We start from the raw sequence: 57,671 nt of genomic DNA, 5'->3' as shown, positions 1-57,671 counted from the left end.
TGGTGCGACGCCCGTCGACGTCGCACACCAGGCCCTCGACGAGGGCGCGGCGACCGGGCTCGATCCCCGCGATGCGTCGACGGCCGAGCCACACGAGGTCCACGACGCCGGAGCCGTCGAACAGCTCGACCTCGACCGTCGGGACGCCCTCGCGCGGGCGCAGCACCACGGAGCGCAGGACGCCGGAGATCTTGGCCCGACGGCGGTTGGGCAGCTCGGACACGGCGCGGCAGCCCTTCTGCCGTGCCGCCTCGGAGCGCTCCTCGTCGGCGGCGAGCTCCTCCTGGGAGGCGAGGGCGGTGCGCCAGGCTTCCCGCAGCGTGGGGGCCATGTCAGCGGATCTCCGTGATCTCCGGCCCACGGGTCAGCGGGTCGAACGAGGGCGTCTCGGGGGCGCCGGCGGGCGCCGGCGCCGCGGCGGCCGGGCCCTTGCCCGGCAGGTGCAGGGCGAGGAGGTCGCGCGGCGGGCGCGGGCTCTGGTCCCGCACGACGACGATGTTGGCGAACACGGACTCGAGCAGCCGTGCCTCGGCCGGGTCGACCGCGGCCTTGCCGGTGAGCACGCCGCGGAGGAACCAGCGCGGGCCGTCGACGCCCACGAAACGGGCGGGCCGCACGCCGGGACGCCCGTCCGGCGTCTGCGCGGGGATACGGGCCAGCAGCTCGCGGCCGAACGGGCCGGGGAGGTCGTCGACCGTGCCGCCCTGCTTGGTCACCGACGCGGCGATCTCCCCGCGAATCTCGTCCCAGATGCCGTCCGTGCGGGGCGCGGCGAACGCCTGCACCTGGAGACCGGATCCGGCGACCGCGCACGCGACGCCGGTGATGCGCTGGGTCTTCTTGTCGACCTCCATGCGCAGCTCCATCCCGGGCACGCCCGGCAGCCACACGGCGCCCAGGTCGAGCCGGGGGCCACGCTCGGGGACCTGGGAGGAGTCGTACGGCCCGCGGGCGGGCTTCTCCTCGCTCGCCGCCTCGACGGGCGCGCCGTCGTCGACCGGCGCGGACGTCGTGCCCGACGGCTCGGGCGACTCGGTCGGCTCGGACGACCTGGAGCGACGGAACAGACCCACGGAGGAACTCCTTCACCTGCCCGGCCCTCGGCCGGGACTCCTCACGGGGCGCTCGCCCCGCACTGCTTCCACACTAGCCCGCGCAGCGACGGTCGTGGTGCGACGTTCGCTGGGCGACGAGTGGCGCCCGGCTCTCGCGCCGACCGCCCGTCCGCGACCGGTCAGGTCGCCGCGGCCCACCCGCCGCTCGACCCGAAGCCGCCCTCGCCGCGGTGCGACCCGGGCAGCCGCTCGGCCTGCACGAAGCGCGCGCGCTCGACCTTCTGCACGACGAGCTGCGCGACGCGGTCGCCGCGCCGCAGGACGACGGTCTCGCGGGCGTCCGTGTTGAGCAGCGTCACCTTGATCTCGCCGCGGTAGCCGGCGTCGACGGTGCCCGGCGCGTTGACGACCGTGAGGCCGTGCTTCGCGGCGAGACCGGAGCGCGGGTGCACGAACGCCGCGTAGCCGTCGGGCAGCGCGATCGAGACCCCGGTCGGGACGACGGCGCGCTCCCCCGGCGCCAGCTCGACGTCGACCGTCGTCACGAGGTCGGCGCCGGCGTCGCCCGGGTGCGCGTAGGACGGCAGGGGCACGTCGTCGAGGAGCGTGATGAGGACGTCGACGTTCCCGGTCTCGGGCTGGTGGTGGTTCGGCACCCGGCAGAGCCTAGTGGTCGCGGGCAGGCCCGGCGAGCACGTCGGGCGACGCCACGACTGCTGGGATGATGGACCCATGACGGACCCCGCCGACCGCAGCACGCCCTCCTCGACCCCGGCATTCGCCGGGGCACCCCGTGCCGGGGGCGCGACGCCGTACCGCGAGCGACTCGTCCCGGGCGTCGGCGGCTGGGCCGCGGCCCTCGGGTTCGCCCTGGTCCTCGGGATCGCGCTGTGGCCCGCGAGCCACGCCATCGCGCTCGGCGTCGGCGCGCTCGCCGCGGTGGCGGGCGTCGCCGGTCTCTGGTGGACGTCGCCGGTCGTCGCGGTGGCGGACGGCGAGCTCCGGGCCGGGCGGGCGCACATCCCCGTGTCCCTGCTCGGTCAGGTCACGACCCTCGACGCGGAGGCGATGCGCGTCCAGCTCGGCCCCCGCCTCGACGCCCGCGCGTACGTGTGCCTGCGCGCCTGGGCCCGCACCGGTGTGCACGTCGCGCTCGACGACCCGCAGGACCCGACGCCGTACTGGCTCGTCTCCACGCGGCACCCGCAGCGCCTCGCGGACGCGATCCGGGCCGCGCGCGCGTCCTGACGGGGCACGACCCGGGGGGCGGCCCGCCGGGCCCGACGAGCCCCACGCGGCGCGCACCGCGGACGACGAAGGCCGCCGCCCCGGGAAGGGGGCGACGGCCTTCGGGCGTCGTGCAGGTCAGGCGGCGCACTCCGAGCAGATCTGCTGCCCGTTCTTCTCGTACGCGAGCTGGCTGCGGTGGTGCACGAGGAAGCAGCTCGAGCACGTGAACTCGTCGGCCTGACGAGGCAGGACCCGGACGGAGAGCTCCTCGCCGGACAGGTCGGCACCGGGCAGCTCGAAACCTTCCGCCGCCTCGGTCTCATCCTCGTCAACGACGCCCGAGCTCTTGTCGGAGCGACGAGCCTGGAGCTCCTGGAGCGAGTCCTCGCTGAGCTCCTCTTCACTCTTGCGGGGGGCGTCGTAGTCTGTTGCCATCTGTGGGGTCACTCTCCGGAGTATTCGTCGATCGCGACAGTGCCCGTCCGGGACCACCGGCGATGGCCGGTCGTGCCGGGCGGCACAGGTGCGGGGCGCGGGGGCACCCCGTGACGTGTCGTGCCCCGAGGTCGTCGAGGCGTTGCACGCTGGTCAATGCACGGCGCACCGGAATTGTTCCCGGCGGGCCACCGGATTCTGCACCATTTCCGGGAGGGATGCACCCTGTGACGCCCCGCCCGCCCGGTGTCGTTCGTCACGGGCGAACACGGGGTCGTCCGGACCGGCAGGGCGGGAACGCTCCCAGCCCGCCGGGTCGCGCTCAGGAGTCGGAGTCGGCGTCCGCGTCCTCGAGGATCCGGACGAGCCGCGCGACCGCCTCGGGCGGACCCGCGACGGTCATCTCGCGGTCCGCGGCGCGGCCCCGCAGGCCCGTGACGCGGGCTCCCGCCTCGTGCGCCACGAGGGCGCCCGCGGCCATGTCCCAGGGGTTGAGGCCGCGCTCGTAGTAGAGGTCGAGCTCGCCCGAGGCGACGAGGCACAGGTCGATGGCCGCCGAGCCCAGGCGGCGGATGTCCCGGACCTGGGGCAGCACGTCGACCAGCACGCGCGCCTGCGCGCGCCGGCGGTCGGCGTCGTACCCGAAGCCCGTGCCCACGAGGCACTGCCCCAGGTCCGTCTCGGCGTTCACGCGGACCGGGCGTCCGTCCACCGTCGCGCCCGCCCCGAGGCCCGCCGTCCAGGTGCGCCCGTCGACGACGGAGTGCACCGCGCCGGCGAGGACCGTCCACTCGAGCGGGTCCGGCGGGCCCACGACCGCGGCGACGGACACCGCGTACGACGCGATCCCGTAGAGGTAGTTGACCGTGCCGTCGACGGGGTCGATCACCCACGTGATGCCGGACGTCCCGGACGAGGCTCCCTCCTCCTCGCCGAGGACGGCGTCGTCCGGGCGGGCCGCCGCGATGCCGCGTCGCAGGAGCGCCTCGGAGTCGGCGTCCATGCGCGTCACGACGTCCGTGGCCGTCGACTTGGTGGCGGCCACCTCGACACGGTCGGGGCGACCGGAACGGACGAGGTCGCCCGCCTCGCGGGCGAGACGCTCCGCGAGGTCGCGCAGGTCGGCCACGGTCACGTCGTCGGGCTGTCGGGGATCGTCGATGAAGAGGCGCACGGCTCACATCCTGCCCGACCCGCGGCGTGCGGTGCGACCCTCCCACGGACCGGGCGCGGACCAGCCGAGGCGCAGGGAGAGGAGGCGGAAGCCGAACACGAGCGCGAGGACCGCCGCCTGGGACAGCAGGCCGAGCGCGTCGGCCTCCGCGAGCCCGGCCGTCAGCGCGGCGCCCGCGAGCGCCGGGATCGCGTAGAGCTGCTTGTCCTGGAACAGCAGCGGCGCCTCGTTGGTCAGCAGGTCGCGCAGGATGCCACCGCCGACGCCCGTGATCACGCCGGCGAAGACCGCCGCGAGCGGGCCCACGCCGTAGTCGAGGCCCTTCATCGTGCCGGAGAGCACGAAGAGTGCGAGCGCGCCCGCGTCGAGGACGATGATGCTCCGCCGGAGCCGCTCGAGGCGCGGGTGCCAGAAGAAGGTCACGACGCCCGCGAGCACCGCGACGGCGACGAGGCGCCAGTCGGAGATCCCGACCGGGGGGATCGCGCCGATGAGGACGTCGCGCAGCAGACCGCCGCCGAGGCCGGCGACCCAGGCGAGCACCAGCACGCCCACGAGGTCGAACCGCTTGCGCACGGCGGCGAGCCCGCCCGAGAGCGCCGCGAAGAACACGCCGCCGAGCTCGAGGGCGTCGCCGGGCACCAGGTCGAGGATCACACCCGGAATCATCCCAGCCGCCCGCCCCCGGGGCGCGGACGAGCGCGGGCCGAGTCCGCGGCACACCGCGCGTGCTGCGCGGCTCGCGGGTGGGACGATGGCACCCTCGAGGGAGCGGTGACGCGGGCGTCGCGGTCCGCCGAGCCCGGGAGACCGGCTCGCGGCCCGGCACCGGACGGCAGGGCGAGCGACCGGGCAGCCGTCCGGAGCGGCACCGCGAGCGCCACCGGGCGCGGCGACACGGGAGGGTCCATGGACGAGCTGGAGCTGGTGAGACTGCACGAGGACGGGGAGCACCTCGTCCTGCGCGCGACGGGCGGCACGCAGTTCACGCTGCCGATCACCGAGTCGCTGCGGGCGGCCGTGCGACGCGACCGCCCGCACCTGGAGCACCTGCGTGCCGAGGGCGAGCGCAACCTCGCGCCGCGCGAGATCCAGGCCCGGCTGCGCGCCGGGGAGTCCGTGGAGACGGTCGCCGAGGCCGCCGGCCTCGGCGTCGAGAACGTGCGCCGCTTCGCGGGCCCGGTGGTCGCGGAGCAGGAGTACGTCGTCGACCGGGTCCGCGCCTCTCGCCAGGGGCACGACGAGGACTCGCCGACCGTCGGGGACCTCGTCGCGCAGCGGCTCGCCGCGCGCGACGTCGAGCCCGGCACCGTGGAGTGGAGCGCCGCGCGCCAGCCCGGGGCGTCGTGGGTCGTGACGGCGACCTTCGAGGTCGGGACGGGCAGCCGGACCGCCCGCTGGGAGTACGACGCCGCGACGCGCGCGCTCCAGGCGCTCGACGACGAGGCCCGCTGGCTCTCGGGGACGGACGCCCCGCGCGACCCGACACCCGGGGCCGTCGCGGTGTTCGACGTCGACGCGACGGGGCGCGGCCGGGGGCTCCGCGCCGCTCCCCCGACCGCTCCGCCCGCCGACGACGGGACGGCCGAGCTCCTCGACGACCTGAGCCAGCGTCGGGGCGTGCGCCCGCGCAAGGCGCCGACGGGGCCGGTCGAGGTCGACGGGCAGGAGCCGTTCGAGGGGTTCGGCCCGCAGGTCGGCATCGGCCCGGACCCGGACACGTCGCAGGGCGACTCTCGGGACGACGCGGCCACGTCTGCCGGCGGGACCGTCGTCCACCTCCCGACGATCCGGCCGCTCGACGCCGTGCGCCTTCCGGAGCCGGCGTCCGAGAGCGGCCGGGACGACGCGGGCCCGGAGCCGGAGGACGGCGCGGGCGACCGCCCCTCGCCCGACGACCGCTCGGCCGACGCCCCTGCACCCGGAGACGGGGACGCCCCGCCACCTGCGGCGCGCCCCCAGGCGGCGCGCGAGCCGCGCAAGGGGAAGAACCGCTCGCGTGCGAAGGTCCCGAGCTGGGACGAGATCGTGTTCGGGGCCCGCCCGGAGTAGGCGCCCCCCGTAGCGACCGCGCACGCCGAGCGCGCACGCCGGCCACAGGCGCCGGGTCAGCTCATCGGGTCAGCGTGGCAGGTCGAGCGGCAGGCCGTCGGACGCCGCCTGGCGACGCGCGAGGGCCGTCGTCATGCGGCGCATGTGGTGCCGGCGGCACAGCACCTCGTAGCCGACCTCGCCCGAGCCCGCCCCGACGTCCCCGACGACGACCTGGTCGCCCTCGACGACCATGCTCCCGTCGACCGTGCGCGCGTTGTGCGTCGCGCGCCGTCCGCACCAGCACAGCGACTCGACCTGGAGCACCTCGACCCGGTCGGCGAGCTCGATGAGCCGGGCCGAGCCGGGGAAGAGCCGGGTGCGGAAGTCGGCGGTGATGCCGAACGCGAAGACGTCCATCTCCGTCTCGTCGACGAGCCGCGCGAGCTGCTCCACCTGCGCCGGCGAGTAGAACTGCGCCTCGTCGCAGACGAGGTAGTCGACCGGGTCCGGCTCGGCCGTGACGAGCGTCCAGAAGTCGGTGTCGTCCCGGACCTCGCGCGCCACGACCTCGAGCCCGAGCCGGGACGAGAGCCGGTCGGTCCCCGCCCGGTCGTTGCGGGAGAAGATCAGCCCGCGACGGCCGCGTGCGGCGTGGTTGTGGTCGAGCTGGAGGGCGAGGGTGGACTTGCCGCAGTCCATGGTCCCGGAGAAGAAGACGAGCTCGGCCATCGGGCGTTCCTTCGCGAGGTCGGTCGGTGCGGGGTCGCGGGCGGGCCGCGACGTGGCGTGGGGTGACGCCCGGCGTCGCGGGTCGTCAGGTCCCGGCGACGAGCAGCGGCACGCGCATCTCCCGCTCGGTGAGCGAGCCGTGCACGCCGACGAGGGCGAGCGACGCGGGCGTCTGGGTGCGGGAGTCGACGACGGTCGCCCGCCCGCGCAGCGAGACGATCACGTCGCCGGCGGCAGCGACCGCCTCCGGGCGCGGGTCGGGCCCGAGCAGTCCGCGCGCGAGCACCTCCTCGCGCTCCAGGACGAGCGCGTCGTCGCCCAGGACGTCGCGCCAGCGCGCCGCGACGGCGGTCGTCTCCCCCGGCTCCGTGTAGACGTGCACCGCGCGCGGCTCTCCGCCGACGAGCGCGACGCCCCGTGCGAGCACCGCGTCCGTGGCGACGTCGCGGCGCAGCGCCGGGTCGACGTCGACCATGCCGTGGTCCGCGGTGACGAGCACGAGCGTGCCCCGCGGGACCGACCGGGCGAGCCGGGCGAGCTCGCGGTCGAGCGCCTCGAGCTCGTCGCCCCACTGCCAGGACGTGCTGCCGTGGTGGTGGCCCGCCTTGTCCACCTCGCCCCAGTACAGGTAGACGAGGCCCGGCCGGGACAGGGCCCGCACCGCGGCGTCGACGCGCGCCCCGAGGCCCTCCGCCGCCGCGTACGACCCGCCGCGCAGGGCGGCGACCGTCATGCCGGACCCGGCGAACCGCGCCGGTCCGGTCGAGGTCACGGCGACGTCCGCCGCGGCGAGCCGCTCGAGCACCGGGGTCTCGCGCTGGAGCTCCGCCGGGGCCGGCGCGCCCTCCCACGACACCATGTTGGCGAGCCCACCCGTCGTGGGGTTGCGCTGCGTGTAACCGAGCATGCCCGTGCGCCCCGGCGCCGTGCCGGTGCCGAACGCGCCGATCGCGGCGGCCGTCGTGCTGGGGAAGGTCGAGGTGAGCGCCCGCGCGTCGGGCAGGAGGGAGCGCAGGAACGGCGCGTGCCCGGCGCGCTCCGCGAGGTTGACGTGCCCCAGCCCGTCGACGAGGACGACGCACACGCGCTCGGCGCGCGGCAGGTCGAGGGCTGCGCGCGCCGCCTCGCTCCCGATGCCCGTGGCGGTCGTGAACCGGACGCCGAGCGCGCCGGCGGCCCCCGGGAGCACGGCGGCGAGGCCGCCGAGCCCGAGGTCGGGCGCGAGGAGGCCCGCCGGGAGCGCCGGGGTGGCAGGGGCCTCGTCCGTGCGTGCCTCGCTCACCGGGCGCTGTGCCTCGCGGTGGCGCGCGAGAGGGCGCGCGCGAAGTCGACCGCGGCACGCACGGCGTCACGACCCTCCGCCTCGGCGCTCACGCGGACGACGACGTCGTCCGGCGTGATCTGCCCCGTGAGCCCGTGGTCGGCGTCGCAGCTCGGGTCCGCGCAGCCCGCGGGCTCGAGGTCGACGCGCGAGACCGCGCCCCAGCCGAGGGCGAGCGTCACCTCGAGCGGCGCGGTGCCCGCGCGGTGCTCGTGCGGCTCGGCCACGACGTGCGTGAGCGAGACGGACCGGACCTCGGCCAGCGGCACCGACTCGGTCGTGGCGGCCGCGGACGCGGAGGGGTTCTCGCTGTCGGCGGGGTGGTCGTCGACGTGCGCCGTGACGAGCCGCGTGGGCGTCAGCACGAGCACGGTGAGGTGACGCCGTACCTCCGACGCGTCGAACGTCGTCTCCGGGAGCACGAGGTGCGAGACGATCTCCTCCCCCGCGACCGCGAGGTCGAGGACGTCCGCGACGAGCTCCGGGTAGTAGCCGGCGCGGTGGAGCTGGGTCGTCAGGTCGGTCCAGGCGTTCGAGGTTGCTGAGGGCACCCGCGCATTCTCCCATCCGGCGGCCGGGCGCGGCCACCCGCCGTCGCGGCCTGTGGACGCACCGGCGCGCGTCAGCCGGGCAGCGCGCGGCGCAGCGCGTCGGCACGCTGGGCGTCGGCGAGCGTGACGCGCGCGCTGAGGACGGCCGCCTCGTGCTCGGAGACGACCACCGGGTAGAGCTCGAGGCTGCGCACCTCCGGGAGGTCGTCCGCGAGCACGGACACGCGCGCCAGGACGTCCTCGAGCGCGGCGGTGGCCACGACGTGCGTGCCCATGTACCCGAAGAGCCGCGGGGCGGCCCGCACCGAGCGCACCATGGCGGCGACGTCGACGTCGGTGAGCGGCGGCACCCCGTACGCGACGTCGCCCAGGAGGTCGACCGCGTCTCCCGCGAGGCCGAACGACACGACGGGGCCGAAGAGCTGGTCCTCCGTCGAGCGGACCACGCACGCGACGCCCGCGTCGGCCATCGCCTGCACCTCGAACGGCTGGTCGGCCGCGCCCGGCAGCACGGCCGCGAGCGCCTCGCGCATCTGCGCGACGTCGGAGCGCAGCTCCGTCTCGTCCGCGATGTCGAGGCGCACGCCGCCGAGGTCCGCGCGGTGGCGCAGCCCTGCCGCCGTGCTCTTGAGCGCCACGGGCCAGCCGACGTCGCGCGCCGCCTCGACCGCCTCGTCGGCGGTGCGGACCCGGCGTGCGGGCCACAGGCGCACGCCGTAGCACGCGAGCAGGTCGGCGGTCGTCGCGGGGTCGAGGTCGACGGCGTCCCGGCCCGCCAGCGCGCCCTCGACGAGGGCGCGGGCGCGGCTCGCGTCGACGCCCGCGGGGCGCACCGGCGTCCCGTGGTCCGCCTCGCGCCAGCGGGCGTAGCGCACGACGGCGCCGAGCGCGGCGACCGCGTCCTCGGGGGTGGAGTAGGCGGGGACCCGCAGGAGGGCGTCGGACGCCCCGCCGTCGGGCGCGTCCGGGGCCGGGGCCGAGAGCTCGTCGGTGAGGCCGTGGAGCCCCAGCATGCTCGCGACGGTCGTCCGGCCCGTGCGGGCCGCCGCGAGCGCCACGGCGCGGGAGACGTCCTCGCGGCGCGGGTGCACCACGGGGACCTGGACCACCACGACGACGTCGCACGCGTCGGGCGCGTAGAGCGCGTCGACCGTGGCGGCGAGCTCGGCCGTCGACGCGTCCTCGGGCAGGAAGTCCGACCGCGCGACGACGAGACCGGCCGACGACGACGCCTCCGCGACGAGCGCGGCGAGCGACGCCGAGCTGGCGAGGATGCCGACGCGGCGCCCGCGCGGGAGCGGCTGGTGCGCGAGGAGCTGGGCGATGTCGATCATGTGGTGCGTGTTCTCGGCCCGGATCACGCCCGACTGGCGCAGCATCTCCTCGAGCGTGCGCCGCGGCGCGCGGGTCGAGCGCACGGCGTGACCGGGGGGCACGACCTGGCCGGAGCGCCCGGCCGTGACGACCACGACGGGCTTGACCGACGCGAGCCGCCGCGCGATGCGCGAGAACTTGCGCGGGTTGCCGATCGACTCGAGGTACAGGCAGACCACCTGCGTCGCGGCGTCGTCCTGCCAGTACTGCATGAGGTCGTTGCCCGACACGTCCGCACGGTGGCCCGCGGAGAGGAACGACGACACGCCCAGCCCGCGCCGCGCCGTCGTCGCGAGCAGCGTCACGGCCATGGGCGCCGACTGGCTGAACAGGCCCACGACGCCGGGCAGCGGCAGGTCCTCGGCGAGCGTCGCCGCGAGCGCGGGCCGCTCGCGGGTCTCGCCCGTGCGCAGCAGGCCGTAGCTCGCGGGCCCGACGACGCGCAGGCCCGCCGTGTGCGCGACGCGCAGGAGCTCGCGCTGGAGCGCGAGCCCGTCCGGCCCGGTCTCGGCGAACCCGGCGGAGAGGACGACGACGCCGCGCACCTCGAGGCGCGCGAGCTGGCGGACCGCGTCGATGGCGGCGGGGGGCGGCAGGGCGACGACCGCGAGGTCCACGGGGCCGGGGACCTCGGCGAGGTTCGCGTGCGCGCCGGGTGCCGCCCCGCCGTCGGGCTCGTCCCCGCCGGCGCCCACGACGTGGACGGTCACGTCCGGGCTGCGCACGAGCGCCGCCAGGGCGCGGTGCGCGAGGACGCGGTCGAGGGGTGCGCCGGCGTGGTCCGGCCCGTCGCCGGGCGGCACGCCGGGTCCCACGAGCACGACGCTCGTCGCGCCGAGCAGCCCCTGCATGCTCCGCGCCTCCGCGCGGTGCTCGCGGTCGGCCATGACGGCCCTCGACCGTTCCGTGGGGTCGAGGTCGACGCTCACCTGGACGAACCCGTCGTCCATCTGCTGGCGCACGTCGTACCCGGCCTCGCGGAAGACGGCGAGCATCTTGCCGTTCTGGGGCAGGACCTCGGCGGTGAAGCGCCGCACGCCGCGCTCGCGCGCCGCCGCGGCGACGTGCTCGAGCAGCACGGACCCCAGCCCTCTGCCCTGCGCCGAGTCGGCGATGTTGAAGGCGACCTCCGCCTCGCTCGTGCCCGTGCGGTCGAAGCGCGCGACGCCGATGATGTCCTCCTGCGCCTCGCCCGCCCCCGTGTCCGGCGTCCCGACGTCCGCGCCGTCGCGCGGGCGGACCGCGACGAGCGCGACGCGGTCGACGTGGTCCACGCGCGTGAACCGCTCCAGGTCGCGCTCCGAGAGCCGCTCCATGGGGGCGAAGAAGCGCAGGTAGGTCGAGCGCTCGGACTGGCCCACGTGGAACCGTTGCAACGCGTCGGCGTCCTCGGGGCGGATGGGGCGCACGTGCGTCGTCGTCCCGTCGCGCAGGACGACGTCCGCCTCCCACTCCACCGGGTACCGGTCCGGGCCCTGCCCGGCTGCGCCGCCGTCGCTCACGTCCTCAGGCTATGCGGTCCGCAGCGCGGTGCGCCTGCGCCACCCCGGCCCGACCTGGGAGGACAATGGTCCCTGGACAGCATCGCGACCCGGCGTGTCGGACGGTTGGCGTACCCTCGCGTGCGGCACGCAACCGCAGCACGTCACCGCCGGCGCACGCCGGCACAGATCCCGCGCCCTCGCGGCGCACCGAACGGCAGGAGCCCGCAGGCCCATGGCGCGCAAGTCCTCGACCCCCTCGCTCGACCCGGCCGAGGTGAACGAGAAGATCGTCGACGTCGACGTCCAGGCGGAGATGGAGACGTCGTTCCTCGAGTACGCCTACTCCGTCATCTACTCCCGCGCCCTGCCCGACGCGCGCGACGGCCTCAAGCCCGTGCAGCGCCGCATCCTCTACATGATGGCCGACATGGGGCTGCGCCCCGACCGCGCCCACGTGAAGTCGGCGCGCGTCGTCGGCGAGGTCATGGGGAAGCTGCACCCGCACGGCGACGCGGCGATCTACGACGCGCTCGTGCGCCTCTCGCAGGACTTCTCGCTGCGGCTCCCGCTCGTCGACGGGCACGGCAACTTCGGCACGCTCGACGACGGCCCCGCCGCCTCCCGGTACACCGAGGCGCGCCTCGCTCCCCCGTCGCTCGCGATGACGGCCGGGCTCGACGAGGACGTCGTCGACTTCGTGCCGAACTACGACAACAAGCTCCAGCAGCCGGACGTGCTCCCGGCGGCGATCCCGAACCTCCTGGTCAACGGTGCGTCGGGCATCGCGGTCGGCATGGCCACCAACATGGCGCCGCACAACCTCGTCGAGGTCGTCGCTGCGGCGCGCCACCTCGTCGCGCACCCGGACGCCGACCTCGAGGCGCTCATGCGGTTCGTCCCCGGTCCCGACCTGCCGACGGGCGGCAAGATCGTCGGGCTCGACGGCGTGCGCGACGCCTACCGCACGGGCCGCGGCACGTTCCGCACGCGCGCGACCGCCCGGGTCGAGAACCTCACTCCGCGCCGCAAGGGCATCGTCATCACCGAGCTGCCCTACCTCGTCGGCCCGGAGAAGGTGATCGAGAAGATCGCCGAGGGCGTCAAGACCAAGAAGATCCAGGGCATCACGGCCGCGACCGACCTCACGGACCGCGAGCACGGGCTGCGGATCGTCGTCGAGGTGAAGACGGGCTTCAACCCCGAGGCGGTGCTCGAGCAGCTCTACAAGTTCACGCCGCTCGAGGACTCGTTCGGCATGAACAACGTCGCCCTCGTCGACGGGCAGCCGCGCACGCTCGGCCTGCGCGAGATGCTCACGGTGTGGGTGAACCACCGGATCGACGTGGTCCGTCGACGCTCGGCCTACCGGCTGCGCAAGCGGTCCGAGCGGCTGCACCTCGTGGACGGTCTGCTCATCGCCATCGTCGACATCGACGAGGTGATCCAGGTGATCCGCTCGTCCGACGACACCGCGACCGCCCGCGGACGCCTCCAGACCGTGTTCGACCTGTCCGAGCCGCAGGCGGAGTACATCCTCGAGCTCCAGCTGCGCCGCCTCACCAAGTTCTCCCGCATCGAGCTCGAGAAGGAGCAGGAGACGCTGCGCCGCGAGATCGAGGAGCTCCAGGAGATCCTCGGCAGCGACGCGAGGCTCCGGGCCGTGGTCTCGCGCGAGATGGCGGACGTCGCCAAGACGTACGGCACCCCGCGCCGCACCATCCTCCTGGAGTCCGCGGGTGCCGCACCGACCACGACCGCGGCCGTGCCGCTCGAGGTCGCGGACACGCCCTGCTGGGCGCTCTTCTCCGCGACGGGCCTGCTGGCCCGCACGAGCGACGAGACCGAGCCCGCGCGCACCGGGCCCCGCGCGGCCCACGACGTGCTGCGCGCCGTCGTGCGCACGACGGCGCGCGGCGAGGTCGGCCTCGTGACGAGCCGCGGGCGCATGGTCCGCGTGTCCGTGCTCGACCTGCCCGCGCTGCCGCCGACCGACAGCGCGCCGAGCCTGTCGGGCGGCGTGCCGCTCAGCGAGGTCGTCGGGCTCGAGCCGGGCGAGGAGGCCGTGACGATCGCCTCGCTCGACGCCGACGCTCCCCCGCTCGCGCTCGGCACGGCGCAGGGCGTCGTCAAGCGCGTCATCCCGGGCGACGTGCCGAACAACCGCGACGACTGGGAGGTCATCGGCCTCAAGGACGGCGACACCGTCGTCGGCGCGGCGCCCGCGACCGACGCGGACGAGGTCGTGTTCGTCAGCTCCGACGCGTCGCTCCTGCACTTCGACGCGTCCGCCGTGCGACCGCAGGGACGCGCGGCCGGCGGCATGGCCGGGATCCGGCTCGCGGACGGCCACCGCGTCGCGTTCTTCGGCGTCGTGCCGGCCGACGTGCGCGACCTCGGGGTCGTCGTCACCGTCGCCGGGTCCTCGGGCGCCCTCGCAGGCACCCAGACCGGGGCCGGCAAGGTCACGCCGTACGAGCTCTACCCCGGCAAGGGCCGCGGCACCGGCGGCGTCCGAGCGCAGCGGTTCCTCAAGGGCGAGGACGCGCTGATCCTTGCATGGGTCGGCCAGGGTCCCGCGCGCGCAACGGGCTCGGGCGGCCAGGCCGTCGACCTGCCCGAGGTCGACCAGCGCCGCGACGGGTCGGGCACGCCGCTCGCCTCGCCGGTCACGGCCGTCGGGTAGCCCGCGCCCGGCGGCTGCGGCTAGCGGCCGGGGCCCCGAGCGGCCGTTCGAGGTCGTCCGCCCTTGCGAGTGCCCGCGATGGGCGCAGGCTCGAGGTATGGCTGGGAACCAGGGGGGCGCCGTCCGGACGCCTCGCGACGCGGACGGGGCCACCGGCCCCGTCGACTACCACGCCGTCTTCTCCGTGCTCACCGCGCCCAAGGCGGTGCTCTCTCCCGACCTCACGGTGCTCGACGCCAACGAGTCGCTGCTGCGCACGATCGACCTGCCCGCGAGCGCCGTCGTCGGCCGCCGTTACCTCGACGTGTTCCCCGCCCACGGCCCCGACGGCAGCTCCGTGGAGCGGGTCGTCCGGTCGCTCGAGCGCGTCGCGCGCACGGGCAGGCTCGAGATGATCGGCCCGCACCGGTACGACCTGCGCCGCTCCGACGGCGGGTGGGCCGAGCGCTGGTGGATCACGACCAACCTCCCCGTCCTCGACGCCGGCGGGCGCGTGTCGGCCGTGGTGCACCGCGCGGAGGACGTGACGAGCGTCGTGCTCGCGCGCGGGCTCGCGGCGCCGGAGACCAGCCGCGGCGAGGTGACGGCGTGTCCCGACGAGATGTCGCTCGTCGACCGGGCGCTGCTCCTCGGCTCGTCGGTCGACCGCTACGCGGAGGCGATCACGCGCGAGCGGCGTGCCGCGCTCGCGCTCCAGGACTCGGTCCTCACGCCCCCTCCCGACATCCCGGGCCTGACGATCGACGTGCGCTACCGGCCCGCCGTCCCCGAGGTGCACCTCGGCGGTGACTGGTACGACGCCTTCGCGCACCCGGACGGCGACACGACCGTCGTGGTCGGCGACGTCACCGGTCACGACGTCGCCGCCGCAGCGCACATGGGCCACCTGCGCGGTGTCCTGCGCTCCGTCGCCTTCGCGACCGACGCCGGCCCCGCCGCCGCCCTCGACGCCGCCGAGGCGACCGCCGAGGGGCTCGGGCTCCAGGCCCTGGCGACGGTCGCCGTCGCGCGGATCGGGGCACCCGGACCGGGCGGTCGGCGAGGGCTCTGCTGGGCGAGCGCCGGGCACGTTCCACCCGTCGTGCGGCGTGCCGACGGCACCGCCCACCTGCTCGAGGCGCGCCCCGCGCCGATGCTCGGCATCGGCCTCGGCGGCGGCCGGGCGGAGCACGAGGCCTCGCTCGGCCCGGGCGACGCCCTCGTGCTCTACACCGACGGGCTCGTCGAGCGCCGGGACCGCTCGCTGCGCGACGTGCTCGACGAGCTCCCCGCCCGCGTCGAGGCGCTCGGCGACGTGCCGCCGCACGAGCTGCTCGACGCGCTCCTGGCGGACCTCGTGCCCCACGGCGCGCAGGACGACGTCGCCCTGGTCCTCGTGCACGTCGACGCCGTCGCGGACGGCCGTCCTGACCCCGACGAGGGGCCTCCCGCCGATCTCTGAGCCTGACCGTCCGTCCCCCGGAGCGGTGCCGGCGCATGGGGGCGCGGTGGAGGCAGGTACTGCCAGACCCCTGTTGAAGCGGGACTCCCAGCCGGCTGCCGACCCGGTGTCGAATGGTCACGACCACAGATCCCTCGGCAACGGAGAACTCCTTGAAGGCCACCGTCATCTACGGCGCGGGCGACGTCCGCGTCGAGACCCGCCCCGACCCGACGATCGTCGAGCCGACCGACGCCATCGTGCGCGCGGTCCGCGCGTGCGTCTGCGGCTCCGACCTGCACCCCTACCGCTCCATGGCGCACACCGACCAGGGAGTCCCCATCGGGCACGAGCTCCTCGGCGTCGTCGAGGAGACCGGGGCGGCCGTCACGACGGTCCGCCCGGGCGACCTCGTCATCGCGCCGTTCGCGTGGTCGGACAACACGTGCCCCGTGTGCCGCGACGGGTTCCAGACCGCCTGCCCCCACGGCGGCTTCTACGGCAACCCCGGCGACGTGGGCGGCCAGCAGGCCGAGCTCGCGCGCATCCCGCTCGCCGACGGCAGCCTCGTCGCCGTGCCGGACGTCGACGAGACGAGCCCGCTCCTGCCGTCGCTGCTCACGCTCTCGGACGTGTATCTCACCGGCTACCACGCGGCGCACATGGCGCGCGTGTCCGCGCGGACGACCGTCACCGTGATCGGCGACGGCGCGGTCGGGCTGTCCGCCGTGCTCGCCGCACGGCAGATGGGGGCCGAGCGCATCATCCTCATGGGCCGCCACACGGCACGGACTGACCTGGGGCGCGAGTGGGGCGCGACCGACGTCGTCGCCGAGCGCGGCGCCGAGGGGATCCAGCGGGTCCTGGACCTCACCGGCGGCCTGGGCACCCACGTCGTGCTCGAGGCCGTCGGGCACATGCCCGCCTACGAGCAGTCCTACGGCGTCGTGCGTGCCGGGGGCGTGATCAGCCGGGTCGGCGTCCCGCAGTACGACGACGCGCCGGTCGGCTTCGCGTCGCTGTTCGGCCGCAACATCACGCTCACCGGCGGGCCCGCGCCCGTCCGCGCGTACCTCGAGGACGCGATCCCGCAGGTGCTCCGCGGGGATATCGACCCGGGCCGGGTGTTCGACAAGACCGTCGCGATCGACGACATCGCCGAGGGCTACGCCGCGATGGACCGCCGCGAGTCCCTCAAGACGCTCGTCGCGTTCTGAGCCGTGTCCTGATGGAAGGAGAGACCATGAGCACCGAGAGGCAGCCGACGACGCCGACCGTGAAGGGACCCGCCGCGTGGTTCACCGGCGACGTCTGGTTCAACGCCTACTACGCGGGCACGGAGCCGTCCCGGTCGCGCCTGAACCTCGTGCGCTTCGCCCCCGGGGCGCACACCGCGTGGCACCGGCACGCCGTCGGGCAGACCCTGCACGTCACCGAGGGGTTCGGCTACGTGCAGTCGCGGGGCGAGGAGGTCGCCGAGCTCCGGCCGGGCGACACCGTCTACACGCCTCCGGGCGAGTGGCACTGGCACGGCGCGAGGGGCGACAGCTTCCTGTGCCACCTCGCGCTGTGGGAGGCGCCCGCACCGGGCGCCGACGAGCCGGAGACGACGTGGGGCGACCTCCTCACGCCCGAGGAGTACCCGGGCTGACGTGACCGCGCGGGCGGGCGCGAGACCCTCCCGCCCGCGCGACCCGCCGTCGTCCCGACGTACCGTGAAGGACGTGGAGGCCATGGACAACCGTTCCGAGGTGCGCGAGTTCCTCATGAGCCGCCGAGCCCGGGTGACGCCCGAGCAGGCCGGCATCGAGACGTTCGGCGGCCGCCGCCGGGTCGAGGGCCTGCGGCGCGACGAGGTCGCCCGGCTCGCGGGCGTGAGCGTGGACTACTACACGCGGCTCGAGCGCGGGAACCTGCGGGGCGTGTCCGACGTCGTGCTCGAGTCCGTCGCGCGCGCCCTGCTGCTCGACGCGGCCGAGCGCGAGCACCTGCTCGACCTCGCGCGCACCGCGAACCCCGTCGGCGCCCGCCCGCAGCGCGGCCACGGCGACACGCCGGTGCGCCCCGAGCTGCAGTACCTGCTCGACGCGATCACCACGGCGCCCGCGTTCATCCAGAACAACCGCATGGACCTCGTCGCCGCGAACGCGCTCGGGTACGCGATGTACGCGCCGATGGTCGCGGGCTCCGCGGGCCCGGCCAACTTCTCACGGCACATCTTCCTCGACCCCGGGTCGCACGACTTCTACCCCGACTGGGACCGCGCAGCCTGGACGAACGTCACGATCCTGCGGCGCGAGGCCGGCCGCAGCCCGCACGACCGGCGCCTCCAGGCCCTCGTGGGCGAGCTCTCGACGCGGAGCGAGCGGTTCCGCGAGCTGTGGGCGTCCCACGACGTGCGCCGGCACTACGCCGGGCAGAAGACGTTCCGACACCCCGTCGTCGGGGACCTCGAGCTGCACTACCAGACGCTCGAGCTGCACGGCGACCCCGGGCTCGGCATGACCGTGTACACCGCGACGCCGGGCTCACCGACCGAGGAGTCGCTGCACCTGCTCGCGTCGTGGGCGGCCACCGAGGCCGCGGCCACCACGCAGGCCGGCACCGACTGAGAGGGACCCATGGACCTGGACGACCTGCTGGCCGAGCTCGACGCCGGCCGGACGATCCCCGGCGGCTCGCCGCTGCACGCCGTCATGCACCGCACGAGCCAGGAGGCGCTGCGCATCGCCGGCGAGCTCAACGGCGTCTACCGCTCACCGGAGCGCGTCCGCGAGCTGCTCGCAGAGCTGACGGGTAGGCCCGTGCACGAGTCCGTGACCCTCTTCCCGCCCTTCACGGCCGACTTCGGCAAGAACCTCACCCTCGGCCGGGACGTCTTCATCAACTCCGGCTGCCGGTTCCAGGACCAGGGCGGCATCGTCGTCGGTGACGGCTGCCTCATCGGTCACAACGCCGTCCTCACGACGCTCGACCACGACCTCGACCCCGCCCGACGCGCCGACCTGCACCCCGCGCGCGTCGTCCTCGGCCGCAACGTGTGGCTCGGCGCGAACGTGACCGTCCTCCCGGGCGTCACCGTCGGTGACGACGCCGTCGTCGGGGCCGGCTCCGTCGTCACCCGGGACGTCCCCGCCCGCACCGTCGTCGTCGGCACGCCCGCGCGCGTCGTCCGCTCGCTCGACGCCTGAGGGTCAGTCGCCCTCGAACCGCAGCTCCCACCCAGGTTCCCCACGACACCGTTCGGCGAGCGCGACGACCTTGTCGATGACGACGGCTTCGGACCGATCCGATCTGGACCGCAGGACGTGCAACTCGTCGAGGAGCTGCTCCATCTCTGAGCCGCTGAGGACGACGTCACCGTAGGGGTCGACGCGCGCGAGCATCGGCAACCCGCTGGCGGGAAGGAGGCGGGCCAGCACGTCGCCGTCGTCGAGCAGCACGGCGATCGACGTCGTCGAACGACGTCGCGGGCTCGTCCCCTCCTGGACGATCCGCGCAAGCGTCACGTCGACGCCCACGCGGCGCCGCCCTTCTCCTCGACGGGCACCGCTGCGGCGCGCTCCCGCCGGAGCACGCCGAGGACGAGGAGCACCTGCCCGACGACGTAGGTGAGCATCACCCAGAAGCCGTGGGCGGGCAGGCCGTACCAGGGCGCGAACGCGTTCAGAGCGATGAGCGCGTCGGACACGAGGAACACCGCGCCGCCGACGGCCGCGAGGCGGTCGACGCCCGTCGCCGTCACGGCCATCAGGACGAGGCACGCGCCGTAGACGACCACCGGGACGAGCAGCGACCCGGCTCCGGGCGCGCACGCGACGACGAGAGCGACGAAGGCCAGCAGGTACGGGGCGAGCGCGAGCGGGCGGCGTAGCACGGAGCCCGCGCGGTAGGGCCAGAACGCGAGCGTGTACGTCACCTGGGCGCACAGGAAGAACCCCACCATGACGAGGAACGCGGCGTCGCCGTCGGCGAGGTCGGGGGCGGTGTCGCCCATCCAGGAGAAGACGAGCGCGACGAGCGTGAGACGGACCAGCCGCGAGCGCCGGGCCTGTCCGTCGCCGTCGCGTCGTCGCGACGCGAGCCACAGGCAGACCGCGAGGACGGGCATGAGGAACCACTGCGACGTGTCGGCGAGCGCCGAGGCGTCCGCGAGCTGCGCGGCGAGGTGGACGAGGGTGAGCAGGGCGAGCGCGCCCCACGCGACGATCATGGGCGAGGGAACTCCTTCGGTCGTTCACCGGCGTCCTTGCCGGCGGTGGCCGATCCTAACGCCCGGGAACCACCGCGAACGACCTCGTGAGGCCGGTGCGTGCGCGCCCGACCGCGCCGCTCACGAGGTCGCCCCCGGACCGCTCTCGCGGGCCGGGCTCGCGACGTCCGCGACGAGGACGCGCCCGTCGCGCACCTGCGCCGCGAAGACCGCCAGCGGCCTGCGGTCCTTTCCACCGGCGTCGATCACCTCGCCGGTGTCGACGTCCCACACCTGCTTGAGCATGGGGGTGGTGACCGTGTCGACGTCGCGCTCCGCGCCGTCGTCGCCGGTGACGCGATGCGTGCCGACGAGGCCGCGCGACATGACGTTGGCGCCCGAGTACGGGTCCCGCTGCTGGACGGCGCGCACGGTGCCGTCGGCGAGCCGGAAGACGGCGACCTGGGTGTCGCCCAGGAGCGCGCCGGCCCCGCGCTCCGGGTCGAGGTCGTCGAGCGCGCAGATGTCGACGAACGTGCTCATCGGGCGTCCTCCAGCTCAACGCGGGCGGCGAGGAGCGCGACGTCGCGAGCGGCGCGCGGGTCGGGGTAGGCGACGGCGTCGCCCTCGTCCGCGGGACGGACCTGGCCGCGCTCGGGGACGAACGCGAGGTCGCCGTCGATCGCCTCGGGCGCGTTGACGAACGGCGTGAACTTGCGCAGCTTGGCGGGGTCGGCGAGCGTCGCGCCCCACTCGTCCTCGTAGTCGCGCACGTGCTCGGCCATCGCGGCCTCGAGCTGGTCCGCGATCCCGAGCGAGTCCTCGACGACGACGCGCCGCAGCTCCTCGAGCCCGCCCGCGCGCTCCGCGACCCACGGCGCCGTGCGCTGGAGGCGGTCTGCCTCCTGGACGTAGAGCATGAGGAACCGGTCGACGTAGCGGACCAGCGTCTCGTCGTCGAGGTCCTCGGCGAGCAGCTGGGCGTGCGCGGGCTGCGCGCCGCCGTTGCCGCCGACGTAGAGGTTCCAGCCCTTGTGCGTCGCGATGATGCCGACGTCCTTGCCGCGCGCCTCGGCGCACTCGCGCGCGCAGCCCGAGACCCCGAACTTGATCTTGTGCGGCGAGCGCAGCCCGCGGTAGCGCAGCTCGAGCCGCACCGCCATGGCTGACGAGTCCTGCACGCCGAACCGGCACCACGTGCGGCCCACGCACGTCTTCACCGTGCGCAGCGACTTCCCGTACGCGTGCCCGGACTCGAAGCCCACGGCCGTCAGGCGCCGCCAGATCTCCGGGAGCTGGTCGAGCCGCGCGCCGAACATCGCCAGCCGCTGGCCGCCGGTCACGCGCACGTAGAGCCCGAAGTCGTCCGCGACCCTCGCGAACTCCAGGAGCTGGTCCGCGCGCACCTCTCCCCCGGGCATGCGCGGGATCACCGAGTACGTGCCGTTCTTCTGCAGGTTCGCCATGACGTGGTCGTTGGTGTCCTGCAGCGCGGCCTGCTCGCCCTCGAGCACGTGGCCGCGGCGCAGCGTCGAGAGGATCGACGCGACCGTCGGGCGGCAGACGGCGCAGCCGCGGCCCGTCCCGTGCGCCGCGACGATCTCGGAGAACGTGCGCAGCCCTTCCTCGCGCACGAGCCGGTACAGCGCCGCCCGGGACATCGCGAAGTGCTCGCACAGCGCGTCCGAGACCGCGACGCCCGCCCGGGACAGCTCGGCGTTGAGCAGCTTGGTGAGCGCCGGGACGCACGACCCGCACACCGTGCCCGCCGTCGTGCAGTCCTTGACCTGCCCGATCGTCCGGCAGCCGTGCTCGGTGACCGCCGAGCGGACCGTCCCGGCGTCGACGTTGTTGCACGAGCAGACGACGGCCTCGTCGGGCAGCTCGGTGTCGGCCAGGCCCTCGCCGTCGGGCGCGATGACGGCCGCGGGGTCGGCGCCGAGCGGGCTGCCCAGCAGCGGGCGCAGCGCGGAGTAGAGCTCGATGTCGCCGACGAACACACCGCCCAGCAGCGTCGTCGCGTCGTCCGAGAGCACCAGCTTGCGGTACCGGCGGTGGATCGGGTCGACGAACGACACCTCGAGCGCGCCCGCGCTCACCGCGTTGACGTCGCCGAACGACGCGGCCTCGACGCCCACGCCCTTGAGCTGGGTGCCGTCGTCGGCGCGGCGGTGCACGCGCTCGCCGCCCAGGAAGCGGTCGACGACGACGTCCGCCATGTCGTTCCCCGGCGCCACCAGCCCCGCGCACACGCCGTCGACCGACGCGCACTCGCCGATCGCCCACACGCCCGGGTCGGAGGTCTGGCACGCCTCGCCGACGACCACGCCGCCACGCTCGCCGATCGCCAGACCCGCCTCGCGCGCCACCCGGTCCCGCGGCCGGATGCCCACGGAGAAGACGACGACGTCCGTCGGCAGCGCGGACCCGTCGGTGAGCTCGACCGAGCCCACGGACCCGTCGCCCGCGGGCAGGAACCGGTGCGCGCCCGCGCCCGTGCGCACCGTGACGCCGAGGTCCTCGACGAGCAGGCGCAGCATCTCGCCGCCGCCCTGGTCGAGCTGGACGCTCATGAGCCGGTCGGCGAACTCCACGACCGTGGCCTCCGCGCCCAGGCGCTGGAGCGCCGCCGCGGCTTCGAGGCCCAGCACGCCACCGCCGACGACGACGCCGCGCACCGCCCGGCCCAGCGTCCGCTCGCGCAGGCGCACCCACTCGGCCAGCCGCTCGACGTCGTCCAGCGTGCGGTACGTGAACAGGCCCGGCAGGTCCGTGCCCTCCGCGCGCGGCGTCCAGGCCCACGAGCCCGTCGCGAGCACCGCGCGGTCGTAGTGGACCTGGCGGCCCGACCGCGTCGTCACGACGCTCGCCGCGCGGTCCAGCGACGCGACCGCGTCACCCGTGACGAGCGTGACGCGCGGGTCGTCCCACACGCCGCGGTCGAGCGCGAGCGCCTGGGCGTCGCGCGCGTCGAACCACTCCGACAGGTGCACGCGGTCGTACGGCTCGTGCGGCTCGTCGCCGATCACCGTGAGCGACCAGCCGCCCTCGGGGTCGCGCGAGCGCAGGCCCGCGACGAGGCGGTGCGCCGTCATGCCGGCACCGACGACGACGATCCGGTCGCCGTCCAGGGGACCGCCGGCGGCGTGAGCGACCGCGTCCGACGGGGAGTGAGAGAGGGAGGCCACGGGGAGCACTTTCGAGAGGCGGGGGCTGCGTCGGGGCCCCGGTCCGGGTGCGACCGGTGCCCTGCTCCCGACCCTAGGGGAGGTGGTCTGACCACATCAGCCGTCTGGGACCAAGGTCCCCAGTACCCCCATCGAAGGCCATCACGTGCGCGCTCCAGCGCGGTGAGGACGGCACGACGCCGCGCCCCCCCGGGACGGGGGCGCGGCGTCGTGAGGTGGGCGCGTCGGACGTCGGCCACGGTGGCCGGACGACCGAGCGCGACCCCGTGCGTCAGGCGTTCGCGAGCTCGCGGTCCTCGTCCGCCACGGGCCGCTGGTCCTCGTAGCGGCGCACGACGCGGCTCACGGTGGATCGCGACGCCGAGACCATCTGGGCGATCTCGCGCTGGTTCATGCCCTGGCGGGCGAGCTCGACGATGCGGCGGTCGCGCTCCGCGGTCGGGTCCTCGCCGAGCGAGGCGTCGTCCGCCTCGGTCGCCGCGGCCTGCGCGCCGTTCGTGCCGCCGACGAGGTCGAAGACCTCGACGCGCCGCGTGTGGCCCGTCACGGCGGGGGGCTCCACGACCGGTGCCGCACTGTCCTCCTCCGGGGCCGGCTGGTCCCAGGGGAGCGGACGCCCGAACAGCTCCTTCACCCGCGCCTCGAGGTCGGGGAGCGCCTCGAACGCCGTCTCGGGCACGTAGGGCTTCTCGTCGTTCGCCTCGCGCGGCTCGGTCTCCGGCTCCGTCTCCGGCTCGACGTCCCGCTCGACGGCGGGCGCCTCGGCCGGCGCGACGGCGGCCGGGCTCTCCTGGCTCGGCTCGGCGGCCGGGAGGTCCCTGACCTGCTCGAGAGACGTCGGGGTCTGCGTGCTGGCCTCGGTGTCGCGCGCGGACTCCAGCGCGAGCGTCTCCCTGCGGTGCGTCTCGACGAGCCCCTCGGCGGGCGTGGCGGTCCGGGGGACGACGACTGCCGCCGCCTCGGTCGACCCCGCGGCCTCGGCCGAACCCCGTGCGGTGCCGCGCTTCACCGAGCTCGCACCGATGAGGTCGAGCCGGTTGCCGTGGCGCTCCGCGGCCTCCAGGCGGTCGACCCAGACCTGCATGCGGCGCTCGAAGTCCTCGACCGTGAGCAGCTTGAGCGCGGCGTCGCGGGCGGCGCGCTGCCGCTCGTGCGCAGCGCGGACCTTCCGCAGGTCCCCGGACGAGCCCGCGCTGTCGGCGCGGGCGTCCCGCCACTGCTCCAGGGCCGAGACGTAGCCGTGGACGCGGAGCTCCCGACGACGCTCCTCGAGCGTGTGGCCCGTCACCATGTGCCGCTCCCCCACGAGGGCGAGGTGCCACATCAGCGCGGCCACCAGCGGCGGCACGAACCGGAACACCACCATGTACGGGGTGCTCGCCGTCGGGACGGCGATCTCGTGCAGCGCGGCGAACAGACCCGACGTGCCCGAGAGCACCCAGGTGAGCGCGAGGAGGACGCCGTAGGGGCGACCCTCGAGCGCCGCGTTGCGCGCCATGAGCGCCACGGCGACGAGGCTGATCTCGAGGAAGCCCGCGAGCCCGTACGCCTCGAGCGGCGACATGTGCGCCACCTCGAGACCGAACAGGACCATGCCGCTGTACGCCAGCGCGGTGGCGATCGTCGCCGCGATGACCACGGCGACCATCGGGAGGTGCCGGCCGCGATAGCGCACCTGCCGCGGGGAACCGCCCGCGCCGGTCTGGTCCTGCTGTGTCACGTCATCCTCCGAAAAGTGGTGTGGGCGCACATATCCCAACACTCAGGACAGTCCTCGTCAACGCACCGGAAGGATCGCAATCGGATCGTGAGCAGCGGCGGTCCGGAGCGGCACGTCCGCGGGCCGGGGCCTGCGGGTCGAACGTCCGGGGACAGCACGACGCCGCGCCCCCGAGGGGACGCGGCGTCGTGGGCGGACGCGAGGGATCGTCAGACGTTGAAGCCCAGCGCGCGGAGCTGCTCCTTGCCGTCGGTCGTGATCTTCTCCGGGCCCCACGGCGGCATCCAGACCCAGTTGACGCGGAAGCCGTCGACGAGACCCTCGAGGGCCTGCGCGGACTGGTCCTCGATGACGTCGGTGAGCGGGCACGCCGCGGACGTGAGGGTCATGTCGATGACGGCGTGGTTGTTCTGGTCGATCTGGATGCCGTAGACGAGGCCGAGGTCGACGACGTTGATGCCGAGCTCGGGGTCGATGACGTCGCGCATCGCCTCTTCGACGTCGGCGACGTTCGGCGGGCTGGGCGTGACGCCCTCGGCGGGCGCGCCGGTCTCGGTGGTCATCGGTTCTCCTCCGTCGTTCCCCGCGCGGCGAGCGCCGCGTCGGAAGCCATTGCGGTTGATGCGTCGCCCAGCGTGCTCAGGGCGCCCGAGGTGACGAGCGAGTCGCGCAGCGCGGCCCAGCCGAGCAGGGCGCACTTGATACGCGCAGGGTAGCGCGACACGCCCGTGAACACCGTGGCGTCGCCGAGCTCGTCCTCCGCGGCCTCGTCGAGGCCCTTGCCGCGCGAGCCCATGAGCTCGCGGAAGACCTCGCCCAGGTGCTCGGCCTCGGTCACGGGCCGGCCGGACACGAGGTCGGTGAGCACGGACAGCGAGGCCTGCGAGATGCTGCAGCCCTGCCCCTCCCAGCTCACGCGGTCGATCGTGTCGCCGGCGAGCTCGACGCGCAGCGTCACCTCGTCGCCGCACGTGGGGTTCACCTGGTGCGACTGGCCGCTCGCGGCGCCGTCGGTCACCTCGACCAGGCCCCGGCCGTGCGGGGTCTTCGCGTGGTCGAGGATGACCTGCTGGTACATCTGCTCGATCGAGCTCATCGGGTCCTCTCTCAGTCCACCGAGAAGAACGCGCGCACACCGGCCAATGCTTCCCGGAACGCGTCGACGTCCTCGCGCGTGGTGTACACCGACGCGGACGCGCGCGCGGTCGCGGCGATGCCGAAGCGGCGGTGCAGTGGCTGGGCGCAGTGGTGACCGACGCGCACGGCGATGCCGGCGTCGTCGAGCACCTGGCCGACGTCGTGCGCGTGCACGCCGTCCACGACGAACGACACGACGGCGAGCCGGTCCTCGGGCTCGCGCGGGCCGATGATCCGCACGCCCGGGATCTCCCCGATACGCAGCAGCTCGGCCGCGAGCTCGTGCTCGTGCGCCGCGACGCCGTCCATGCCCAGCTCGTGCAGGTACTTCGCGGCGGCGCCGAAACCGACGACCTGCGCGACGGCCTGCGTGCCCGCCTCGAAGCGCTGCGGCGGCGCCATGTACGACGACTCGGTCATCGTGACGACCTCGATCATCGACCCACCGGTCGTCACGGGCGGCAGCGCCTCGAGCAGCTCGCGCCGCCCGTACAGCACGCCCACGCCCGTGGGGCCGAGCATCTTGTGCGCCGAGAACGCGGCGAAGTCGACGCCGAGCGCGGGCAGGTCCACCGGCAGGTGCGGCACGGACTGGCACGCGTCGAGCACGGTGAGCGCCCCGACCTCGCGCGCGCGGGCCACGATCGGCTCGACGGGCGTGATCGCGCCGGTCACGTTCGACACGTGCGCGAACGCGACGACCCGCGTCCGCTCCGTGATGACCGTCGCGGCGTCCTCGACGCGCACGCGCCCGTCGTCGTCCACCTCGAACCAGCGCAGGACGGCGCCCGTGCGGGCGGCGAGCTCCTGCCACGGCACGATGTTCGCGTGGTGCTCCGCCTCCGTGATGACGATCTCGTCGCCCGGCGCGAGCGCGAAGCGGCGGGCCGCCTCTCCCCCGCGGCCGAGCGTCGCGTTCGAGATCCCGTACGCGACGAGGTTGATCGCGGCCGTCGCGCCGGAGGTCCAGACGATCTCGCCCGGACGTGCCCCGACGAACGCCGCGACGTCCGCGCGGGCGTCCTCGAACGCCTCGGTCGCCTCCTCGGCGAGCTGGTGCGCGCCGCGGTGCACGGCCGCGTTGCGCTCCTCGTAGAAGTCGACCTCGGTGTCGAGGACGACCTGCGGCTTCTGCGACGTCGCCGCGGAGTCGAGGTAGACGAGCGGACGACCACCGCGCACGGTGCGCTCGAGCAGCGGGAAGTCCGCCCGCACGGCGGCGAGCTCGGTCGCCGTCAGGGGGGAGCTGTGCGCGGTGGTCGTCATGGTCGTCTCCTCAGAGGTGGTGCTGCCGCTCAGGCCGAGGCGGCCGAGGCGGACTCGACGGCGCCCGAGAGGTAGCGGTCGTAGCCCTCCTCCTCCAGGCGGTCGGCCAGCTCCGGGCCACCCTCCTCGGCGACCTTGCCGTCGACGAAGACGTGGACGAAGTCCGGCTTGATGTAGCGCAGGATGCGCGTGTAGTGCGTGATGAGCAGGATGCCCGCGTCGGTCGCGCCGTGGACGCGGTTGACGCCCTCGGACACGATGCGCAGCGCGTCGACGTCGAGGCCCGAGTCGGTCTCGTCGAGGACGGCGAACTTCGGCTTGAGGAGCTCCATCTGGAGGATCTCGTGGCGCTTCTTCTCGCCACCGGAGAAGCCCTCGTTGACCGAGCGCTCGGCGAAGGAGTCGTCCATGCGCAGGCGCTCCATGGCGCCCTTGACGTCCTTGACCCAGTGACGCAGCGCGGGGGCCTCGCCGTCGATCGCGGTCTTCGCAGTGCGCAGGAAGTTTGACACGGAGACGCCGGGGACCTCGACCGGGTACTGCATCGCGAGGAACAGGCCCGCGCGGGCGCGCTCGTCGACGCTCATCGCGAGGACGTCCTCGCCGTCGAGCGTCACGGTGCCGCCGGTGACCTGGTACTTGGGGTGGCCGGCGATCGAGTAGGCGAGCGTGGACTTGCCCGACCCGTTGGGGCCCATGATGGCGTGGACCTCGCCGCTGGCGATCGTCAGGTCGACGCCGCGCAGGATCGGCTTCGGCCCTTCCTTGGTCTCGACGCTGACGTGCAGGTCGCGGATCTCGAGAGTGGACATCTGGTTCTTCTCCAAGAGGTTCTGGTGAGCCGTGGGGCGCGCGCCCGGCGCGCCGTGGTGGTGCTCGTGGATCGGCTGGCGGATCGAAGGACGTATCAGGTGGGAGCGACGACGCGGTCGACGTCGACGAGCACCTGCTCGCCGTCGACCGTCACCGGGTACACGGGCACGGGCCGCATCGCGGGCAGCGCGGTCGGCATGCCGGTCCGCACGTCGAACTGCGAGCCGTGCAGCCAGCACTCGACGAAGCAGCCCTCGACCTCGCCGTCCGACAGGGACACGGCCCCGTGGGAGCAGATGTCCGAGATCGCGTGCCAGTCGCCGTCGCCGTCACGGATGACCGCGACCTCGACGACCCGCCCGTCCTCGGCCGGGAGCTCGACGCGGAGCGCCTCCTCCGGGCCGAGGTCGGACGTCGTGCAGGCGGGCTGTGCGGTCACGCCGTCGCCTCGGCGGGCTCGGCGCTCCCGTCGATGATCGACATGGACTTGCTCAGCTCGCGCTCGATCGCCTCGAGCAGGCGCTCCTCGACCGACGCGACGCCGATCTCCTGGATGAGCTCCGCGAAGAAGCCGCGGACGACGAGGCGGCGCGCCTCGGCCTCCGGGATGCCGCGGGCCTGGAGGTAGAAGAGCTGCTCGTCGTCGAACCGGCCGGTGGCGGACGCGTGGCCCGCGCCCTCGATCTCGCCGGTCTCGATCTCGAGGTTCGGCACCGAGTCCGCGCGCGCGCCGTCCGTGAGGACGAGGTTGCGGTTGAGCTCGTAGGTGTCCGTGCCCTCGGCCTCGGCCTGGATCAGCACGTCGCCGACCCACACCGCGTGCGCGCCCTCGCCCTGGAGCGCGCCCTTGTACGTGACGCGCGACTTGCAGCGCGGCACGGCGTGGTCGACGAACAGGCGGTGCTCCTGGTGCTGGTCCGCGTCCGCGAAGTAGAGCCCGACCATCTCGACGTCGCCGCCCTCGGCCGTGAACGTCGCGTCCGGGGTGATGCGCACGACGTCGCCGCCGAGCGTCACGACCACGTGCTTGAGCCGCGCGTCGCGCCCGATGCGGGCGCGGTGCGACGACGCGTGCACGGCGCCGTCGGCCCAGTCCTGGACCGACACGACCGTGAGGTGCGCGCCGTCCTCGACGACGATCTCGACCGTCTCGTTGAGCGTCGCGGTCCCCACGTGGTCGAGCACGACGACGGCCTCCGAGTGCCGCTCGGCGCGCACGAGCACGTGGCTCGCGGTCGGCGTGGAGCCGTGACCCTCGACGCGCACGGACGTCACGTCGGACGCGACGGCCTCCTTGGGCACCGTGACGACCGTGGCCTGCTCGAACGCGTTCCACGCCGTGACGGCGGTGCGGTCGCCGGGCTTGCCGGCGGTGCCGAGCCGCTCGTCGTCGCGACCGACGATCGCGACCTCGACCTCGGGGGCCTCGACGACCGTGACGCGCACGTCGCCGCCCCCGCTCTGCCCGACGAGCTTCTCGTCGAACAGGGGCGCGAGGCGCGCGACGGGCGAGAAGCGCCACTCCTCCTCGCGCCCGGAGGGCACGGGGATGTCGGCGAGGTCGAACGACGTGAGCCGCTCGGCGCGCGAGCCCTGGGGCACGACGCCGTGGGAGTGCGCCCCGTCGGCCTGCGCGCGCGAGTGGTCGGTCGTCAGACCGGCCTCTTCGGGAATGGTGGTGGTGGTCATATCAGCCGACGGACCCTTCCATCTGCAGCTCGATGAGGCGGTTGAGCTCGAGCGCGTACTCCATGGGCAGCTCGCGCGCGATGGGCTCGACGAACCCGCGCACGATCATGGCCATCGCCTCGGTCTCCTCCATGCCTCGGGACATGAGGTAGAACAGCTGGTCCTCGCTCACCCGCGAGACCGTCGCCTCGTGCCCCATGGACACGTCGTCCTCGCGGACGTCGACGTACGGGTAGGTGTCGGACCGGGAGATCTGGTCGACGAGCAGCGCGTCGCACAGCACGGTCGAGGCCGAGTGCGAGGCGCCCTCGAGGACCTGGACCAGGCCGCGGTACGACGTGCGGCCACCGCCGCGCGCGACCGACTTCGACACGATGGACGACGACGTGTGCGGCGCCGCGTGGACCATCTTGGCCCCGGCGTCCTGGTGCTGGCCCTCGCCCGCGAACGCGATCGAGAGCGTCTCGCCGCGCGCGTGCTCGCCGAGCAGGTAGATCGCCGGGTACTTCATGGTGACCTTGGAGCCGATGTTGCCGTCGACCCACTCCATCGTCGCGCCCTCGGCCGCGGTCGCCCGCTTGGTCACGAGGTTGTAGACGTTGTTCGACCAGTTCTGGATGGTCGTGTACCGCACGCGGGCGTTCTTCTTGACGATGATCTCGACGACGGCGGAGTGCAGCGAGTCGCTCGAGTAGATCGGCGCGGTGCAGCCCTCGACGTAGTGCACGTAGGAGCCCTCGTCCGCGATGATCAGCGTCCGCTCGAACTGGCCCATGTTCTCGGTGTTGATCCGGAAGTAGGCCTGGAGCGGGATCTCGACGTGGACGCCCGGCGGCACGTAGACGAACGACCCGCCCGACCACACGGCCGAGTTGAGCGCCGCGAACTTGTTGTCGCCCGACGGGATGACGGTGCCGAAGTACTCCTGGAAGAGCTCCGGGTGCTCGCGCAGCGCGGTGTCCGTGTCGAGGAAGATGACGCCCTGGCGCTCGAGCTCCTCGTTGATCTGGTGGTAGACCACCTCGGACTCGTACTGCGCCGCGACGCCCGCGACGAGGCGCTGCTTCTCCGCCTCGGGGATGCCGAGCTTGTCGTACGTCTCCTTGATGTCCTCGGGCAGGTCGTCCCACGAGGCGGCCTGCTTCTCCGTGGAGCGCACGAAGTACTTGATGTTGTCGAAGTCGATGCCGGTGAGGTCGGAGCCCCAGCTCGGCATGGGCTTCTTGTCGAAGAGGCGCAGGGCCTTGAGCCGCGTCTTGAGCATCCACTCGGGCTCGTTCTTCAGCGCCGAGATGTTGCGCACGACGTCCTCGGACAGGCCGCGCTGTGCGGCCTCGCCGGCGGCGTCGCTGTCGTGCCAGCCGTATCCGTAGGCACCGATCGAGGCGATGATCTCGTCGTCGGTCTGCTTCTCACCGGTCGGCTGGGCCGTGCCGGTGGCGTCCTGGGTGGGAGCGCTCATGGTCGTCCTTCCACTGTCCGTCGTGTGCGGGCGGGGGCAGTCGGTACAAGGTTCGTGCGGGGGGTGTCGTGCGTGCCTCGGGGCGGCGGTGCGCCCCTCGGGTCAAATCTCGCCCGACGTCGGGCGACCGCGCGCCCGGACGTCGTGGTCATGGCCTGCGTGCGCATGGCCGTCGTGGTCGCGGGGCGGCCGGGCCGCCCGCGGTGCGGGGACCGGAAGGCCCACCGGGACGTTGGTCGTGCACGCGTGCGCGCCCGTCGCGAGGGTCGCGAGGCGCTGCACGTGCGAGCCGAGCAGCTTCGCGAAGACCTGCGCCTCCGCCTCGCACAGCTGCGGGAACTCCTCGGCGACGTGCTGCACCGGGCAGTGGCCCTGGCACAGCTGCACCGCAGAGGTGCCGGGGACCGGGCGCACGCTCGCCGCGTACCCGTCGTCCGCGAGCGCCGCCGCGAGCTGGGCGGCCCGGCCCTCGACGTCGTCTGCGTCGAGCCGGCCCTCGTAGCGGTCGGCGAGCTCGGCGAGCCGGTCCTGGGCGAAGCGCTCGACGGCGTCCGGCCCGGCGACGTCGCGCAGGTACCGCAGCGCCTGGGTCGCGAGGTCGGCGTACGTGCCGCTGAGCGCGCCCTGCCCGGCCGACGTCGTGACGTAGCGCCTCGCGGGCCGGCCGCGCATCCCGGTGGGGTGCCCGGCGTCGTGCACGGCGACGAGGTCGTCCTCCTCGAGGAGGGCGAGGTGGCGGCGCACGGCCGCGGGGGTGAGCCCGAGCGTGGCGGCGAGGTCGGCGGCGCTCACGGGACCCGCGCTCGCCACGAGCTCGAGCACGCGCTCGCGCGTGCGGCGGTCGGCGTCGGCGGGCATCGTGGGCGCGCTCGCGGGAGCGGCGGGGCGCAACGCGTCCGGGCGGACGGATCCTGCGGCCATGCTCACCTCCCGTGGCGTCCCGGTGGGCTCGGGTGCGCGCGGCACCGGCCTGGACGGCGTACAGATCTCCAGAACAGATATAGACAACATGGTTGTTCCCTAATTGCCCCAGCGCAAGCAAGGCGACCCTCAGACCAGCCCGGTTCCGCCGCAATGTGGCGTACACGACACCCGTGCGGTCCGGGCCGGGCGGGAGCCGTTCGCGGCGGGACCGCCCCCTAGAATCGCCGGGTGCCCGCCCCCGCCGTGCTCGTGCACGACCTCGTGAAGCGCTACGACGGTCGTGCCGTCGTCGACGGCGTGTCCCTCACCGCCGAGCGCGGCGCGATCACCGCGGTGCTCGGCCCCAACGGCGCCGGCAAGACCACGACGGTCGAGTGCTGCGAGGGCCTGCGCTCCCCCGACGCCGGGCGGGTCGAGGTCCTCGGGCTCGACCCGCTGACCGACGCGCGCGACCTGCGCCCGCGCGTCGGCGTCATGCTCCAGGACGGCGGGCTCCCGACGGGCGTGCGCGCGCTGGAGATGCTGCGGCACGTCGCGTCGATGTACGCGCGGCCGCGCGACGTCGGCGAGCTCACCGAGCGCCTGGGGCTGGAGAGCTTCGCGCGCACGACCGTCCGCCGGCTGTCGGGCGGGCAGCGGCAGCGGCTCGCGCTCGCCGCGGCGATCGTCGGCCGGCCGGAGGTCGTCTTCCTCGACGAGCCGAGCGCGGGCATGGACCCGCAGAGCCGGCACGCCGTGTGGGAGCTCGTGCGCGAGCTGCGCGCCGAGGGCGTGGGCATCGTCCTCACGACGCACCTCATGGACGAGGCGGAGGACCTCGCCGACCACGTCTACGTCGTCGACCACGGGAAGGTCATCGCCGCGGGTGCGACCCGCGACCTGCTCGAGACCGGGGCCGACGGCGCGGCGGACCGCACCGTCCGCTTCGAGGCGACGCCGGCGCTCGACCTCGGCGGCCTGAGCGACGCGCTCGCCGGGGTGGGCCAGCCCGTCGGCGCCGCGCCGGGCGCGTGGGCCGTCGCCGAGCCGCAGCCCGGCTCGTACACCCTCACCGGCCCCGCCGACCCCGCGACGCTCGTGGCGCTGACGACGTGGCTCGCCGCGCGCGGCGTCCTCGCCTCGCGCGTCACGGTGGGCCGCCGCACGCTTGAGGACGTGTTCCTCGACCTCACGGGACGGCACCTGCGATGAGCACGACCCCGACCACGCCGGACGCTGCGGGCCAGAGCCAGGCTCAGGCGGCCGCCGAGCTCGCCGCGCCGGCGTGGCGCCGTGTCGTGGCGCAGACGGCGTTCGAGACGCGCATGATCCTGCGCAACGGCGAGCAGCTCCTGGTGACGATCATCCTGCCCGTGATGCTCCTGCTCGGGCTCGTGCTCACGTCGTTCGTCGACCTCGACACGGGCGGGGCCTCGCGCGTCGACTTCGTGACACCCGGCGTCCTCGCGCTCGCCGTGATGTCGACCGCGTTCACGTCCCAGGCCATCGCGACCGCGTTCGACCGGCGCAACGGCGTGCTCCGCCTCATGTCGACGACTCCCCTGGGTCGCGGCGGCCTCCTCGCGGGGAAGGTGCTCGGCGTCCTCGCGGTCGAGGTCGTGCAGGTCGTCGTCATCACCGCGGTCGCGCTCGCGCTCGGCTGGCAGCCCGACCCCGCGGGGATCCCCGCGGCCCTGCTCGCCGTGCTGCTCGGGACCGCGGCGTTCACGTCGCTCGCGATGCTGCTCGCCGGGACGCTGCGCGCCGAGGGCGTGCTCGCGGTGGCGAACCTCGTGCTCGTGCTGCTCACCGTCGGCGGAGGCGTCCTCGTCCCGGCCGACCAGCTCCCCGGCCCGCTCGAGCACGTCGCGCTCCTGCTGCCGTCCGGCGCGCTGGGCGAGGCCATGCGCGGCGCCCTGCTCGACGGCTCGGTGCCGCCGTTCTCCGTCGTCGTGCTGCTCGGCTGGACCGCCGCGCTCGGCTGGGGCGCGGGCAAGCTCTTCCGCTGGACCTGAGCCCCGGGCACATCTCACACCGCAGGATTCCGGGGCTGCGCGGTCGTCCCGATACCGTGGGACCGTGAGCACCCCGCCCCCCGCGCTCGACCCCGCTCCCGCTGACAGCCCCGCAGGCGCCGCCTCCGGCGACGGCGCCGCACGCCCGGACCGGCTCGCGCCGCTGCGGCGCTGGACCCGGCCGGTGCTCGTCGCGAACCTCGTGGCGCAGATCGGCATCATCGTCACCGGCGGTGCCGTACGGCTCACGGGCTCGGGGCTCGGGTGCTCGACCTGGCCGCAGTGCGAGCCCGGGCAGTTCGCGGCGAAGTTCCACCCCGAGACGACGTACCACCAGTTCGTCGAGTACGGGAACCGCACGCTCACCGGGGTGCTGGGCGTCATCGCGATCGCGGCCCTCGTGCTCGTGTGGACGGACCGCTCGCGCGTCCTGTCCTACCGGCTCCTCGGCGCCGTCCCGCTGCTCGGCGTCGCCGCGCAGGCGGTCATCGGCGGCGTGATCGTCCTGCTGCACCTGCACCCGGGGTGGGTGTCCCTGCACTTCGTCGTCTCGGCCGCGCTCGTCTCCGTCTCGCTGCTCCTCCTGCACCGGTCCGGCGAGGGCGACGGGCCGCCCGTCCCGACGGTCGCGCCACGCTCGCGCGCGCTCGCCTGGACCCTGTACGCGATCACGGCGCTGGTCGTGATCCTCGGCGTCATCGTCACCGGCGCCGGCCCGCACAGCGGCGACGAGGAGGTCGGCTACCGCTTCGCCGTCGACCCCGCGCTCATGAGCAAGCTCCACGCGTGGGCCGTGTGGGTGTTCGTCGCCGTCCTCGTCACCTACCTCGTGAGCGTCCGCCGCGGGCCGCAGCAGGTGCGCCGCGCGGCCTGGGTACTGCTCGCGATCACGCTGGGCCAGGGACTGATCGGGTACGTCCAGTACTTCACGGGCCTGCCCGCGCTCCTCGTCGGCCTGCACATGCTCGGCTCGGCGCTCCTCGTCGCCGGCTCCACGCGCGTCGTCCTGACCACCCGTACCCGCGCCTGAACGGGCGGTGGCCCCGACCTGAGCGGCCCGGGCCACCGCTGCGTCAGCGCCAGCCAGCGCCAGTCAGCGCCAGAGCGCGGCGACGCGCTCCGCGAGCGCGGTACCTCGCTCGTACCCGGCCTCGGCCGCCGCCGGGCGCAGCGACAGGTCCATCGCCTGAGGCCCGAAGAAGTGGTCCGCGCCGGCGCCCGGGACGATCACCTCGACCTGGCTCCCCCGTTCCCGCAGCTCGTCGACCTGGGCCGAGAGCTGGAGGCCCCAGCCCAGCGGCGCCCGCGTCCTGCCCCCGAACGGCGCCAGCACCAGCACGCGCCGGTGCCCCGCCGCCAGGTCCGCGTTCTCGTTGCGGCGATATCCGCCGTCGAGGTACTGCCGCTCCCCGACCCGGTAGGCGAACCCGCTCGCGCAGCTCGCCGCGACGGCGTCGACGAGGTCGACACCGCTCTGCCGGTCGAAGACGAACGGCTCACCGGTCTGCGCGTCGACGGCGGTGAGGAGGACCGCCGTTCGAGGCCAGGACGGGTCCGGCAGGCGTGCGGCGACGGTGGCCCGCCACCGGGACTGCACGGCCTCGTCCGACGACCCGGGCAGCGCGAGCGCCGCCTCCCCGAGCCGGCGGCGCATGTCCGCCGCGTCCCGGGCACCGGCGATGACCGCGGCCGTCCGCGCCATCTGGTCCGCTGCCTGTCGCGTGCGGTCCCTGCCCGCGGCCTGGCCGCTCGGCCCCACCTGCGGGCGCGGGGGCGCGACGAGAGCGGCGGCGTAGAGCTCCGCGGGCATCGCGCCGGCGAGCTGCGCCGCCGTCGTCGACCCGGCCGACGTCCCGACGGTCACGTCGGCCGTCGAGGACACGTCCAGCCCGGCGTCGGCCAGGCCGGCGACGACGCCGGTCAGCCACGCGTTGCCGGTAGACCCGCCGCCCCCGAGGACGAGGGCCCGCTCGCCCGTCGTCGGGACGGGACCGGACGCCGTGGGATCAGGGAGCGAGGAACCTGCGGGCGCGATGCCCGGTGCAGAAGAAGGTGTGATGGTGCGCATGGGAGTCGCCTCTCGCGATGGTGCGGCGAGCGCTCCCGACGACGACTACGGCCGTCGCGCGATCGTGGGCAGCGAGGGAGCGCCCGGTACGGACACAGCGTTCACGGGACTCACCTCCTCGGCTCGGTGCACGATCGGCCCCGACGCTAGCACGCCGGACAGCCCCGGCACACGGCCTTTGCGGCCGTCGGGAGGACGCTGGCGAGTCGGGTCTCAGACCCGCGTGGCACGAACCGCACCTGCCGAAGTAGAGCCGTGGTCGAACGAGGTAGAGCCGTGGTCTGCCGGGGTAGGGCCGTGGTCTGCCGAGGAAGTGCCCAGACCGTGCCCGACGACGGGTGGGTCGCCCCGACGGTCAGGCCCACCCGCGGGCCAGCACGGCACAGGCGGACCGGCCACGGGCAGTCGCCCGAGGTGAGCGCCGACGAGGGCGAGTCGAAGCCGGGCGGGGTGGGTGGTGGTGCCGCGTCGTGGCGGGCCTGGCGGGAGCCGCGAGGAACGAGCGGCGGATGGTAGACGCGGCACCACCACCCACCCCACCCACCCAGGGCGACCACACGCCGTCGAGCACAAGAACCACGGCTCTACCTCGGCCGACCACGGCTCTACCTCGGCCGACCGGGTTATCCCTGGCGTGACAGCGGTGTGACAGCGGGTGGTGCTCCGCTGACAGCGCGGTGCGAGGAGGCACGCCCAGCCTGGTGCTGAACCCACCGACCAGGAGGACACATGACCACCCCCGCGATCGAGGCCCACGGCCTCGTGAAGGTCTTCGGCGAGAACCGCGCCGTCGACGGCGTGGACCTCACGGTGCGCACCGGCACCGTCTACGGGGTCCTCGGACCCAACGGCGCCGGGAAGACCACGACCATCAGCATGCTCGCGACGCTCCTGCGCCCGGACGCCGGCGAGGCCCGTGTGTTCGGGCACGACGTCGTCGCGCACCCGCACAGGGTGCGTCAGCTCATCGGCGTGACGGGGCAGTACGCCTCCGTGGACGAGACGCTCAGCGCGACGGAGAACCTCGTGATCTTCGCGCGGCTCCTCGGGCTGTCGCGCACGCAGGCCCGGCGCAAGGCCGTCGAGCTGTTGGAGGCGTTCGGCCTCACGGACGCGGCGTCCCGCCCGCTGAAGAACTTCTCAGGCGGCATGCGCCGCCGTCTGGACCTCGCGGCGAGCCTCATCGCGCAGCCGCCGCTCATCTTCCTCGACGAGCCGACGACGGGCCTGGACCCGCGCACGCGCGCCCAGATGTGGTCGACGATCCGCGACCTCGTCGCGAGCGGGTCGACCGTGCTGCTCACGACGCAGTACCTGGACGAGGCGGACCAGCTCGCGGACCGGATCGCGGTGATCGACCGCGGGCGAGTGGTGGCCGAGGGCACCGCGGACGACCTCAAGGACGCCGTCGGCGACCAGTCGCTGCAGCTCGCCCTGATCCACGCCACGGACGTGACGCCCGCGCTCGACATCGTCGAGCGCTCGCTGGGCCTCGCCGCGACGGTCTCCCCCGAGGCTCGCCGGCTCACAGTGCCCGTCCCCGGGCCGGACGTCGTGACGGACCTCCTCGTGCGCCTGCGCGAGGCACGCATCGAGGTCGGCTCGCTGAGCATGGACAAGCCGAGCCTCGACGAGGTGTTCCTCACCCTGACGGGGCACGGCGCCGAGGCGTCCGACCCGGTGGCCGGCGACGGCACGACGGGCGGCGCCGTGGACCGGCGCTCCACGGACGACACCCCGGGCGCGCGCGACGACCGCGCGGCCGCGACGCGAGAGGCGGCGCTGCGATGACCACCACGACCACGACTCCCCCCACGGCTCCCGGCCCGACCGACGTGTCGCCCGCGACCCGGCCCCGCATCCAGGCGGGCGCGGACCGCGCACTGTCCGACCGCACGTCGCTGCGCGCGACGGCCGACCACACGCTGACCATGGCGTACCGCGGGCTGCTGAAGATCAAGCGCACGCCGGAACAGCTCTTCGACGTGACGCTGCAGCCGATCCTCTTCACGCTGATGTTCACGTACATCTTCGGCGGGGCGATCGCGGGGGACGTCACGAGCTACCTGCCGATCATCATCCCGGGCATCCTCGTGCAGACCGTCATCACGACGTCGGTCGTCACCGGCACGCAGCTGCGCGAGGACATGGACAAGGGCGTGTTCGACCGCTTCCGGTCGCTCCCCATCGCGCGCATCGCGCCGTTGTCGGGCGCGCTCCTCGCGGACACGGTCCGCTACCTCATCGCGACCACGCTCACGTTCGCGATGGGCTACCTCATGGGCTACCGGCCCGACGGCGGGCTCGGTGCCGTCGCGCTCGCAGGTCTGCTGGTCATCGTGTGCTCGTGGGCCGTGAGCTGGATCTTCGCGTTCTTCGGCGTCATCGCCCGGACCGCGTCGAGCGTGCAGGGCATCTCGATGATCGTGCTCTTCCCGCTGACGTTCCTGTCGAACGCGTTCGTCCAGCCGGACACGATGCCGGGCTGGCTCCAGGGCTTCGTCGACGTCAACCCGGTGTCGCACCTCGTCACCGCGGTCCGCGAGCTGGCGAACACCGGGACGCTCGGCTCCGACGCCGCGGTCTCGCTCGTCGGTGCCGCGGTCATCGTCGCGGTCTTCGCGCCGCTCACGGTGCGCGCGTACATGCGTAAGGCCTGACCGCACGACCCGGGCGCCACGTCCTGAGCACGGGGTCGGCACCTCTCCGGGTGCCGGCCCCGCCCCCGTCCGTCAGACGTCGGAGGGCCCGTCCCCGCCGGCGTCGCCCTCGAAGTCGGCCTCCGCCTCGTCGAGGAGCGCGAAGCCCCGGCGCGCGAGGTCGCCCCGGTCCAGGTCGTGCGCCTCGGCCCGGGCCCGCTCCGCGAGCGCCGGACCGACGACGCCGGTCACCTGCGCCCAGGCGTTCTCGTGGCGCAGCGAGGGCTGGTCCTGTCGCGAGCCCATCCGTTCCGCGAGCGCGACGAGCAGGACGCCACGCTCGGCGCCGTCGTCCGAGCCGCCCGCCCGGGAACCGCCGCGGCCCAGCGCGGACGCGACCCCGAGCGCGAGGAACGACGTCCCGACGACCGGGTAGTCCACGAAGTGCGGGCGCGCCCGGTGCATCCCGAGGACGAGCGACCGCAGCTCCTCGGCGACGGCCGGGGCCGGCGCCGATCCCGCGGTCGCGAGGCGCACGAGCCACGACGAGACGAGCAGCACGTACCAGGGGGACCAGCGCGCCTCGTCGTCGAACGATGCGGCCGCCTCCCCGTAGAGCGCGAGGGCGGCGTCCTCGTCGCCGTGCATCGCCGCGACCTCCGCCCGACCCATCGCGACGACGGAGCGCACGTCGGGCGGGACGTCCGCGCCGCCGAAGTTCGCGACGCCCACCGCGCCGTCGAACGACGCGAGCATCCGTTCAGCGCGCTCCGTCTCACCGAGCGTCACCGCGGCCGACATCTCCACCCAGTCGAGCTGCTGCAACGTCGCCGTCGCGCCGAGAGCCCGGAGGTGGTCGCGCGCGGCCTCGGCCCAGCGCCCGACGTCGGCGGCGTCACCCGCCTCGCTCGCGCACGAGGCGAGGAACATCGCCGTCGTCGCGCGCGCCGCGACGTCGCCGCGGGCCACCGCCCGCTCGTGCGCGAGGGCGCCCCACGAGCGGGCCTCGGCCAGGCGCCCCTCGTTCTCCGCCATCTGGGCCGTCGTGAACTCGGCCAGCATCGCGACGAACGGGTCGTCGTCGGCCCGCAGCCTCGCGAGCGTCGCCTCCATCTCCTCGGTGCTGCGTACCGTCAGGAGCCGGGCGAACGCCCGGGTGCGTGGCCCGACGTCGGGCCGGCGCAGGAGCCGACGCAGTCGCCCCAGCGCCCGGGCGGTCAGCTCGGGGCGCGCGAACGCCCCGGCACCCGCGACCGCGGCGAGCGCGAGAGCCGCGGGCTGGACGTCCTCGGACGGGACCTCCCAGCCGACGACCGAGTCGAGCACGACCTCCACGAGCCCGGCGGCCTGGTCCTCGATGCCCAGCAGCAGCCAGGAGCCCATGAGCGCCGTGAACACCCGCACGACGACGCCGGGTCGCGCGTCCTGGACCGCCTCGCGCAGCGCGAAGAGGAGGTTCTCCTGCTCGCGCCGCAGGTCGGTCGCGGCGGCGGCCTGGTCGCCTCCGACGAGCGCGTCCGCGCAGCGTCCCGCGAGCGCGGCCGCCCAGCGCTGCACCGCCTCGCGCGCCACCGCGGTCGTGCCCGCGTCCTGCAGCCGCAGCGCGCCGAACTCCCGCACGGTCTCGAGCATCCGGTAGCGCACGACCCCGTCGTCCTCGGTGACCCGCAGGAGCGACTGGGCGACGAGCCCGTCGAGCGCGTCGAGGGTCCCCCACGCGGGGGTGCCGAGCAGCCGTCCCGGAGGCGCGTCGCCCGCCACGGCCTGCGCGGCCTCGGCCGAGAAGCCGTCCGGGAACACCGCCGCGCGGCACAGCAGGTCCTGCTCTGGCTGTGCCAGCAGGTTCCAGCTCCACTCGATCACGGCCTCGAGCGTGCGGTGCCGGTCGGGGGCGAGCCGGTCCCCCGAGCGCAGGAGCGCGAAGCGCTCGTCGAGGTGCCGCTCGACGTCCTCGACGCTCATCGTGCGCACGCGGGCCGCGGCGAGCTCGATCGCGAGCGGAAGACCGTCGAGGCGCTCGCACAGCCGGGCGACGACGTCGGGCGGCAGGCTCGCGCCGGGCCGGACGGCGCGGGCGCGCTCGACGAAGAGGCGGACGGCGGGTCCGGTCCCGCCGTCCGCCCCCAGCGCGTCGAGGGGGTACACGTGCTCGGCCGCGAGACGCAGGGGCGACCGGCTCGTCGTGAGGACGGTCAGGTGCGGAGCGGCACCGAGCAGGTCGGCGGCCCAGCGCGCCGCACCGTCCAGGACGTGCTCGCAGTTGTCCAGGACGAGCAGGACGTCGCGCCCGCGCACGCGGTCGAGCACCTGCTCGCGCAGCTCCGGCGCCGCCAGGCGGTCGGCGAGCCGGCCGGTACGTCCGGGCGGGGAGATCCCCAGCCCGTCCGCGAGGGCCACGACGACGTCCTCATCCGCCCGCACGCCGGCGAGCTCGACGACGACCACGAGGTCGGCCGTCCCGGTCGCGGCCGCGCGGCGCGCGACCTCCTGCGCGAGGCGCGTCTTGCCGAGCCCGCCCGGGCCGAGGACCGTGACGAGCCGGGACCGGGCGAGCGCGTCCCGCACGCGGTCGACGTCGTCGTCCCGCCCGACGAGCGCGTCGGGCGCCACGCGCACGCCGCGCACCTGCGTCGTGCGCCCCCCGGTGGCCTTGCCCGCCGCGGGGTCCGTACCTCTCACGGAGGCCGCGGCGAGCGCGCCCGCTTCGCCGTCCCGTGCGGGCGAGCGTGCCGGGTCGCCCGGGCTGGGCGGGCGGTCGAGCAGGTCGGCGGCGAGCCGTTGGAGGTCCGGGGCCGGGTCCGTGCCGAGCTCGCGGACGAGCGCGTGGCGGACGCGCGCGTACGCGGCGAGCGCCTCGCGCACCCGGCCCGACGCCGCGAGCGCCGTCATGAGGTCGCGCGCGGCGTCCTCGTCGGTCTCGTCGCGGTCGAGCGCCGCGGTCGCGAGCGCGACGACGGTCTCCTGGTCCCCGGCGGCGGCCGCGGCCGAGCGCAGCGCGACCGTGAGCCCGTCGCGCAGCCGCGTCGCCTCCGCGCGCAGCGCCTGCCCGACAGGTCCGGGCACGTCAGCGCCCGGGTCCTCGTCGTGCCACAGCACGAGCGCCCCCCGCAGGTCGGCGACGCTTCCCCCGGCACCCTCGCCGGCCTGGCCGCCCGCCGCGGACCCGCGGTGCGCGGCCGACCGGGCGTCGGCGAGCGCACGGCGGGCGCGGTCGAGGTCGCTCGGCACACCGAGGGCGTAGCCGCCCGCGCGCGAGAGGACGGTCCCGGGCGCGGCCTCCCGCCGCAGCCGCGACACGAGGCTCTGGAGCGCGGCGCGCGGGTCCTGGGGCACGTCGGGTCCCCACAGGTCCTCGAGGAGCGTCGTCACGCCCAGCGTCCGGCCGCCCGCGAGCGCGAGCGCGACGACGAGCGCGGCCGCCCGCGACCCGCGCGGGGCGACGGGCGCGCCGTCGGGTCCGGGTACCCGCACCGGGCCGAGGACGCGGACGAGCGCGTCTCCCGGCGGGGTCGGGGCGTCGGGTGCGGGCACGTCGTCTGACCCTAGTCCTCGGCACCGACGGCCGGGGCCTCGTCGCCATCTGCGTCGGCGGCGGTGGGGAACGCCAACGGCGTCCACCCGAGCGGCAGGAGGCCGGGGACCTGCGCCCGGGCACGGTCCGCCGCGTCCGACCAGCCCTGGGCCGCGGGGACGCCCGGGTCGCCCACCACGCCGCGCGCTACCCGGAGTCCGACGTCCTCGATCCGCGCGTCGGGCGCACTGCCGCGGCGCACGCCGGCGCGCACGCTCCAGGGCCGGTCGGCCCATCCACCGCCCCGCAGGCTCCGGTACTCGCCGTAGCGCGCCGTGTCGGCGTAGTCCCAGCACCACTCCCAGACGTTGCCGAGCGTGTCATGGAGGCCGAACGCGTTCGGGAGCCGGCCGGCCACGGGCCGGGGACCGTCGCCGCCGTCGTCCGCGGTCCAGGCGACGGCGCCGACCGGGCCGTACCGGGGGCCGCTCGTCCCGGCGCGGCAGGCGTGCTCCCACTCGGCCTCGGTCGGGAGCCGGTACCCCGCGGAGCGCACGTCCCAGCGCACGCCCCGGCCCTCGACCCGGTACGCGGGGTCCAGGCCCGCTACCCGGGATGCCGCGTTGCACCAGAGCACCGCCTCGAACCACGTCACCCCGTGCACGGGGACGTCGTCGTCGATGGCCGACGGACCGCCCTCAGGACGCGGGCGGAGGGGGTCGGCGGCGAGGACGGCCCGGTGCTGACCGACGGTCACCGGGGTGCGAGCGACGTGGAACGGCTTCAGCACGACGGAGCGTGACTCGCGGGTGCGCGCGTCGACGAGGTCCAACCGGCCGGCCGGGACGGGGACGAGGTCGGGAAGAGGTGAGCCCACGCCCTCGGACGCTACCCGAACCGGTGCACCGGCCGTCGGCCCGGGGCCCTCAGCCCCCGCGGCGCTCCGGCCACGGCGCGTCGGCCGGACGCAGCGACGCCCAGCCATCCGCACGGGACGCGGCGGCGGCGAGGATCCCGACGACGGCCGAGGGGTTGTGCAGCTCGCCCGCGAGGACGCCGCGCAGCGCCTCGTCGAGCGGCACCCACCGCAGCTCCATGTCGAGCTCCTCGGCCTCGCGCTCGAACCGCTCGTCGTCGGGGACGGGCGAGAGGTCACGCGCGAGGAAGACGCGCAGCGCCTCGTTGGAACCGCCCGGCGTCGTGAAGTAGTCGACGAGGACGTCCCAGCGCGCGGCCTGGAGGTCGGACTCCTCGGCGAGCTCGCGGGCCGCGGCGAGCCGCCCGTCCTCCCCGACGACGTCGAGCAGGCCCGCCGGCACCTCCCACAGCTCGCGCCGGACGGGGTGGCGGTACTGGCGCAGCAGGAGCACGCGCTCGTCGTCGTCCAGCGCGACGATCGCCACGGCGCCCGGGTGGTCGAGGTACTCCCGCGTGACGCGCCCGTCGTCGAGCTCAACGACGTCGGAGCGGAGGTCGAAGACGCGACCGTGGTGCACGACCGACGTCTCGGCGACCGGGCGCGGCGCGAGCGCGTCGACCGTGGGGCGCTCCACGGGCGACGGAGCGCCCGCCTCGGTGCCCACTCAGTCCGCCTGGTTCTCGAGCGCCGCGCCGATGAGGCCGGTGAACAGCGGGTGCGAACGCGTCGGGCGCGACTTGAACTCCGGGTGCGCCTGCGTGCTCACGTAGTACGGGTGCACGTCCGCGGGGAGCTCGACGAACTCGACGAGCGACGAGTCGGGCGACGTCCCGCTGATCACGAGCCCGGCCTCCTCGAGCTGCTTGCGGTAGGAGTTGTTCACCTCGTAACGGTGGCGGTGACGCTCCGAGACGCGCTCCGACCCGTACGTCTTGGCGACGACCGAGCCCGGTGCCAGCGCGGCCTCGTACGACCCGAGGCGCATCGTGCCGCCGAGGTCGCCGTCGCCGCCGACGATCGCGAGCTGCTCCTCCATCGTCGCGATGACCGGGTGGGAGGTGCCGGGGTCGAACTCGGTCGACGACGCGTCGTCGATCCCGAGCACGTTGCGCGCGTACTCGATGACCATCGACTGGAGACCGAGGCAGATCCCGAGCGTCGGGACCTTGTTCTCGCGCGCCCAGCGCAGGGCGCCGAGCTTGCCCTCGATGCCGCGCACGCCGAACCCGCCCGGCACGAGGACGGCGTCGACGCCGTGCAGCGCGTCGTCCGCGCCGGCCGGGGTCTGGCACTCGTCGGAGGCGACCCAGCGGATGGTGACCTTCGCGTCGTTCGCGAACCCGCCGGCGCGCAGCGCCTCCGTGACGGAGAGGTACGCGTCCGGGAGGTCGATGTACTTGCCGACGAGCGCGACCTCGACCCGGTGGGCGGGCTGGTGCACGCGCTCGAGGAGCTGGCTCCAGCCGTCCCAGTCGACGTCGTGGAACGGCAGGCCGAGGCGGCGCACGACGTACGCGTCGAGGCCCTCGGAGTGCAGCACGCGCGGGATGTCGTAGATGCTCGGCGCGTCGACCGCGTTGACGACGGCCTCGTTGTCGACGTCGCACATGAGCGCGATCTTGCGCTTGACCGGCTCGGGGACCACGCGGTCCGCGCGGAGCACGATCGCGTCGGGCTGGATACCGATCGAGCGGAGCGCCGCGACCGAGTGCTGCGTCGGCTTCGTCTTGAGCTCGCCGGACGGGCCGATGTACGGCACGAGCGAGACGTGGAGGAAGAAGACGTCGTCACGGCCGAGCTCGTGGCGCACCTGGCGCGCGGCCTCGAGGAACGGCTGGGACTCGATGTCGCCGACCGTGCCGCCGATCTCGGTGATGATGACGTCGACGTCCTCACCGGCCTGGGCACGCATGCGCGACTTGATCTCGTCGGTGATGTGCGGGATGACCTGGACCGTGTCGCCGAGGTACTCGCCGCGCCGCTCGCGCGCGATGACCTGGGAGTAGACCTGCCCGGTCGTGACGTTCGCGGTCGCCTCGAGGTCGACGTCGAGGAAGCGCTCGTAGTGGCCGATGTCGAGGTCCGTCTCGGCACCGTCCTCGGTGACGAACACCTCGCCGTGCTGGAACGGGTTCATCGTCCCGGGATCGACGTTGAGGTACGGGTCGAGCTTCTGCATGGTGACCCGCAGGCCGCGCGAGCGGAGCAGACGACCGAGGCTGGATGCCGTGAGGCCCTTGCCGAGCGAGGAGGCGACGCCGCCGGTGACGAAGACGTGCGCGGTGCGGTGCTCGGTGCGTGCGCCCGAGGCGTTGAGGCGGGAGGAGGGCCGGTTCAGGAGGTCTGCCACGGAACTCCATCCTAACAGCGTGCCCGACGACGGCACGCGGACCCAGCAGTGCGACGCACCACGTCCCGGGCGGGCGCTGCCGGACGGCTACCGGATCGGGTCGTCGTCGGGTGCGCCGCTCGTCCGCCCACGACGCAGGACGCCGAGCAGGGCCGCGCGGTCCCCCGCGAGCGACACCGCGACGACGACCACGCCCGCCACGACGGCGGCGAGCACCCCGACCCCGACCGCGGGCAGCCAGCCCGCGCCGTCGGGCAGGAGTGCGCCGGAGACCGCCGAGCCCGCCAGCGCACCGAGGGCGACGCCCACCGCGACGACGACGAGGGTCCGCGGCACGCCGTGCGTCGCCTCCGGACCGGCGTACCGTCGCGTCGCGACGAGGAGCCCGGCTCCCGCGACCGACATCCCGACGGCGGTCGCGAGCCCGAGCTGGAGCAGCACCCCCGCCTGGTCGCGGACACCGGTCACGGCCGGCAGGACGTAGGCGGTCGCGGCCACCACGAGCCACCCCGCGGCGGTCGCGACGACCGCGACGCGCTGGTGGTCGATCGTGTACAGCGCGCGCGAGAGGTGCAGGATCAGCGAGAATCCGACGATCCCGACCGCCATGGCCGCGACCGCACCACCGAGTCCTTCGACCGAGCCCGTCGCGATACGGGCGAACACCGCCTCGACCGCCGCGGACGCGGCGATCAGCGCCGCGGCGCCCAGGCCGGCCACGACGACCAGCGTGCGCGTCGTGGTCGCGAGGAGGCGCCGGTACGCGTCGTGGCGCGCGTGCGCGACGTGCTCGGCGAGGCGCGGGAAGGCACTCGTCGCGAGCGGGAACGCCAGCACCGCGTAGGGCAACAGATACACCTGCTGCGCGTACCAGTACGTCGGGAAGGTCTGCTCGGGCCCGAACCGGTAGGACGCGCCCAGGATCGCGAGGACCGAGAGCTGCTGCGCGACGAGCGCCCCGATCCCCGCGAACGCGAGGTTGCGGGCGCGCACTCCTTCACCGCCGGGGAAGCGCAGGGTGGGCCGCAGCCGGACGCCCAGCCGGTGCACCGGGAGGACGAGCGGCAGCGCGAGGACCGCCACGCCCGCCGTCGTGCCCCAGCCGAGCCAGGCGATGGCCTCGCCCGAGAGCGCGGCGACGTCGTTCTGGTTGCCGTCGGCGAGCCCCGCGAACACGAGGAAGACCGCGATGACCGCGAGGCTCGACAGGAGCGGCGAGAACGCCTGCCAGAAGAAGCGCTTGTGCGCCTGCAGGACGCTCCCGAGCACGACCGCGAGCCCGTAGAGCGGCACCTGGAGGGCGAACACGCGCACGAAGGTCGCCGTGACGTCGACGAGCTCGGGGTGCTCGCGCATGAGGAGGCCGGCGATCGGCTGCGCGAGGAGCGCGAGCAGCCCACCGAGCGGGACGAGCGCGACGAGCGTCCACCCGAGCAGCGCCGAGGCGATGCGCGAGACGTCGGCGCCCGCTCGTCGGGCGATGGGCCCGGCGAGCAGCGGCACGACCGACCCGGCGAGCGCCCCTCCCGCCGCGACCTCGAACAGGACGTTCGGCAGGAGGTTCGCCGCGGTGTACGCCGACCCGACGCCCTCGGTGCCGACCGCAGCGGACTGGACGAGCGACCGCGCGAAGCCGACGAGCCGGCTCGCGATCGTCACGAGCGTGATCATCGCGGCGGCGCCCGCCAGGGTGCCCGTGGCGGCGCGCAGCCGCCCCGCCCGCGCGCTCACGCCGGGCGCCGGCCCCACGTGTCCACGCGCCGCAGCACGTCGTTGCCCTCGATGACCGTCGAGAAGCTCACCTTCTCGCTCGCGAGGGTCAGACCGACCACGCCCGCGAGCGCGAGCCAGCGCACCGAGCGGGGCGCCGCGAACGCCACCTGCGAGCCGAGCGCGGCGCCGAGCGCGTTCGCGCCGCAGTCGCCGAGCATGTCGCGCTCGCCCAGGTCCCCCGGCGCCGCGGCGACGGCAGCACCGAGGACCGCGCCCGTCGTCGGGGCCGCGGAGGTGCCGATGTAGGGCAGGGACGCCACCCCGGCGGCCTTGAGCGCGCGGCCCGGGCGCAGGTCGAGGAGGTTGAGCAGGTTCGCCGTGCCGGCCATGAGCGCGCCGTTCACGCCGACGTCCACGAGGTGGCCAAACGCCCCGCCCGTGCGACGCGTCCCGATCGCCGCCGCGACGAGAGAGACGCCGCTGATCCCGAGGATCTTCATGGCGCCCGTCGTCACGCGCCCCTCGGCGAGCGCGCCGAGGTGCCCGCGCAGGCCCTTCGTCCGGGTCGACGTGTCCTCCGCGAGGTCGTCGACGAGTCCGAACGCGCCCGCGCTCGCCGTCGCGAGGGCGACCGCGCCGCGCGTGCGGACGTCACCCCCCGCCGCGAGCGTCCCGGCGACGAGGCCGGCCGCGACCGCCGGGCCCTCGAGGAGGCTGATCGGCTCGCCGCGGTGGTTGGTGCGCGTCCAGCGACCGGCGCCGCCCGGCGGGCGCGACCCCGCCGCGCGCCGCGCCGTCGCGGTCACGACGGCGGCGACCCCGGCCGCGGCGAGGGTGCGCAGCGCGCGCGCCACGTCAGCCCTCCCCCGCGCCGGCGGTCTGCTCGACCTCGGCGGCACCGTCGTTCGCGGTACCGCCCGCGGTGTCCCCCGCAGCGGCGTCCTGGGCGCCCGCGTCGGAGGACGTCGTGCGCGTCACCGGCGGGAGCTCGACGGCCGGCGGGAGGACCGCCGTCGCGCTCTCCTCGAACCCGAACTGCCCGACCTGGTCCGCGATGCGCGCCGCGAGGGCGAGCGGGACGTTGATCCGGCCCGGCTCCGCCTCGATCCCGCTCACGGTGGAGAGCGACGCGGCGAGGTCGTCGTTCGCCCGGATGGTCGACACCACGTCGCCGCTCACCGCGGTCGGGCCGGCGACGAGCGCCGCCTCGGCGACCTCCTGCGCGGCGACGGCCACCTGGACCTCGATGTCGACGACGTACGTGTCCGGCGCGGGCGCCTCCTCGCCCTCCGCCGCCGGGGCGGCCTGCTCAGGTGCCGGACCGCTCAGCAGCAGGACGACGTCCGCCGGGAGGGTCTGCTCGGACACGATGTCCACGAGCGCGAAGCGCTCCAGGAGCGCCTCGAGCTCGATCGCCTCCGGGCTGCGCTCCTCGGAGCTCGTCGGAGCGGCACCGGTGAGCGAGAGCGCGAGCGCGCGGGCGAGCCGCTGCTCGGGCGTCGCGTCCTGCGGGACCTCGCCCAGCTTCTCCCCGAGGCCCTCGGCCACCGTCTGGCGCGCGCTCTCCTCGTCCTGGCTCGTCCACGAGTCCGTCAGGCGGACGTGGCCGACGACCGACGCGCCGGCCGTCTCGAGCTGCTCGGCGATCGCGTCGTCCCGCTCGTTGTCCGCCCCGTCCAGGTCGACGACGGCGACGCGACGGTCCTGGAGCGACCCGGCCACGAGCTGCGGCCCTGCCGCCTCGATGTACCGCGAGTCGTCGCCGAGCGTCACGTTCGCCTCGTCGAGCTGGTCGCGCAGCTCGTTGCGCTCGGTGCGCAGCTGCTCCACCTGCCCGGTGAGCTGGTCGCCGATCGCGCCCTGGAGCGGACCGGCGCCGAGGATGATCCCGACGGCCAGGGCCAGGAAGACCGAGATCAACGAGACGATGTGGTACCTGAAGTCGATCACTGTGCGGTGGTGTCCTTCGGTTCGAGCTGCTGCGTGCTGGCAAGGTCAGGGTGCGCGGGAGCGCAGGTCGGGCGGTCACGAGCGACCGGCGCGCGGGCCGACGGCGCCGACGGCCCGGTCGGGGTCAGCCGCCGCCCGCGAAGAGCGACCCGATCCACGACCACAGGTCGTCGAACCGGGCGCCCACGATCCCGAAGAACGTCTGGCCCGCCGCCGTCGACCACAGCGCCGCGACGACGGCGAGGAGCCCCGCGATCGACAGGAGCCAGAGCTGGAGGTTGGAGATCCGGTGCCGGTACAGGCGCGAGACGCCCTTCGCGTCGACGAGCTTGCCGCCGACGCGCAGCCGGGTGAGGAACGTGCTCGCCATGCCCGCCCGGCCCTTGTCGAGGAACTCGACGAGGGTCGCGTGCGTCCCGACGGCGACGATGACCTCGGCACCCTTGTCATCCGCGAGGAGCATCGCGATGTCCTCGCTCGTGCCCGTCGCGGGGAACACGACCGGCTCGACGCCGAGCTCCTGGACGCGCTCCAGCCCTGGCGCCTTGCCGTCGCGGTACGCGTGCACCACGACCTCGGCGCCGCTGCTCAGCGCGCGGTCGGACACCGAGTCCATGTCGCCGACGATCATGTCCGGCTTCCAGCCGGCGTCGAGGATCGCGTCCGCGCCGCCGTCCACGCCGATGAGGACCGGCCGGTACTCCGTGATGTAGGGGCGCAGCGTCGCGAGGTCCTCGCGGTAGTGGTAGCCGCGCACCACGATGAGCACCTGCCGCCCGTCGATCGGCGTGCGGATGTCCGGGACGCCGACGCCGTCGAGCAGCAGGTCGCGCTCGCGCCGCAGGTAGTTCATCGTGTTCTCGGCGAACGACTCGATCTCGACCGAGAGGTTGGCACGCGCCTCCTCGAGGCTGCGCGCGACCGTCTCCTCGCTCTGGAGGACGCCCTCCGCCACGAGGTCGTCGCCCAGGTAGACCTTGCCGCCGTCGAGCCGGAGCTCCCGGCCCTCGGGGACGGCCATGATCGCCGGGCCGAGGTCGTCGACCAGGACGATCCCCGCCTCGACGAGGACGTCGGGACCGAGGTTCGGGTAGCGCCCCGAGACGGACTTCGCGGCGTTGAGGACGGCAGACGGCTTGGCCGCCACGAGGGCGTCGGCGGCGACGCGGTCGATGTCGACGTGGTCGATCACCGCGACGTCGCCGGGCTGGAGCCGCTTGGTGAGCGCCTTGGTGCGCGCGTCGACCTTGGCCGGGCCGAGCGTGCCGGACCCGGCCTCCGGCAGGGAGGCTTTGCGCAGAGTGAGTCTCATCGTGGCCTATCGTCCCACGACCGAGGACTCCAGAAGCTCCACCGCGTGGCGGCGGGCCGCGTCCGAGTCCTCCTGGCCGGAGAGCATCCGCGCGAGCTCGCGGACCCGCTCGTCCCCCGTGACCTCGCGCACACCCGTGACCGTGACCGCTGAGGCGTCAGCGGCGTCGGACCCGTCCCCCGGACCGGCGCCGGACGACTTCGTCACCACGAGCTGGACGTCGGCGAACGCCGCGACCTGCGCGAGATGGGTGACGACGACGACCTGCGTGCGCCGCGCGAGCGACGCGAGCCGGCGCCCGACCTCGACCGCCGCCTTGCCACCGACCCCGGCGTCGACCTCGTCGAAGACGAACGTCGGGAGCACCTGGCCGGTGCCGTCCACGGCGGCCGTCGCGAGCGCGACCTCGATCGCGAGCATGACGCGCGAGAGCTCACCACCCGATGCGCCCTTGCCGAGCGGCCGGGCCGGCGCGCCCGCGTGCGCGACGAGCGAGAAGGTCACGACGTCGACGCCCCACGGGCCGGGCTCCTCGGCCCGCTCGACGTCGACCACGAGGCTCGCGCCGCCCATGGCCAGCCCGCGCAGCTCGTCGGTCACCGCGGTGGCGAGCTCGGCGGCGGCGCGCTCGCGCGAGGCCGTGATCGCCGTCCCGAGGCGGTCCAGCTCCCCGTCGAGCTCGTCGCGGCGCGCGATCGACGCGTGGAGCCGCTCGCCGCCGTCGTCCAGGTCGAGGAGCCGCAGCCCGGCGTCGCTCGCCCAGGCGAGCACGTCGTCGACCGTCTCGCCGTAGCTGCGCGTCAGCGTGCCGAGCTCGGCGAGGCGCGCGTGCGCGCTCTCGAGCCCGGCGGGGTCGGCCGCGAGGTCCTCGACGTAGCCCGAGATCTCCGTGGCGACGTCGGCGAGCACGTAGCCCACCTCCGCGAGCCGCTCGGCGAGCCGCGCGAGCGCGGGGTCCGTCCCGGCCACGGACTCGAGCGCGCGGCGCGCCCGGTCGACCGAGACGACCGCGTTCTCCTGCGGCTCGGCGGCCTCGTCGCCGGCCACGGCGTCGTGCGCGAGCTGGGCAGCGACCCGCAGCTCCTCGACGTTCCCGAGCCGCGCCACGAGCGCCGTGAGCTCCACGTCCTCGCCCGGCTGGGGCGCGACGCGCTCGACCTCCGCGAGCCCCAGGCGCAGCAGCTCCGCCTCCCGGGCTCGTTCGCCGGCGCGCGTCTCGATGTCGTCGATCTCCGCCTGCAGCGCGGTCCGCTCCGTCCACGCGTCGCGGTACTGCGCCAGCAGCTCGGCGTGCGACGGCCCGGCGAACGCGTCGAGCGCGACGCGCTGCCGGCTCGCGGTCCGCAGCCGGAGCTGGTCGGACTGCCCGTGGACCGTCACGAGGTCGTCGGCGATCTCCGCGAGCACGCCCTGCGGGACGCTGCGTCCGCCGAGGTGCGCGCGCGAGCGGCCCTCTGCGGCGACCGTGCGCAGGATGACGACCGTGCCGTCGTCGTCCACCTGGCCACCCGCGTCGTCGACCCGCTGCGCGACCGCCGGCCGGTCGGTGACGCGCACGCGCCCCTCGACGACGGCGCTCGAGGCGCCCGGGCGCACCGTCGCCGGGTCCGCCTTGCCACCCATGAGCAGCCCGAGCCCGGTGAGCACCATGGTCTTGCCTGCGCCCGTCTCGCCCGTGATCACGGTCAGTCCGGCCCCGACCGGGACGCGGGCCGACCGGATGACGCCGAGGTTCTCGATCGCGATCTCCTCGAGCACGCTCACTCCTCCTCGTCCGTGACGTCCTGGTCCTCCGGCGCCCTGCTCGCCCCCGCCGCCGCGGCGCGCTCCGCCGTCGTGCCCGCCGTCGCGGCCACGCTCGCCGCGCGCTCTCGCCACCCGACCACGGGGAGCGAGAACTTGGACACCAGCCGGTCCGTGAACGGCGCCGTGCTGAGCCGCGCGAGGCGCAGCGGCGTGTCGGAGCGCCGGACCTCGACCCGCGACCCGTTGGGCAGGTCGATGCGCCGGCGGCCGTCGCACGTGAGCACGCCCGACGACGCCGAGTCGGCGAGCACGTCGACCGTGATCGTCGAGCGCGGGCCCACGACGAGCGGGCGAGCGAACAGCGCGTGGGCCGCGAGCGGGACGACGAGCACCGCGTCGACGTCCGGCCACATCACCGGCCCGCCCGCCGAGAACGCGTGCGCCGTCGAGCCGGTCGCGGTCGCCGTCACGACGCCGTCGCACCCGAACGACGACAGCGGGCGGCCGTCGACCCCGAGCACGACCTCGATCATGCGCTCGCGCTGCGCCTTCTCGACCGTCGCCTCGTTGAGCGCCCACCCCACGAGGGGCTCGGGCTCGCCGGGCAGGTAGGCGCGCACCTCGACGATCGTGCGCTCCTCGACCGTGTAGTCGTACGCCGCGAGCCGCCCCACGGCGGCGCGCAGGTCCTCGCGCTCGCTCTCGGCGAGGAAGCCCACGTGCCCGAGGTTGACGCCGAGCAGCGGCACCCCGGTCCCGTGCGTGAGCTCGGCGGCACGCAGGATCGTGCCGTCGCCGCCGAGGACCATGACGACCTCGGACTCCGCGACGCCCTCGCGCGCCCGCGTGCGCGCCATGTGGTCGCCGAACCTTTCGGCGAGGTCGTCGTCGTGCAGCGTCACGGTGAACCCGGCGCGCTCGAGCTCGGTCACCGCCTCGTGCAGCGCGACGACCGCCTCGGGGCGGCCGCCGTGGGTCACGATCAGCACGCGTCGCGTCACGGTGCTCCTCCAGTCAGGGGTCGGTCGGGCGTCGCGGCGTCGGGCGTCGGCCCGTCCGACGCCGCCCGGGCGACGAGCGCGACGGGCGGCGGGCCGCCGTCGGGCGCGGGCTGCCACGCCACCGCCACGGCCGCGGCGTCCTCCAGCGCCGAGTCCTCGAGCGCGGCGCCGTCGGCGCGGCCGGGGTCGCCGGCCCGCAACCACCAGAAGTACTCGCGGTTCCCGCTCGGTCCGGGCAGAGGGCTCGGCACGACGGCGAGCGGGCGCAGCCCGACGACGGCCGCGTGCCGCGCGACCGCGGCGACGACCTCGACGTGGAGGGCGGGGTCGCGCACGACCCCGCCGCTCCCGAGGCGCTCCCGGCCGACCTCGAACTGCGGCTTGACGAGCAGGAGCAGGTCGGAGCCCGGGCCCACGACGCCCGCGACGGCAGGCAGCACCATCGCGAGCGAGATGAACGACAGGTCGCCGACGACGAGGTCGGGCACGGCGCCGACGTGCTCGGGTGCCAGGTCGCGGACGTTGAGCCCCTCGTGCACCTGGACCCTGGGGTCGGCGCGCAGCGCCGGCACGAGCTGGTCGTGGCCGACGTCCACCGCCACGACCTCGCGCGCGCCCCGGCGCAGCAGGACGTCCGTGAAGCCCCCGGTCGACGCCCCGAGGTCGAGGCACCGCGCGCCGTCGACGGCGGGGGGCCGCGGCGGCGCGCCCGCGGGGTTCAGCGCGTCCAGCGCGTCGAGGACCCCGGCGAGCTTGAACGCGGCGCGCGAGGCGTAGCCGGGGTCTTCCGGGTCCGGCGCCACCGCGAGCACGTCCTGGGGCCCGACGGCGGTCGACGGCTTGGTCACGACGGACCCGCCGCGCGTCACCCGGCCCGCGGCCACGAGCTCGGCGGCCTGGCGACGCGACCTCGCGAGGCCACGCCGGACGAGCTCGCCGTCGAGGCGGGCACCGGTGCGCTCCGCCACGCTCAGTCCTCCGTGCGGGCGAGCTCGGCGACCAGCGCGTCGTGCACGGCCTCCAGCACCCCCACGTGGTCGGCGGTGGCGAGCCCTTCCAGCCCGTCGAGCCGTCCGAGCGCGGCGTCGAGCGGGTTGCCGGGCAGGTCGGCGACCGCGGACTGCTCCTCGCCGTCCCGCCCGTTCGCCGGACGCTCCGGTCGTCCGCCAGGAGGCGGGCCGGGAACCGGACGCAGCGGACCGTCCGTCATGTCCTCCTCCTGTCTGGTGGCTGCACGAACGTCGCCCGGTCCGCGACCGGGCATCCCGGACCACGCTACCGGTTGCGTCCCACGGACGGGCACGTCCGGCGCGCCCGCGAGACGCGGCGCGTCGCGCCGCACGACGGTCGGGATCAGTGGGTCCCGACGGGCAGCTCGGGGACCGTCGACGGGTCCACGGGGAGCCCCGCGTCGGCCGCCGCCCAGGACGCGGCCGCCGCCGCCCGGACCGTGTCGACCGTCGCGGTCCCGCGCACGTCCAGGCGCAGCGCGCCGTCGTCGACCCGCGCCGCGCTGTCGCCGCAGGACCACCAGCCGGCGTCCGTGCGCACGGGCACCGGGTGGGGCTCGAGGAGGCTGCGCAGGTCGGCGCCCACGTAGTGCGGGCGCAGGTGCGGCTCCGCGAGGATCGTGTCCCGCGCCGTGCTCACGCCGGTGAGGACGTGCAGGCCGGGGTAGCCGCCCGCGCGGGCGCCCGCGAGGTCCGTGTCGAGCCGGTCCCCGACGACGAGCGGGGCCCGCGCCCCCGCGCGCTCGATCGCGAGCCGGTACATGGTGGGCGACGGCTTGCCCGCGCTGTCAGGCTCCACGCCCGTCGCGGCGCGCACGGCACCGACCAGGGACCCGTTGCCGGGCGCGAAGCCGCGCGCGGTCGGCAGCGACAGGTCGAGGTTGCTCGCGACGTGCCACGCGCCCCGTTGGACGGCGTAGGCGGCCTCGGCGAGCTGCGCCCAGCCCAGCTCGGGCGCGAAACCCTGCGCCACGGCGTCGGGCTCCTCGTCCGCGGACTCCACGAGGACGAAGCCCGCGTCGTGGACGGCCGTCACGAGACCGGCCCCGCCGACCACGAGGACGCGCGCACCGGGCTCGAGGCGGGTCCGCAGGAGCGCGGCCGCGGCCTGCGCCGCCGTCATGACCTCGTCGGCCGTGGTGGGGATGTCGAGGCCCGTGAGCTGCTCGGCCACCGACCCGGGCTCACGGGACGCGTTGTTCGTGACGAACACGAGACGCAGGCCGCGGGCGCGCGCCGTCGTCAGGCCCTCCGACGCGTGCTCGATCGGCTCGTGGCCGCGGTAGGCGACCCCGTCGAGGTCGACGAGCGCGAGGTCGTACCGGTCCGCCAGCGCGACGTCGCTCCCGAGGAGCCCGGCGCTCACCGGCCCGCCTCGTCCGACGGCGCGGAGGCCGACCCCGAGTCGTCGTGCCCCGCGCCCTGCTCCTCGTCCTGCGACTCGGTCGTCTCGTCGGCCGACGCCGCGTGGTCCGAAGCCTGCGCGGCCTCGGCGTCCAGGGGTTCGGCGACCGCGTCGCCGTCCTCGTCGACCTCCTCCGTCAGGTCGTAGACCACGACGTCGTCGTCCTCGCCGAGCACCGCCGCGAGCAGGCTCGCGTCGATCCCTGCGAGGATCTCGGCAGCCTCATCGTCCCGACCCGCGACCTCGAGCACCGCCGCGCGCGCCTGCAGGACCCGAGCACCGAGCTCGCCTCGTGTCCCGATCGCGGGCACCTGCTCGAGCGCGGCGAGAGCCGCGTCCAGCTCGCCGAGGTCGACGCGCGCGCCGCTGACGACGATCGCGAGCTCGGTACGCCCGACGTCGTCGAGGGTCGCGGCCTCCTCCGACGCCGCGAGGGCGAGCGCGCGCTCCGGGCGGCCGAGACCGCGCTCGCAGTCGGCCATGATCGGCAGGTGCTCGGAGGACCCGTTGAGGCGTCGCACCGTACGCAGCTCACGGAGCGCCTCCGCGTAGCGCCCCGTCGCGTAGGCGGTCAGACCGGCGGCCTCGCGCGCGACGTCGACCCGGCCCGCACGACGCACGGCCGCTTGCGCGTGCTCGTACGCGAGCTCCGGGTCGGAGTCGATGAGCCGCCCGGCCATGACGAGGTGACGCCCGACGACCTCGGCCGTCTCCTTGCTCAGCGTCCGCAGCCGACCCCGGGCCGCGCGGTCGAGCTGAGAGATCTGCACGTCGTCAGGGATCGCCGGCCCCGCAGGGTGGCGGGGCTCCGGGCGACGGTCGAAGCCGTCCCGCTCGCGCCCCGCCCCCGCACGCGGGGCGTGCCCGCGGCGATCTCCGCCCCGGCGCTCGTCACGAGGACCCGACCCGTCCCGGCGACGGTCGGCAGAGTCGCGGTCGTTGCGACCGCGCTCGCCCTCCCCGGGACGCGTCGTCCGCTGGTACCCGGCGCCACGCGCCCCGGAGGTACCGCGCCCGTCACTCGCCGGTGACCGATCGTCACGACGGCCGGGACGGTCACCGCGCCCCTCGCCGTACTCGCGGCGCGACGAGCCTGCGCCCTCACCGCGCGAGCTCCACGGACGACGCTCGGCCGGGCGTCCACCGTCACGGCGTGCCCCGTCCCGACGATCGCCCTCGCGACGGTCACGGTCCGTCCGGTCGCCGGCACGACGGTCACGGCCCGGGGCGCCGTCACGGTCAGGACGACCGCCCTCGGAGCGCGCGCGAGCACCGTCGGGGCGACCGCGGTAGCCGCCGTCCTGGCGTCCGCGGTAGTCACCCGAGCCGCGGCGAGCGGCGTCCCCGCCGCTGCGACGACGGTCGCCGTCCCCCGAGGTCGAGCCGCCGGACGAGCCGCGGCCGGCACCCCGCGCGTCGCGGGAAGGGCCCTGTCGACCGTCGCGGCGTCCACCACGGTCGCCGCCCGACGACGGGCGGTCCGACTCGGACTCGTGGGAGGTGTCGTTCACCAGGGTTACCTCTCGTTGTGGAGTTTGCGCAGGCCATCTTCCCACGTCGGCTCCGACGTCACACGGGACGGAACGGGCGGGGAGTCCTGCAGCACGACGTCGACGCAGCGGTCTCGACGAAGGCCGCCTGCGCGAAGGTCCGGAAATGCCGAAGGCCCACCCCGTGTGGGGTGGGCCTTCGGTGAAGGGTTGTCCGGCGGCGTCCTACTCTCCCACCCCGTCTCCAGGGCAGTACCATCGGCGCTGAAGGGCTTAGCTTCCGGGTTCGGTATGGGACCGGGCGTTTCCCCTTCGCTGTGACCGCCGTAACTCTATGGAACCTTTGTCAACACTGGGCACCCCCGGTTGTGGGGGTGTGGTGTTGGTGGTTCGGGAACCGCACAGTGGACGCGTAGCAAAAAGTTGTTGGTGTTGAAGTTGTCGGCTGATTAGTACCGGTCAGCTGCACGGGTCTTTCGTCCCCGCTTCCACGTCCGGCCTATCGACCCAGTGTTCTGCTGGGTGCCTCTCACCCCGTAGGGTATGGAAACCTCATCTTGAAGCAGGCTTCCCGCTTAGATGCTTTCAGCGGTTATCCCTTCCGAACGTAGCCAACCAGCGGTGCTCCTGGCGGAACAACTGGCACACCAGAGGTTCGTCCGTCCCGGTCCTCTCGTACTAG

The 57,671-nt window shown here is 74.9% G+C and carries 50 protein-coding genes, 2 rRNA genes and 2 pseudogenes (1 of these 54 running past the window's edge); 14 read left to right on the top strand and 40 right to left on the bottom strand.

What is annotated here, in order from left to right:
* The 3 genes from A0J59_RS10165 to dut form a co-directional block, all read right to left on the bottom strand.
* A protein-coding gene (locus tag A0J59_RS10165; protein ID WP_047234725.1) for an OB-fold nucleic acid binding domain-containing protein crosses the window boundary here: on the bottom strand, positions 1-331 show its 5' portion. Its footprint begins 44 nt before the window's first position; the window shows 331 of its 375 coding nt (coding positions 1-331); the start codon lies at positions 329-331; its stop codon lies off the left edge, out of view.
* A gap of 1 nt (position 332) precedes the next feature.
* Positions 333-1,073 (bottom strand): DUF3710 domain-containing protein, encoded by a 741-nt coding sequence (locus A0J59_RS10160; protein WP_047234724.1) that lies wholly within the window; start codon positions 1,071-1,073, stop codon positions 333-335.
* A 161-nt stretch (positions 1,074-1,234) separates the two neighbouring features.
* The gene (gene dut / locus A0J59_RS10155; RefSeq protein WP_064316029.1) at positions 1,235-1,711 is read right to left on the bottom strand and encodes a dUTP diphosphatase; all 477 of its coding nucleotides are present in this window, start codon (positions 1,709-1,711) and stop codon (positions 1,235-1,237) included.
* A gap of 76 nt (positions 1,712-1,787) precedes the next feature.
* On the opposite strand from dut, the gene A0J59_RS10150 reads away from it, so the two are divergent.
* Positions 1,788-2,303 (top strand): DUF3093 domain-containing protein, encoded by a 516-nt coding sequence (locus A0J59_RS10150; protein ID WP_064316028.1) that lies wholly within the window; start codon positions 1,788-1,790, stop codon positions 2,301-2,303.
* 117 nt (positions 2,304-2,420) lie between these two features.
* Here A0J59_RS10150 and A0J59_RS10145 read toward each other — a convergent pair whose 3' ends face one another.
* From A0J59_RS10145 to A0J59_RS10135, 3 genes are all read right to left on the bottom strand, one after another.
* Complete coding sequence (locus tag A0J59_RS10145; protein WP_047234722.1) at positions 2,421-2,720, bottom strand: DUF4193 domain-containing protein; 300 nt, start codon at positions 2,718-2,720, stop codon at positions 2,421-2,423.
* A gap of 322 nt (positions 2,721-3,042) precedes the next feature.
* The gene (locus tag A0J59_RS10140) at positions 3,043-3,894 is read right to left on the bottom strand and encodes an inositol monophosphatase family protein (RefSeq protein WP_255365129.1); all 852 of its coding nucleotides are present in this window, start codon (positions 3,892-3,894) and stop codon (positions 3,043-3,045) included.
* A 3-nt stretch (positions 3,895-3,897) separates the two neighbouring features.
* On the bottom strand, positions 3,898-4,551 hold the full coding sequence (locus tag A0J59_RS10135) for a trimeric intracellular cation channel family protein (RefSeq protein ID WP_255365128.1): 654 nt from the start codon (positions 4,549-4,551) through the stop codon (positions 3,898-3,900).
* 252 nt (positions 4,552-4,803) lie between these two features.
* On the opposite strand from A0J59_RS10135, the gene sepH reads away from it, so the two are divergent.
* Positions 4,804-5,946, top strand: a complete 1,143-nt coding sequence (gene sepH, locus A0J59_RS10130) for a septation protein SepH (RefSeq protein WP_064316027.1) — start codon at positions 4,804-4,806, stop codon at positions 5,944-5,946.
* Between the two features lie 69 nt (positions 5,947-6,015).
* On the opposite strand, the gene A0J59_RS10125 is transcribed toward sepH, so the two are convergent.
* The 4 genes from A0J59_RS10125 to A0J59_RS10110 form a co-directional block, all read right to left on the bottom strand.
* A complete protein-coding gene (locus A0J59_RS10125; RefSeq protein WP_047234718.1) occupies positions 6,016-6,657 on the bottom strand; it encodes a thymidine kinase in 642 nt (213 codons plus the stop codon).
* Between the two features lie 85 nt (positions 6,658-6,742).
* A complete protein-coding gene (locus A0J59_RS10120) occupies positions 6,743-7,939 on the bottom strand; it encodes an alkaline phosphatase family protein (RefSeq protein WP_064316026.1) in 1,197 nt (398 codons plus the stop codon).
* Positions 7,936-8,529: a DUF5998 family protein gene (locus A0J59_RS10115; RefSeq protein WP_047234333.1), complete on the bottom strand. Its 594-nt coding sequence runs from the start codon at positions 8,527-8,529 to the stop codon at positions 7,936-7,938. The genes A0J59_RS10120 and A0J59_RS10115 overlap by 4 nt, the downstream gene beginning before the upstream one ends.
* 71 nt (positions 8,530-8,600) lie before the next feature.
* Positions 8,601-11,405, bottom strand: a complete 2,805-nt coding sequence (locus A0J59_RS10110; RefSeq protein ID WP_064316025.1) for a GNAT family N-acetyltransferase — start codon at positions 11,403-11,405, stop codon at positions 8,601-8,603.
* A 214-nt stretch (positions 11,406-11,619) separates the two neighbouring features.
* On the opposite strand from A0J59_RS10110, the gene A0J59_RS10105 reads away from it, so the two are divergent.
* The 7 genes and pseudogenes from A0J59_RS10105 (at position 11,620) to A0J59_RS10080 (ending at position 18,681) form a co-directional block, all read left to right on the top strand.
* On the top strand, positions 11,620-14,070 hold the full coding sequence (locus A0J59_RS10105; protein WP_064316024.1) for a DNA topoisomerase (ATP-hydrolyzing) subunit A: 2,451 nt from the start codon (positions 11,620-11,622) through the stop codon (positions 14,068-14,070).
* A 97-nt stretch (positions 14,071-14,167) separates the two neighbouring features.
* The gene (locus tag A0J59_RS10100) at positions 14,168-15,511 is read left to right on the top strand and encodes a PP2C family protein-serine/threonine phosphatase (RefSeq protein WP_064316023.1); all 1,344 of its coding nucleotides are present in this window, start codon (positions 14,168-14,170) and stop codon (positions 15,509-15,511) included.
* A gap of 113 nt (positions 15,512-15,624) precedes the next feature.
* Positions 15,625-16,029, top strand: a pseudogene (locus A0J59_RS22635) (alcohol dehydrogenase catalytic domain-containing protein); the annotation flags it as partial.
* A gap of 87 nt (positions 16,030-16,116) precedes the next feature.
* Positions 16,117-16,707: pseudogene (locus A0J59_RS22630) on the top strand (zinc-binding dehydrogenase); the annotation flags it as partial.
* 26 nt (positions 16,708-16,733) lie between these two features.
* Entirely contained in the window at positions 16,734-17,141 is a 408-nt protein-coding gene (locus A0J59_RS10090) for a cupin domain-containing protein (protein WP_064316022.1), read from the top strand.
* A gap of 82 nt (positions 17,142-17,223) precedes the next feature.
* Positions 17,224-18,102, top strand: a complete 879-nt coding sequence (locus tag A0J59_RS10085; RefSeq protein WP_064316096.1) for a helix-turn-helix transcriptional regulator — start codon at positions 17,224-17,226, stop codon at positions 18,100-18,102.
* Between the two features lie 9 nt (positions 18,103-18,111).
* Positions 18,112-18,681 carry a DapH/DapD/GlmU-related protein gene (locus tag A0J59_RS10080; protein WP_047234327.1) on the top strand — a complete coding sequence of 190 codons (570 nt, stop codon included), beginning with the start codon at positions 18,112-18,114 and terminating at the stop codon, positions 18,679-18,681.
* Positions 18,682-18,684: 3 nt separating this feature from the next.
* Here the strand turns inward: A0J59_RS10080 and A0J59_RS10075 are convergent, their stop codons facing one another.
* From A0J59_RS10075 to A0J59_RS10015, 13 genes are all read right to left on the bottom strand, one after another.
* Positions 18,685-19,011, bottom strand: a complete 327-nt coding sequence (locus A0J59_RS10075) for a hypothetical protein (RefSeq protein ID WP_064316021.1) — start codon at positions 19,009-19,011, stop codon at positions 18,685-18,687.
* On the bottom strand, positions 18,996-19,703 hold the full coding sequence (locus A0J59_RS10070; RefSeq protein ID WP_064316020.1) for a lysoplasmalogenase: 708 nt from the start codon (positions 19,701-19,703) through the stop codon (positions 18,996-18,998). The genes A0J59_RS10075 and A0J59_RS10070 overlap by 16 nt, the downstream gene beginning before the upstream one ends.
* 120 nt (positions 19,704-19,823) lie before the next feature.
* On the bottom strand, positions 19,824-20,225 hold the full coding sequence (locus A0J59_RS10065) for a nitrite reductase (NAD(P)H) small subunit (protein ID WP_064316019.1): 402 nt from the start codon (positions 20,223-20,225) through the stop codon (positions 19,824-19,826).
* Positions 20,222-22,870, bottom strand: a complete 2,649-nt coding sequence (gene nirB, locus A0J59_RS10060) for a nitrite reductase large subunit NirB (protein ID WP_064316018.1) — start codon at positions 22,868-22,870, stop codon at positions 20,222-20,224. The genes A0J59_RS10065 and nirB overlap by 4 nt, the downstream gene beginning before the upstream one ends.
* A 271-nt stretch (positions 22,871-23,141) precedes the next feature.
* Positions 23,142-24,590 carry a helix-turn-helix domain-containing protein gene (locus tag A0J59_RS10055; protein WP_156186456.1) on the bottom strand — a complete coding sequence of 483 codons (1,449 nt, stop codon included), beginning with the start codon at positions 24,588-24,590 and terminating at the stop codon, positions 23,142-23,144.
* 209 nt (positions 24,591-24,799) lie between these two features.
* Positions 24,800-25,153 (bottom strand): metal-sulfur cluster assembly factor, encoded by a 354-nt coding sequence (locus tag A0J59_RS10050; protein ID WP_047234322.1) that lies wholly within the window; start codon positions 25,151-25,153, stop codon positions 24,800-24,802.
* Entirely contained in the window at positions 25,150-25,686 is a 537-nt protein-coding gene (gene sufU / locus A0J59_RS10045) for a Fe-S cluster assembly sulfur transfer protein SufU (RefSeq protein WP_082141491.1), read from the bottom strand. Before sufU ends, A0J59_RS10050 begins: the two co-directional genes overlap by 4 nt.
* 11 nt (positions 25,687-25,697) lie before the next feature.
* Positions 25,698-26,993, bottom strand: coding sequence for a cysteine desulfurase (locus A0J59_RS10040; RefSeq protein WP_047234321.1), 1,296 nt, complete (start codon positions 26,991-26,993; stop codon positions 25,698-25,700).
* A gap of 29 nt (positions 26,994-27,022) precedes the next feature.
* Entirely contained in the window at positions 27,023-27,805 is a 783-nt protein-coding gene (sufC, locus tag A0J59_RS10035) for a Fe-S cluster assembly ATPase SufC (RefSeq protein WP_047234341.1), read from the bottom strand.
* 95 nt (positions 27,806-27,900) lie between these two features.
* Positions 27,901-28,245 (bottom strand): non-heme iron oxygenase ferredoxin subunit, encoded by a 345-nt coding sequence (locus A0J59_RS10030; protein WP_047234320.1) that lies wholly within the window; start codon positions 28,243-28,245, stop codon positions 27,901-27,903.
* Entirely contained in the window at positions 28,242-29,495 is a 1,254-nt protein-coding gene (sufD, locus tag A0J59_RS10025; RefSeq protein WP_047234319.1) for a Fe-S cluster assembly protein SufD, read from the bottom strand. The genes A0J59_RS10030 and sufD overlap by 4 nt, the downstream gene beginning before the upstream one ends.
* A gap of 1 nt (position 29,496) precedes the next feature.
* Positions 29,497-30,957, bottom strand: coding sequence for a Fe-S cluster assembly protein SufB (sufB, locus tag A0J59_RS10020; RefSeq protein ID WP_047234318.1), 1,461 nt, complete (start codon positions 30,955-30,957; stop codon positions 29,497-29,499).
* Between the two features lie 102 nt (positions 30,958-31,059).
* Positions 31,060-31,878 carry a metalloregulator ArsR/SmtB family transcription factor gene (locus tag A0J59_RS10015; protein WP_082918905.1) on the bottom strand — a complete coding sequence of 273 codons (819 nt, stop codon included), beginning with the start codon at positions 31,876-31,878 and terminating at the stop codon, positions 31,060-31,062.
* Between the two features lie 231 nt (positions 31,879-32,109).
* On the opposite strand from A0J59_RS10015, the gene A0J59_RS10005 reads away from it, so the two are divergent.
* The 3 genes from A0J59_RS10005 (at position 32,110) to A0J59_RS09995 (ending at position 34,905) form a co-directional block, all read left to right on the top strand.
* Positions 32,110-33,072: an ABC transporter ATP-binding protein gene (locus A0J59_RS10005; protein ID WP_064316015.1), complete on the top strand. Its 963-nt coding sequence runs from the start codon at positions 32,110-32,112 to the stop codon at positions 33,070-33,072.
* Positions 33,069-33,875, top strand: a complete 807-nt coding sequence (locus tag A0J59_RS10000; protein WP_053370947.1) for an ABC transporter permease — start codon at positions 33,069-33,071, stop codon at positions 33,873-33,875. Before A0J59_RS10005 ends, A0J59_RS10000 begins: the two co-directional genes overlap by 4 nt.
* Before the next feature lie 64 nt (positions 33,876-33,939).
* Positions 33,940-34,905: a COX15/CtaA family protein gene (locus tag A0J59_RS09995; protein ID WP_082918904.1), complete on the top strand. Its 966-nt coding sequence runs from the start codon at positions 33,940-33,942 to the stop codon at positions 34,903-34,905.
* 63 nt (positions 34,906-34,968) lie between these two features.
* Here A0J59_RS09995 and A0J59_RS09990 read toward each other — a convergent pair whose 3' ends face one another.
* Complete coding sequence (locus tag A0J59_RS09990; RefSeq protein ID WP_082918903.1) at positions 34,969-35,943, bottom strand: patatin-like phospholipase family protein; 975 nt, start codon at positions 35,941-35,943, stop codon at positions 34,969-34,971.
* A gap of 729 nt (positions 35,944-36,672) precedes the next feature.
* On the opposite strand from A0J59_RS09990, the gene A0J59_RS09985 reads away from it, so the two are divergent.
* Together A0J59_RS09985 and A0J59_RS09980 are read left to right on the top strand one after the other, a co-directional pair.
* Entirely contained in the window at positions 36,673-37,734 is a 1,062-nt protein-coding gene (locus tag A0J59_RS09985; RefSeq protein ID WP_082918902.1) for an ATP-binding cassette domain-containing protein, read from the top strand.
* A complete protein-coding gene (locus A0J59_RS09980; protein ID WP_082918901.1) occupies positions 37,731-38,603 on the top strand; it encodes an ABC transporter permease in 873 nt (290 codons plus the stop codon). The genes A0J59_RS09985 and A0J59_RS09980 overlap by 4 nt, the downstream gene beginning before the upstream one ends.
* A 72-nt stretch (positions 38,604-38,675) precedes the next feature.
* Here A0J59_RS09980 and A0J59_RS09975 read toward each other — a convergent pair whose 3' ends face one another.
* The 16 genes from A0J59_RS09975 to A0J59_RS09895 form a co-directional block, all read right to left on the bottom strand.
* Positions 38,676-42,113: a BTAD domain-containing putative transcriptional regulator gene (locus A0J59_RS09975; protein WP_064316014.1), complete on the bottom strand. Its 3,438-nt coding sequence runs from the start codon at positions 42,111-42,113 to the stop codon at positions 38,676-38,678.
* An 11-nt stretch (positions 42,114-42,124) separates the two neighbouring features.
* The gene (locus A0J59_RS09970; protein ID WP_064316013.1) at positions 42,125-42,970 is read right to left on the bottom strand and encodes an SUMF1/EgtB/PvdO family nonheme iron enzyme; all 846 of its coding nucleotides are present in this window, start codon (positions 42,968-42,970) and stop codon (positions 42,125-42,127) included.
* Positions 42,971-43,019: 49 nt separating this feature from the next.
* Positions 43,020-43,646 carry an NUDIX hydrolase gene (locus tag A0J59_RS09965; protein WP_064316092.1) on the bottom strand — a complete coding sequence of 209 codons (627 nt, stop codon included), beginning with the start codon at positions 43,644-43,646 and terminating at the stop codon, positions 43,020-43,022.
* Positions 43,647-43,676: 30 nt separating this feature from the next.
* A complete protein-coding gene (locus A0J59_RS09960) occupies positions 43,677-45,350 on the bottom strand; it encodes a CTP synthase (protein WP_239577753.1) in 1,674 nt (557 codons plus the stop codon).
* Between the two features lie 99 nt (positions 45,351-45,449).
* Positions 45,450-47,093: a murein biosynthesis integral membrane protein MurJ gene (gene murJ / locus A0J59_RS09955; protein WP_255365126.1), complete on the bottom strand. Its 1,644-nt coding sequence runs from the start codon at positions 47,091-47,093 to the stop codon at positions 45,450-45,452.
* Complete coding sequence (locus A0J59_RS09950; protein ID WP_064316011.1) at positions 47,090-47,929, bottom strand: hypothetical protein; 840 nt, start codon at positions 47,927-47,929, stop codon at positions 47,090-47,092. The genes murJ and A0J59_RS09950 overlap by 4 nt, the downstream gene beginning before the upstream one ends.
* 1 nt (position 47,930) lies before the next feature.
* A complete protein-coding gene (locus A0J59_RS09945) occupies positions 47,931-49,025 on the bottom strand; it encodes a copper transporter (RefSeq protein WP_052877817.1) in 1,095 nt (364 codons plus the stop codon).
* 124 nt (positions 49,026-49,149) lie between these two features.
* Positions 49,150-50,337, bottom strand: a complete 1,188-nt coding sequence (steA, locus tag A0J59_RS09940) for a putative cytokinetic ring protein SteA (protein WP_047234677.1) — start codon at positions 50,335-50,337, stop codon at positions 49,150-49,152.
* 6 nt (positions 50,338-50,343) lie between these two features.
* Positions 50,344-52,095 carry a DNA repair protein RecN gene (gene recN / locus A0J59_RS09935; protein ID WP_047234682.1) on the bottom strand — a complete coding sequence of 584 codons (1,752 nt, stop codon included), beginning with the start codon at positions 52,093-52,095 and terminating at the stop codon, positions 50,344-50,346.
* A gap of 2 nt (positions 52,096-52,097) precedes the next feature.
* Positions 52,098-53,084 (bottom strand): NAD kinase, encoded by a 987-nt coding sequence (locus A0J59_RS09930; RefSeq protein WP_047234676.1) that lies wholly within the window; start codon positions 53,082-53,084, stop codon positions 52,098-52,100.
* Entirely contained in the window at positions 53,081-54,052 is a 972-nt protein-coding gene (locus A0J59_RS09925) for a TlyA family RNA methyltransferase (protein ID WP_064316010.1), read from the bottom strand. The genes A0J59_RS09930 and A0J59_RS09925 overlap by 4 nt, the downstream gene beginning before the upstream one ends.
* Before the next feature lie 2 nt (positions 54,053-54,054).
* Positions 54,055-54,294: a hypothetical protein gene (locus A0J59_RS09920; protein WP_047234675.1), complete on the bottom strand. Its 240-nt coding sequence runs from the start codon at positions 54,292-54,294 to the stop codon at positions 54,055-54,057.
* Positions 54,295-54,437: 143 nt separating this feature from the next.
* Positions 54,438-55,460 (bottom strand): HAD-IIA family hydrolase, encoded by a 1,023-nt coding sequence (locus A0J59_RS09915; protein ID WP_064316009.1) that lies wholly within the window; start codon positions 55,458-55,460, stop codon positions 54,438-54,440.
* Positions 55,457-56,269: a hypothetical protein gene (locus A0J59_RS09910; RefSeq protein WP_064316008.1), complete on the bottom strand. Its 813-nt coding sequence runs from the start codon at positions 56,267-56,269 to the stop codon at positions 55,457-55,459. Before A0J59_RS09910 ends, A0J59_RS09915 begins: the two co-directional genes overlap by 4 nt.
* A gap of 932 nt (positions 56,270-57,201) precedes the next feature.
* A 5S ribosomal RNA gene (rrf, locus tag A0J59_RS09900) occupies positions 57,202-57,318 on the bottom strand.
* Positions 57,319-57,418: 100 nt separating this feature from the next.
* Positions 57,419-57,671: ribosomal RNA gene (locus tag A0J59_RS09895) — 23S ribosomal RNA — on the bottom strand; the annotation flags it as partial.

This window comes from Cellulosimicrobium sp. I38E (assembly GCF_001647255.1).
Lineage (GTDB): Bacteria > Actinomycetota > Actinomycetes > Actinomycetales > Cellulomonadaceae > Cellulosimicrobium > Cellulosimicrobium cellulans_E.
The sequence above is the reverse complement of the archived record's forward strand: the minus strand, read 5'-3'. Positions and strand labels throughout refer to the sequence as shown.

What these genes read in the sequence shown, in the direction of transcription:
- A0J59_RS10150 (WP_064316028.1), top strand. Translation starts at nt 1,788, where the DNA reads ATGACGGACCCCGCCGACCGCAGCACGCCCTCCTCGACCCCGGCATTC.
- A0J59_RS10145 (WP_047234722.1), bottom strand. Translation starts at nt 2,720, where the DNA reads ATGGCAACAGACTACGACGCCCCCCGCAAGAGTGAAGAGGAGCTCAGC.
- sepH (WP_064316027.1), top strand. Translation starts at nt 4,804, where the DNA reads ATGGACGAGCTGGAGCTGGTGAGACTGCACGAGGACGGGGAGCACCTC.
- A0J59_RS10125 (WP_047234718.1), bottom strand. Translation starts at nt 6,657, where the DNA reads ATGGCCGAGCTCGTCTTCTTCTCCGGGACCATGGACTGCGGCAAGTCC.
- A0J59_RS10105 (WP_064316024.1), top strand. Translation starts at nt 11,620, where the DNA reads ATGGCGCGCAAGTCCTCGACCCCCTCGCTCGACCCGGCCGAGGTGAAC.
- A0J59_RS10100 (WP_064316023.1), top strand. Translation starts at nt 14,168, where the DNA reads ATGGCTGGGAACCAGGGGGGCGCCGTCCGGACGCCTCGCGACGCGGAC.
- A0J59_RS10090 (WP_064316022.1), top strand. Translation starts at nt 16,734, where the DNA reads ATGAGCACCGAGAGGCAGCCGACGACGCCGACCGTGAAGGGACCCGCC.
- A0J59_RS10085 (WP_064316096.1), top strand. Translation starts at nt 17,224, where the DNA reads ATGGACAACCGTTCCGAGGTGCGCGAGTTCCTCATGAGCCGCCGAGCC.
- A0J59_RS10080 (WP_047234327.1), top strand. Translation starts at nt 18,112, where the DNA reads ATGGACCTGGACGACCTGCTGGCCGAGCTCGACGCCGGCCGGACGATC.
- A0J59_RS10070 (WP_064316020.1), bottom strand. Translation starts at nt 19,703, where the DNA reads ATGATCGTCGCGTGGGGCGCGCTCGCCCTGCTCACCCTCGTCCACCTC.
- A0J59_RS10065 (WP_064316019.1), bottom strand. Translation starts at nt 20,225, where the DNA reads ATGAGCACGTTCGTCGACATCTGCGCGCTCGACGACCTCGACCCGGAG.
- A0J59_RS10050 (WP_047234322.1), bottom strand. Translation starts at nt 25,153, where the DNA reads ATGACCACCGAGACCGGCGCGCCCGCCGAGGGCGTCACGCCCAGCCCG.
- sufU (WP_082141491.1), bottom strand. Translation starts at nt 25,686, where the DNA reads ATGAGCTCGATCGAGCAGATGTACCAGCAGGTCATCCTCGACCACGCG.
- A0J59_RS10040 (WP_047234321.1), bottom strand. Translation starts at nt 26,993, where the DNA reads ATGACGACCACCGCGCACAGCTCCCCCCTGACGGCGACCGAGCTCGCC.
- sufC (WP_047234341.1), bottom strand. Translation starts at nt 27,805, where the DNA reads ATGTCCACTCTCGAGATCCGCGACCTGCACGTCAGCGTCGAGACCAAG.
- sufD (WP_047234319.1), bottom strand. Translation starts at nt 29,495, where the DNA reads ATGACCACCACCACCATTCCCGAAGAGGCCGGTCTGACGACCGACCAC.
- sufB (WP_047234318.1), bottom strand. Translation starts at nt 30,957, where the DNA reads ATGAGCGCTCCCACCCAGGACGCCACCGGCACGGCCCAGCCGACCGGT.
- A0J59_RS10015 (WP_082918905.1), bottom strand. Translation starts at nt 31,878, where the DNA reads ATGGCCGCAGGATCCGTCCGCCCGGACGCGTTGCGCCCCGCCGCTCCC.
- A0J59_RS10000 (WP_053370947.1), top strand. Translation starts at nt 33,069, where the DNA reads ATGAGCACGACCCCGACCACGCCGGACGCTGCGGGCCAGAGCCAGGCT.
- A0J59_RS09990 (WP_082918903.1), bottom strand. Translation starts at nt 35,943, where the DNA reads ATGCGCACCATCACACCTTCTTCTGCACCGGGCATCGCGCCCGCAGGT.
- A0J59_RS09985 (WP_082918902.1), top strand. Translation starts at nt 36,673, where the DNA reads ATGACCACCCCCGCGATCGAGGCCCACGGCCTCGTGAAGGTCTTCGGC.
- A0J59_RS09980 (WP_082918901.1), top strand. Translation starts at nt 37,731, where the DNA reads ATGACCACCACGACCACGACTCCCCCCACGGCTCCCGGCCCGACCGAC.
- steA (WP_047234677.1), bottom strand. Translation starts at nt 50,337, where the DNA reads ATGAGACTCACTCTGCGCAAAGCCTCCCTGCCGGAGGCCGGGTCCGGC.
- A0J59_RS09920 (WP_047234675.1), bottom strand. Translation starts at nt 54,294, where the DNA reads ATGACGGACGGTCCGCTGCGTCCGGTTCCCGGCCCGCCTCCTGGCGGA.